Raw genomic sequence first — 57,671 nt, forward strand, 5'->3', positions numbered from 1 at the left:
TCCATGGCGCTTCCGGCCCATTCCTGACTTTCGAATTGACCACTTTTGCGGCATTGCGGCGTCACCGAAGCCACCATTCTTCGGCCGCAGAATTTTGAGAGTTCCAAGGTCTGCAACGCGGGCCACGCAGTCATTCTGTAGGGTGCTCGGCCAGTTCTTCTTTGAGCCACGAGAGCAAGGCATCAGTCTCCGCGTGGTTGCCGCGCCTCGCGCCACGGAAGACCGAGATCTCGGTCGGGCGGAAGACCGCCTCGTCGCAGAGCCTCACGAGTTTGCCGTCGGCGAGAAGGCCGCTCACCGTGTTGCGCCAGCCGAGCGCGATTCCCTGACCCGCCACCGCCGCCTGGAGCACCAGCGGAAAGCTGTCGAAGTCGGTGATCCGCGTCCCTTTCGGCGCGGGATGCCCGACCGCCGCGAACCAATCCGGCCAATCCATCCAGTCCTGCGGCAGGACCTGATGCGACAGCAGCGGGTATTGGGCCAGCCCCTCGAGCGGAAGCGGTAGCGCTCCGGCTGGCACGAGGCCCGGGGCGGCCACGGGAAAGATCTCGTCCGAGGCGGTGAAGACCAGGCGCGCCGAGCCCGCGGCCCGCCCGGTCGTCTGGATCGCCACGTCGAAGGGCTCGGGCGCGGCGGTCAGCGGGGCCAGCGCGCTGACGACCCGGACCTCCAGCCCGGGATGGCGCTCGTGAAAGCCCGCAAGGCGCGGCATGAGCCAGTAGAAGGCCTCGCAAAGCTGGCAATGCAGCACCAGCCCCTTGCCGGAGGGGCCGCCGCGCAAGCGCGTCGTCTCGGTCGCGATATCGGCAAGGGCCGCGCCGACGACCCGGCCGAAGGCGCGCCCCGCCTCGGTCAGAAAGACGGCCCGGTTGCGGCGCTCGAAGAGCCGCACCCCGAGATCCGCTTCCAAGGCGGCGATCTGCTTGGTCACCGCGGTCTGCGTCAGGCCGAGTTCCTCGGCCGCGTGGGTGAAGCTTTCGTGCCGAGCGGCCGCCTCGAACGCGGGCAGGCGAGACAGCGGCGGCAACGAGCGGCATTCCATTCCATATCCTCATGCACTGGTGACCCGTTCTCATTTTATGCGGGAGCCCGCCCGTGGTTTCCATCCCGCATGGCATGGACATTTGATAACAGCCTACCCCTTGGCGGAACCACGCGCGGCATCGTCGCCATTCTCGCGGCGGTGTCGCTCCTGTCCTTATCCGACGCGCTGGTGAAGATGAGCGGTCACAGCTTCGGGTTGGCGCAACTGGTCCTCCTGCGATCGATCGTCGCCGCGCTGCTGCTCACCCTCTGGCTCCTGCCGGTGCAGGGGATGTCCGGCCTTCGCCTCACGCGCCCCGGTTGGGTCTGGGCGCGCAGTCTCTGCCTCGCGGCGATGTGGCTAAGCTATTACGCAGCGCTGCCGACTATGTCCTTCGCCCTCGCCGCGGCGTCCTATTACACCGCGCCGGCCTGGATGGCGCTTCTGGGGCGCATCTTGTTGGGGATGACGATCGGCAGGGGCGGATGGGCCTCCGTGGCGCTCTCGCTCTCGGGAGTGCTGCTGGCGGTGTCTCCCTCGGCGGATACGTTCACCCCGATCCTGCTGCTCCCGCTGGCGGCCGCCGCATTTTATGCCCTGGCGGGGCTCATCACCTGGAGCCGGTGCCAGGCGGAAAGCCCGGGCGCAATGGCCCTGACGCTCAACGTCTGTCTCGTCTGCGTGGCGGCCGCGGCGCTCCTACTCCTGTCGCTCTTTCGGCCGGGCGAGACCGAGAGCTTCGTTCTGGCGCTCTGGCCCCGGCTCACGCTCGCGGACTGGAGCCTCGCGTTCGTGCTCGGATGTCTTTTGGCGGTGATCGCCACGGCGGTCGCAACGGGCTACCGGGCGGCCCCGACGCCGGTCGTTGGTGTCTTCGACACCGCGTATCTGGGCTTCGCGGCCGTCTGGGGCGTCGTCCTTTTCGGCGACGTTCCCACGGCCCGGGAAGGCCTGGGCATCGCTCTGATCGCGTCCAGCGCAATTCTCATGAGCGGCAGCCGACCGAAACGGAAAGATGAATACTGCTGATCTGAGCGTCCGGTCGGGAATTCGAAGAGGTCAGGCGATGCTGCGGTAGACTATGCGGCTTCCAACGCGGGACACCATGACGCTGCCGGCCCATACCCGCCGTTCGCCAGGATCACCAACGCGGCAGCGCAGCTTCCCCGAACCGGTCATTCAAGGCGCCGTGCAACACGGTTAGGCAGGCCGAGGTCGGCAATGCGGACGAAGCTGCCGTTCGCTGCACCTGCGCCAATGGCCGCTTCTGACGGGAATGGCGCTTACAGCGTCCCTCCACACTGCCCGTCAGAAATCGCGAAAGTTTCCAAGACATAGCGCCCCACCTCACCTCCTGAAACGATGCGTACCGCAACGAGGTTTGGTTCCTCAATGTCCGTTTGTTGCTGAACAAATGGAATGACAGACGGTGCATAGTGATTGCAAAGCGCCAATAAGAGATCGTCCAAGTTTTCGTTACCGAACAATCCGTTGGGGACTGGATCAGGTTGGATGCGCATCTCAATTCCCTCACCGTGAGATGAATGGGGCAAGACTCCGGTATCGACCAAATTCCATTGAATATCTTGTGCTGAGACGGGCAGCGCAACCAACAGAAAGAAGCTTGAGAGTATCTTACAACATTTCATGTAGGAACCTATCTGGTGTTTTCAGCTACTCTTGAAACGGACATTGGAACAAGGTGCAGCATCGGTCAATAAGGGCTCGCTGCGGACCTTCGCTGCAATTTTCACGAATGACCGCTTAGCCCATGCCCCGTCCTACAGACGTAGCGCCGCGCTCTGGGTCAGCCATGTGACGCAAAAGTCGGTTTTGCTTGGCATCTTACACGAGCGTGTCGAACGTCGCGCATCTCTGACTCTAGGAGGCGGATTTTCTGAATCCTGTCAGTGAGCCGCGTCAAGCAATCTTGACCCAATCGTCAAGCATTTCCGACCCGAACCAGTCCTTCCCGCTTATCCACGAAAAAAAGCAGCCAACAGCGCAAGACTTTGATGCGGCTTAGCTTTTCCGCTATTTCCCCGCACTTTGCGCGATTCTCCACAATTTTCCTTCGCTGAGCGCCTCCCGGACCAAGATTGTCCGGTTGGCGAAACGAGTGGAGGACCCTGATGATCACCGAACTCAAGTCGATCCCGGATATTTTGAAGTGGATGCCAAGTGAGAAGCACGCCAGACGGTTTCTGGACGATACTATATGGTCAACCGGTAGGCACTGTCCGCATTACGGGACAGTCGAGTCGTCGGTCCATCTCCGCGGCAAGAGCTGCCGCGACGGCCTGTATCAATGTCGAGATTTCCGAGCTCAGTTCACGGTGACGACCCACACTCCGATGCACGGCACCAAGCTCGACTTGCGGCTCTGGATCTGTGCGATGTTTCTGGTGCTTACATCGAGCAAAGGGATCTCCTCGGTCGTGATGGCGCGGCTGCTCGGCGTGAACCAGAAGACCGCGTGGAAGATGGGGCACGCGGTCAGGGAAATGATGGACGATCGGAACAGTGAGTTGCTGCCGCTGGAGGACATCGTCGAGGTGGATGAGGCCTATGTCGGCGGTGCCCCGAAATCCCTGCCGGGAGCCAGCAATCCAAGGGGTAAGGGCACTGGAAAGCCGATGGTCTTCGTGGCGGCCTCACGCGATGGGCAGGCCCGCGCAAGGGTTGTCTCCGATGATAAGAGGGCGACGCTCGAGCCGGTTCTCTTGGAGTGGATCGACCCGGAGACGACCGGCCTGATGACCGATGGAAGCAAGAGCTACCGAGGCCTGGGAAAGACCATGGCCGACCACAAGTATGTGATCCACAGCAAGAAAGAGTATGCCAACCCTGAGACAGGCGCACACGTGAACACGGCCGAGGCAGTCATCTCACAGGTGCAGCGCGCTTTGGTCGGAGTTTACCACAACCTCGGCCGACAGAACCTTCAGCGATACCTCGACGAGATTGTCTGGCGGTGGAACCACCGCGACCCTGCCCGGGAAGTAGTCACGCAATGGACTACAAAAGCCGGTGTCGAGCGAGAGAAATCGACAACGATCTGGAAGCCGATTCCGGTGGTCGACCAGATGCGTGTCTTACTTCAAGGGGCAGTTGGGAAGCAGCTTCGTCGTTCAGAAGAGTATGGGTTATGCTGGCCTTGAGCTTTGGTATTCGGAAGAAGGCCGGGCGGAGAATAGATCCTAACCCAGCGACCTCAAGAAAGACTCCTATGCCCACCGCTCTTGTTCTTGGAGGCTACGGCCTCATTGGATCTGCATGTTGCCGCTCACTGACCGAGGCTGGTTTCCACGTTGTGGGTCTCGGCCGGTCACGCTCCGCCGCCATGGCGGCTGCGCCGAACCAAGATTGGATCTTTCGGGATCTCTCTGCGCTGGATACAGAGGCATGGAAAGAATTTCTCGACGGCGCGGACATCGTCGTGAACGCTGCGGGTGCGCTTCAAGATGGCCCGAGGGACGATCTCGAGGCCATTCACGCGACGATGCTCGCGCAGCTCTGTGCGGCCGCTTCGCCTGACCTGCGCTTCGTCCAGATCTCGGCGGCCGGTGTCTCTCCGAAGGCTTCGACTGAGTTTTTCCGAAGCAAGGCTCGCGGTGACGCGTATGTTGCAGCCGCGCCCTGCGACTGGGTGATCCTGCGGCCGAGCCTCGTGCTCGCGTCCGATGCATATGGCGGCACGGCACTCCTGCGCGGGGCGGCTGCCATACCCGGTCTCCTGCCGGAGGTTCTGCCGGACAGTTTGGTCCAAACCGTCCATATCGAGGACCTGGCCGCCGCGGTTGTCGCAGCCGCACGCGGAGCGATCGCCTCCGGCACGATCGCCGACATCACGGAGAAGGAAGCTCGGCCCCTTCCCGAACTCATCCGCAAGATCCGCAGTTGGCAAGGATTTCCGGAGTCGCGTCTGCGCGTGCGCTTGCCGAACGCACTTCTCGCCCTCACCGGGTTCGGCGCCGATGCCGCGGGCCACCTGGGCTGGCGATCGCCGCTCCGATCAACAGCGATCGCCGTCTTGCGCGATGGCGTTCGTGGCGACCCGGGGCCTTGGGTCGCTGCCGGCGGAATATTGCCCCGCGATCTCGATGCGTCGCTGGCCGCGTTGCCGGCGACGCGGCAGGAGCGCCTCTATGCCCGTCTCTATTTCGCGCTACCGCTTGCGATCGCGGCGCTCTCCGTATTCTGGATCGCTTCGGGACTTGTGGCGCTCGCCCAACACGCGGCCGCAGCGTCTGCGCTCGCTGGCGGCGCACTGCCTACCTGGGCCGTCGGCACGACTGTGATCGGCGGAGCCCTGATCGATATAGCCCTCGGCATCGCGATCCTCTGGCGGCCCTGGTGCAAGCAGGCTGCGCTTGGCATGGTGGCTGTCTCCGGCGCCTATCTTACCGGCGGCACGCTCTTCGCTCCCGAGCTCTGGATCGATCCTCTCGGCCCCTTGGTGAAGGTGCTGCCTTCAATCGGGCTGGCGATCATAGTCTGGCTTGCGGTTGAGAGCCGATGACCTACGATATTCTTCTCTTTCTGCATGTCATCGGCTCCACAGTCTTGCTTGGCACGGGGGCGGGGATCGCCTTCTTCATGGTCGTCTCGAACCGGACCGGAAATCCTGCCTTGATTGCCCACGTTTCAGGCATTGTCGTTCTCGCCGATACGGTCTTCACGGCGACGGCCGCTCTGTTCCAACCCATCACCGGAGTGCTCCTCGCACGAGAGGTAGGCTGGCCCATTCTTGAAGGCTGGATTGCTTTCTCGCTGGCGCTATACGTCTTCGTCGGCCTGTTCTGGCTGCCGGTAGTCTGGATGCAGATACGGATGCGAGATCTGGCGCGGATCGCGCGAGATGGCGGACAGGATCTACCCGATGACTACCATCGCCTGTATCGTTGGTGGTTCGCCTTCGGGTTTCCGGCCTTCGCCGCAGTTCTGGCGATCTTCTGGCTGATGCTGACAAAGCCCTCTATAGGCTGGTAATCCTCGCATCTTCGCAGCCCAAGCTATATTCTCGTCGAGGTAAATAGTCTCTGCTCTGCGGATGACGTTTACATACTCACGCTACTGCTTCTTTTCGTGGATAAGCGGGCAGTCCTTCGACGCGGGACGCGCGAGGGGCCGCTGTGCGGACGAGGTTGCCGCTTACTACAGTTTGTTGAATGGCCGCTTGTTCTGTCGAAGTGGCAAAACTCAGCTTTCCATAAACTCTTCAATATCGTGGACGAGTTCAGAGAGAAACACATCTCGATCCGGATGTGGCTCTTCCATGCCCGGAGGCGGTTGGTTCATGAAGGTGAAGTGACCGGCATCGTCAGCGACCCGCACATCTACCGAACACTTGCCTTCGAGCGCTGTTTGCAAAGACGCGGCGTGGTCGGGCGGCGTAATGGCATCCTTGCGCCCGACCCAGATTCGAATTGGAACGCGAAGGGCGTCCAATGCACCGGGCTCGCGGAAAAATGCAGTCGCAGGCGCGAGCAGCACTAGACGATCAAACGAATATTTCCTTGCACAAGCAAATCGTGTTCCTGACATCGTCATACCGATCGCTCCGGCCAAGGTTAGGAGCATGGTCGATCCAATCGAATGGCCGACACCGATCACAGGAACATCATCGGGAGCGTGAATGGAGAGCGCCTGTTCCAAGCGGGCGAGGCGCTCATCCAATTCTTCATTGCTCGGGACATGAGACGCCAACATATCAAAATGAGGGGCGACGACCCTGCATCCCCGCTCTGCCAGTGCCTCCAAAAAGGGAAGATGACGCCGTGGGTCCCCAGCCCGACCTACCGCAAACAGGACGGTTCGGAATGGTCGGTTGGTCTCCAGTTTTGTAACTGCAAAGTCTTCACTGCTATAAACCGCCATCGGGATTTATCCTGTCCGTATTGTATTATTAGCACCTTGGCCTGAGTACGGGCTTGTTGCGAGAATGCCGGCATAACGGCCATTCGTCCATCCCGCAGCATTGGTCAAAAGGGCTCTGAGGGGACTTTCGCTGCGCCGCAGGGCCAAGCGCGTGGTCGCCCCTCACGCGGCGTCGCTTGCGGCCCAGAGCCGACCTCCAGACCTGGATCAGACTGCTGCGGCGCAGTCCGTCAAAGCTGCCGTTCGCCGCGAGCGCGAACCTTGATGCGGTCGTAAGGTCAGCTCAGCGGGCCTTTGCTGCCGTTTGACGAACGTCGGCTCCCGAGAAGATGGGACAAAAACCGTCGTTTTCGTACCTCCCCAAGAGGCACTGCGTCTTCAGAAGGTTAGCCGGGACCGAACCATAGTGCGATCGCACACGAAACTCTGAATGAATTTCGCGCAAACCTCGGTCGTTCGTCGAACTATGAAAGAAGCTCCTCCAAGGCGTCAATGCGCCCGGCTCTCGAAACTCTGCCCGCTCGGTTCACTCTCGCAGCCGGCGTCGCAGGGCGCGCCGGGGACGGCCGAACGGCGCGCCGAGCTGGAATGGCCATGGCAGTGCGGCGCAAAATGTAGTTCTCGTCGACTAGTTCACCCAAAAAACTCCCGTCGCGTTCCCAAGCTTTCCCGTCTTCCGTCAACCAACCCAGATAATGAGAGTGCCGATCGAAAATCCATCCGTTTCTGATAAACGCACAGTATCGTCCAGCCCAAGTATATAGCGGCGTCATTATAAAACCCTTTGCGCAATCATACTGCTCACTCAACTACCTTTTGGTTTCGCCACGCATGCAAAACAGCGGCAACATCCAAGTCGCTGGGATCCTCACTCCACTGCTTTACAAACGAAGCATCATTGCTGTTTGGCGCTGGATTGGGCCTATCGACCATAATTCGTGTCGGCATGATCATTGAGTCTCCGATCAGAATCGCTTCACCGCGTCGCAAGGATGAGAACATTGAAGTAATCCCGCGTACGGAGTCTGGCAATAGATTGCGCACATAGGCTTGATCGTCTGGGTTGGATATCCTGAGGCATAGGAAGCTACCACATTGCGACAAAATGGTAGAGGACATTTCACGTGGTCTCTGACTTATCACTGTTAGGCTAATTCCGTACTTTCGACCTTCCTTCGCAATCCTTTCCGCGGATTCTCGGGGCGCTTGATCAGCGCTGGAATCACTCAAATAAATATGAGCTTCATCAGCGAAGATCGAGATTGGGTAGCGCTCACCATTCACTCGGCTATGCCAATAGGAAAAATCGAAAAGGCATCTGAGAGTTAACGAAATCAAGGCCCCTCTAACGTCAAAGGGGACCGGGCTGAGGTCAAGAACGATAACTTTCTTTCGGTTTGAAATTTCCTCACCCAGAATTTTCCGGAATAGATCGTCCATGGACCCGCTAGTATTGTAGGTCTTCGGCTTGAAGATCAGATCATAGCGTCGGTCATTTAGACGCGATTCCAAACGCATCAACAACCTCGTGAACTGGCCGTGCAACGGTCCTTTAATCGGCTTCCCTGAAGAGCCCGACACTGTCTGAGTATCTAGGTGCCGAAAATTCTCAATTATTTGATCAAGATCGAAATAAACTGGGGTGTCGATAGTGATCTTCTCCAACCCTAGTGCAGCATTCTCCGGGTGACTTTCTTTGGCTGCTTGAAGAAGCTCCTTAAACTTTGCGTTTTGGTTAGGAGCGCTCGATTCAGCTCTATCAATCATGAGACCCAAAAGCTCTTCGGCGTTCATAAGCCAATATGGCATTTCGATGTCAGCTGCAGAGATGACTTCTGCATCCTCTCCGAAGGCCTGAGAATACTCACCGTGCAGATCCAAAAGCAAAACTGTAGATTGTGGAAAAGCTGAAATTTTTTGCAGGACGGATGCAACCGCCCAAGATTTACCGCCCCCCGTTTGCCCTAGTATGGCTGCATGGCGTCCAAGGAACGCATCTAGGTTCATCTTGGCTTCTTGCTCGGGAAGCAGCGATAGCCGTCCTAACGAAAAATCACCTTCAGCGAAGCTCGTATAGACTTGGTTGATTGTCTTGGGAAGAACCGCGAAAACCGGAGCGTTTACGGTTGGTAGGATATTCGTACCACGTTCAAAACTTCCATCCGCACCTAATGTCCCGACCGGGATCGTAACAAGTTGCCGTGTGACTTGTTCAATCAAGAACTCTCCGTCAACGGCGGCAGCTTTTACCTCTGATGTACCGATTGATGCTTCGCGCATCCGTGTCTCTGTCACCAAGCAAAGCAAGCTACCATTCGGTAAAGAAAGTTCAACAAACGAACCAGGCTGGCCAATCAAAATGCTCTCTGGACCGTCCGGTGTCGAAACATCAACATTCATTTCTTCGGGCACGCCAGTGTTGTTTTCGCCATCAAACTCCAAGAGCGAGACTATGATCTGATCGCCCCTGACTTCGATTACTTTTCCAATTTGGTGTTTCACGACTTTATCCTTCAGAATAGCTTGACGAAATCGCCAAATTTCCATGTATCATGGGTCGCCCCAGTTTCGCGCCCGCCATTTACTGTTTTATCATTGCAGAAGTGCCAAACGTTCGGACGATTGCGCGAGGCACTAAGTGTCGTTGGCTCATCGTGGCAAAAGTTGAAAAATGAGATCGCGCCAGAGTCGATTTTGGGAGTAACTAGGGTCTCGTTGATGTGGCTATCACCAAAGCTAAAGCCCGAAGAAATTAGGTGTTTGCACTTGTCTCCCAGAAGTGAGCTCGATAAGCGAAAGAGGCGGTCATACGGATTGGAAAGCGTCTCGAGCACCTTCGTCCGTCTTGGAAGCACCATGCACCGAGCCTCTGCCTCATTGATCGCACTGGGCGCCGCTTCGAAAATCCGTTCGTCCTTGCGAAACCAAGAAACAGAGCCGTGAAGTTTGACGAGGCGAACGGTCAGGCCGCCTTCTTGTGAAAAGCGACTCCCATTAACCGTTCCTGAAACCAGAGAGAACTCTCGCTCGGAAAAGCACCGTGTCGTTGCGCCAATGAATCCATTCACCATCTTCAACCCCACTTCGGCGCAAGCATCCTCGAACAGGAGGTCGTAGTTGGTAGTAAATACCCAGACATTTGTAGCGCGATCAAAAGCTCGAGCCTTTATTCGCTCAAAAAAACTCACCTGATTGGATATGTCAGGGCGCTCCACACCCAAAATTGCATCACGAACGAGCTCTCGAATTCTTTCTTTGAGCACCTTAAATCGATCAGCCTGGCTATTGGTATGGTGCTCAATTACCAGATCCGAAATTTCTTCAATATTTGGGTTGCCTAGGGCATCGTCATAGGATTTGCCAAACGCATGAAGCACTTCATCCAATGAAGCACGTTCGTCGGGCTGCAATGCACTAATGACTTCTCTGGTTAATCCGGCGACTAACGGATAGCCGGATTCAAATGAAGTTCCAGCTCCAAATAGGAAGCCCAAGTTATCTATGCTCGTTCGCGCCTTAGGGACAAATTCTTCAATAGGCAAGGATCACCTTAGAATTGAGATCGAAAGAACCAAACACATGCAAGGTAGCGTTCTTGTCTCGATACTGCGAGATACCACCTAAATATGCAATGTTGCCGTTCGTGCGTTTGACGAATGTCTGTCTGCTAAAGTTTTGCCCTACTGTAGCATTGCCTGCGCAACGAAGGTCGCCACTCCGCCCCCTGGTGTCGATCGAGCGGGCTTCAGCCTTGGTCCTCGCCTAAATGTCCGCTTCGGCGGTGCGGCAGGGGTGCCTTCGCGACCGCGGCGAATGACCGCTTCCCGCCCTTCCTGCCTCATGCAGTTGCGAGCGCGGCGTAGATCGGGCACCCGTAGCCCGCAGCTTTGGCCGCGCTGGTGCCCGTCAGTCCCTCGCGGATGGGGCATCTGCGGCGAATGTCAGCTGCTGCACTCGGCGCCGCAGCATCGAACGCCTCTTGAGCGCTGCAGAATACGGAACTTGCAAGGTTCACTTCCTGCGCAAATCGGCCCACGGCTGGGCCCAAATGAGCTTCAAAGCTAGAGTTTGTTCGCCATGTTCTCGCAGCGACAGATCATTCCGCGCGAACCCTCTGCCAGAAGGCCGTCTTTCTGTGGTGCGCCTGGCGCAGGCTGTTCAGATAGTCCGCGTGGCGCGGGTGCGGGCCGTAGTTTTCGATCTCGGTGTCTGCCGCAGCGCAGTCGGCGAGGTGCCGCGCGGCGTGGCCGTAGCGCCCCGATCGGGCTCGATCGAGGGCGAAGTCGATCATCGAGCGCCACATCAGGACGGCGGCACGCGGCTGGCCTGCCGCCAAGGTCTCGGCGAGCGGGGTGAGGATTTTGTAGGCGTCACCGTCGATCGCGTCGCTGCGGGCGTCGATGAGCTTGGCTGCGCGGCAGATCGGGCGCCTTCAGGCAACAGACCAGCGCCTGTTCGATCGGCTCGTGTTCAAGAACGAGCCGGCGCGCGACCTCGTGCCATCGTCACCTGCTCGTTTGACCGGGGCGGGCGGATCACGCACTGCAAAAGACCTGATCTAACGTGGTCTAAATATGGAAAGAGTGCCCGGTGGGCGCCCCAAATGTAGATTGCGGGAAAAACTTGGCCTTCCACGGGAAAGACTTCAGTGTGTCTTACACCCTCTGTAGATCGGAGCAAAGTTGTCTCGATGCAGCATGAAAAGTCGATTAGGTTCAATGACTTATATTTCCGGTTAATCGGATCGGAGCAAAGATCCCGCGAAAATCGGGTCAAGATCCCGCGAAGTCTTGGAAATAGAATCAAAAAAGCCCGCCGAAGCGGGCTTGATGATCAGATCTGTGGAGAAAGGTCAGGCTACGGATTTCGCAGCGAGCAGGGCGCGGACCTCGACCAGAATGGACCCGATGCCGACCTTGTCGGGATTTCGGATTGCCGGGATCTTGCCTTCGAGAACGTCGACGAACAGATGTTCGAACCGGCCCCCGCCGCGCTGGCACGCATAGGAGATAGGGTGCAGTTCTTCCTCGTTCGAAGGCTGCAACTCAGGCAAACCGGCGATCTTTTCCAGCATCTCAACAAGGTGCGAGCGGGCGAAGACAACATGGCGCACGGAGCCTCGGCCGGTCCTTGGAATGAGCGGTCGCACAATGCCCTCCCGATAAAGGATCTCGGTCTGACGCATTGTCGCCCCCAGGTAATCCGGGAGATCTCGCAAGGGCACGGCCGTCTGAAACGCTTCGACAAGCGGGACGCTTGTGGCTGCGTCGAACACCATGTTCCCGCTTTCGACCTCTGTCGCCTCCTCCGGGATCTCACCAAGTTTCTTGAGCAGGCGGGCCAGTCGCATCCGATCGATACCCACCGCGTCGGACAAGCTGTACAGGGTGTGGAACCGACGATCGGTGACTTCCACGCCGAGGACCTTGGTGCCGGGCTCCACGGCTGAATGCTTCACGATGTGCTCGCGCAGGAGGTCCCGGATCGGACCGGGATCGATCGCGTTGCTCCGGTTATCGAGCCAGTCGAACAGCTTGCCGTAGTAGGCGAGGGGGCCTGCTTGCACCGCGGTGGCGGGGGACGTCTGGCGGATCGTGGTCAGGGCTTCCTCGATGGCGTCAGGACCTTCGCTATAGATCGTGAATCCAATGTCGGTGGCTTCTTCGGCCTCGGTCGGGGAAAGTTTGGAGAGCTTGACCTTGTGACCAAATTGCAGGACGCCGCCGAGCATTTCCGAGGCAACGAGAACCTGCTCCAGCGTCTGCTCGGCCATCCAGGGCGCTTCGGGGGCGTTTTGCCCGTGGACCCGCTCGCGAAGCCAGGAGACGTACTCAGGGGGGTCGGCATCCGCCGTTTCCGGCGCAGCCACGGTCCCGGCGTTCAGTGCGACCCTGAGGTTCGTCGCCTTGCTCTCGGGTGCCGCCGACAGCCACAATCCATGCCTGTCGCAGCGCTGCACATTACGGAAACCCCACATCACACGGAAACGCCATTCGGTGGGGCCTCCGTCTTCCTCCAGGCAGGCCGGGCAATAGCGTTTCGCCTGGGGCGACAGGAATGATTTCGAGATCGCTTCGCCGCGAAACTCGCCGCCGCGCTGAAGAACGCGGATGGCGTTGCGCTGCACGTTGCTCAGCGCGTGACCGGTGGCTTCGGCCAGCCCCGCCACGGCGTCCGGCCGCCCCGAAACAAAATGCTCCCGGTGAATGCCAAAATCCTTCAAGAGCCTCTCCATGCCGCGTCCCGTATGGAGCATGGAGAGGCGGTCCGCGTAGGACGGGAGGGTTTCTTCGGGGTCGAGGCGAAGCATGGGCCACAGCATGGTCATGCTGCCCATCCGATCGCTTCCAGCTCTCCTTTTACGACGTCCCATTCGGCTGCGTGGAATGGCGTCATGCCACCTCCCTTGCGGCTCTTGCGATAGACTGCCTCGGCACGCTCGAGCGACAGCATGGTGCGCCGCCGCGTGACCGCGTCATGCAGGATCGCCTTTCCCAGAGCGATGCTCCTTCCGATCTGCCCGTTCTTGGCAAACAGGATGCGTTCGACATAGGCATCCGCTTCGGGAACCTCGACACCGAGGATCCGGGCAGATTTACGAAAATTCGTCGCGAAGATACTCGCCTCCTCGCTTCCAGGGCGAATGTGATCGAGGTCCAGCTCCTGGAAGCGGCGGTAGGTCTCCCCGGAGGGTTCGGAGAGGATGGCTTCACGGAGATCTGCGACACCGGCGATGATGAGCGTCACACCACCTGCCGACTGCATGATGTGCTTCATGGACTGAATTGCTCCCGGCACGTCGCGCCCGGACCCCGGGCGGAAGATGTGGTGGCATTCGTCGATCACCATTGAGCGGATGCCGACCAGATTGAGGCGATGCATGACCATCTCCCACGCGTCGGCCGATCTGAGCTTCGTATCGACCCTCTGATAGCCTGTTTTGGCAAGAATGAGCTCGGCCAGTTTCTTGATCGTGGCATCCGGCGGGACCGTGATGTAGAGCGTATTCCCGTCCTGCTCTTTGGTCATTTCGGTCAGAACGGAACTGGTCCGCAGGGTCCGCTTCAGAAGAGCCGTCTTGCCGTCTCCGGAGCGGCCGATGATCATCAGTCCCCGGCTTTCGCCCGTCAGCGGATCGATGCGGGGCTGCGCCGTCATCGCGCCGTCGTCATCGATCTCGAAGAGGTCGAAGAGATGGTCGTCCAGCACGTCCTCCATGCCGAACCGCCAATAGCGGTCCTCGAGCCAGGTGGTCTTCTCGGTGATGGTGGCGGGTGCAATGCTTGCGGTCTGGGTCGTCATGTCCGTCATTCCATGGTGTCGTCGTCGGAGTCGTCGCTAGAGGTCGCGGTGCCGTCGGCCTTCGGGCTTGATCCGGAAGCGGGCTTCTCGTTGGCCGAAATGTCTGGATCGCCGAGATCATCCAGCAATTCGCGGTAGCCACCAGCGGCGTGACGGCGCTCTGCAGTGTCGGCATGGCGCATGAAGCGTGCTGTCTCGATGTCGAGCTCGTCGGATGTCTTCGGCAGGGAGATCAGCCCCGCCAGTCGCTTCAGGCGGTACGACTCGGCATTGACCGCGTAGATGAATTTACGACGTGCAGCTTGCTCGGCGTCGACTTCGTCGGCGTGCTCGGCCAGCCAGACGCGGAGATCCGTGTCAGTTTTGCCAATCCAGAAAGGGTCAAGGGCCGGCACGGTTTGCCAGGGGCCATTCTCCGCACGCATGGAAATGGAACCGATATCTCCGTCCCATCGCAGGATTTCGACGTCATCAACCTCGTCGGGCTGATCGCGAAGAAACATACTCATTACGGCGTCAGACTGGTAATGGATGTGCTGAACCAGCAGGCCCTTTCGAGATAGCTTCCGGCGTGACTTTACGCCGAAAGCCTCTCGCATTTCGTCGCTGGTGAGCGAGCGCGGCGGGCAGTCCCTGCAGGCTTTCTCCCATGCCCTGGCGGGGGACATGCCGAGCGCAGAATGCGTGCGCGTGTGATAGGCGTCCACGACCCACCGGACCAGCCAGCAAAGGAACATTTCGAGGGTCAACGTCGCGCGGGCACCGGCGTTATTTTCGCCTCGTTCGACGACGTTACTGAACGCGCGCCCGGAGAACCGCAGCAAAAGATCGTTGTGGATCGTCCGAAAGACTCGCTCGATGTATGGCTTCAGCCAAGGCTTCCCAGCCGGAGCCCCGAGGTTGGTAATGCCGAGAGACGCGAGAATGTCGTAGGCGTCGTCTGTGATGTACTTGTCGCCACGGTCGAAAACGATCGCTTCGGGCGCTCCGCCCATGGGCCAGCCGAACTTGGCGCCGGCCGCGTCGGCGATCGGTGACTTGTCCATGTAGATCATCTCGAGCGTCCGAGCGAGGGGACTGTCCGTCGCCTGAGGCACGATCTGCAGTGCAAGAAAACACCGCGTGTGGACGTCGATTGCGCCGGAGAGTGTGACCCTGCAAGCGTTGCCATCGAGTCCGATTACCTGCTTGATCGACTCCGGCAGATGCTCGAACAGGCCCGTGTCCTGCATCATGACGAAGATATCGGCTGTGTACTCGTCGACTTCGACTCGCTCCAGAGGCCGCGCAGTCTCGATCCCCATCCCGAGCGTATGAAGATCCTTGTAGGCCTTATCCCAGCCGTGTTTGCGCACCGCATGGTCGAGTGGGGCGAGCTCGCGGATCTTGCCTGCGATGTAATCGTAACCGGGGCACTTGAGCTTCGGCGCCGGAACAGGAAGACGCTCCCGACGATCGTTCTCTGCCTCGATCGCGGCCTGCACGCTTTCGACGAAGAACTTGACCGTCGGGCGTTCGGCGTCCCAAAGCATGTCGAGCTGCCGCTTGATGAAGCTGTCGGTCGCGTCGTCGTAGCGCTTGTAGTGACCGCAGTTGCGGTACTTGTCGAACAGGCCGTCATCGCCGTGGATTTTCCACTGCCAGTACCATTTCCACATGGTGTGGCCGGATTTGAAGCCCGGATGATACTCGACCGTGCGCTCCTGTTCTTTCTTCCGCTTCTGGACCCTGGTGCCACCACGTCGCGACTCCCGCATGGACTGCGCGGCCAGATACTCGCGATACCGCGTCGAGCCGGCGGCGACGATGCTGATAATCTTGTCGCAAAAGTCGTCCCGGATTGGCTCGAGCTCGCCGCTGTTCAACATATCCTGGATCGCGAGAACAAATTGCTTGCGGAACCGCTGCCGGGCAACCTCGGCCAGAACGCGCTCGCTACGGCGGATGGCGTTGGGAGCGAACGGCTTGGACAGGGGGCGCTTGAGGATCTTGAGAGTGCCATGGTTGTTTTCGGTCACGACGGCATCGTAGCCGAAAACACCCGCGGCGCTTTCGTGGCATTCACCGGTCTGCGGGTCTGTCCACTCCTCCCAAAAGACGAAGTACCCCTCCGGCCGGAGTTCCAGAACACGCCCCTTGCGAACGCCAATCCGGAACTCGCAGTCCTTCTCGAGCAGAACCTTGACCTTCTTCTTGAACGGGGCAGCCATCAGCCAGTGTCCCCGCGGATGATCAGGCTCTGGGCGGTAATCTTCTCGCGGGCGAAGAGCTTGGCCTGTCCAAAACGGACTGCACGAGCAACGCTGCGAAACCCACTGCCGCCGACGCCGAGTTCCGCAAGGAAATCACGAACGCGAACCGGTCCCTCGATGTTCGCGAGGCCCTCGATGACGTGAGCGTCGAGGCGGGGTTCAAGATCACGGGCCGAGTGGAACAGTTTGGCGTTATGCAGTTCGACCGGATTGATATTGCGCTCGGTGATCGTTCGCACGTCGTCGCAGATATTGCCGATCGCGGCCTGCTTGATCCGCGCCATCGTGGTTTGGTATTTATATGTCTGGGCAATGCGCTCCGGCTTTACAGAAATGCAGATCTGGCGACCGCCCCTGAAGGTCACCAGGAAATCGAAGAAGTGCTCCGACGACTCCCCGTTCGGAAGGACGAACGGCAGCGACGCCAGTTGCTCTTCAATGTCGTGGAAGTCCGGCCGGTAGATGAGGCAAAGCGCGGCGTTGTGCTCGGTCAGGCTGGCAAATCCCAGACGCTGCCGAACCGCGCCGCGGTTGAAGACGAGCTCACCGACGAAATGCCCCCTGGACGACTTCGGGATCTTGCGTTTCGCCCGGCTCGGCACCGGTTTGTTCTGCGTACGGGTCCAAGTGTGCCCCAAGCTCGTGCGACACGTGGCGTCTGAGGCGCGCCTTCCCGCAAGGGGGGGGGCGGGACTGGATCTTGAAGTCGGTTTCGGTCGTCGGTTCGTTTTGCATGGTTCTTGTCTTTGGGCACGCCGGCTCCGGTCCCGATCCGCGCTGCGGTCGGGTGGTTGCGGTGTCGGTCTGCGTGTGGATCTCGGGTGAAAGACTATTTCGAGGCTCAGATCATGGATCGGGCCAAGAAGTAGCTATCGGGATCAGATGATCTCCAAGGTCGTCATTGCGCGCTCCTCATGATGCCGTCCGGTAGCGCCGGCTCGGTCTCGTTTCCTGCGATGCGAGGCACGTTGCCGTGTCCGCCCGATGATGAAGGCGAGGTAGGAGGAAAAATTTCTTGCCGTCAGGGTTCTGAGGCAAAAAAATTAGAATTTTTAAAGGGTTGAGAAGCTTGAAAGGAATTTTCTTTTGGCATATTGGGCCATGCCTTCGCGAGCCGGGTCAGCTCGGGTACGAGGTCGTCGTACCCGGCTCTGAAGGCCAGATCGGCCACCTGCTGCGGGCGCTTAGAGGTGAACCTCAAGGCCATGTGGAGCGGCAGGCTGATGGTCTCGCCGTCAACAGAGACGAGGTATCCCGGGAAGACGCCATCGGCGTGTTCATCGGGTAGGCTAGGCGTGAAAGCCGATCCGAGCTTGTACCAGCGCGACAAAGTTCGAGCGTAAGTTCGGTCCGAGGAGACATGAACCAAAGCGGATGTCCGGATCCGCGTGTCACCGAGTTGGGAGTGCCCCGTGACACGTCCAGTCAGGAATATCTCGGGGCCGCGCATCGCGGCTGTCCAATTTTCGAGACGAGGCTGTCCATCAGCAGATCGTGCTGACATCGGTTCGCGGTGGACCGCGCGGTACGCTGCCAGGTGCAGTTCGATGAGCCTGCGAAGAGAGCTTGTAGGGTGCATGTTCGACTTCAGTGCAAGAAATAGCCGCCGCGGCGGAACCGGAGTTCCTCCGGGTGTGCCGTATGGGTTAAAGGATGTAAGTGCGTGTGCGGCGGGGCCTTTAGGCGGCGCCGCAGGCGGTGGAAACCCGAAACTCTTGCGAAAACAGTGGGTTTAAGTTCTTTCCTGAAGCTGATCGCGCAGTGTGCTCTCGCCGGACCGCGGCATCAGGCGATGTTTTCGCGCGCGATTTTGCAGCAACTTTCTGCTAGCCGACCACATGACAACGGCAGATGTTGCCTTTGGATACCCTCCAAGGTTGATCCTCCGGATCGAGATTTGGCGCATAGCGGGTGCGCGGAGAGGTGTCTTCGAGAATCAATTTCCCGATATCGCATTCACGGCTTGCCGAGTTTAGCACGCAGTGCTCCGGACGCGGCCAGTTGCTACGTGTCGCCACGGTCCGGAGGAGGTCTTCCTCGGCTAACGGATGTTGTCATGACATGGATAACGACAGCAGCGCGGACGTTGCGGGCGGTCGCTGCGCAAGGCTCCGATTTCCGTTTCGCCGCGCATTAATATGAAACTGTTCCGACGCTTCATTCCTGCCGCGTGTCGCCTTGCCCGAACTCCGTGAGCAACCAGTCCACGACGCGACGGCGATGCCGCCCACCATTCTGCGCCTTTGCCCAAGTTATGAACAGGCCTTCACTAGAAGGCTCCTGAGGAAACCATATTTCCACGAGGCGCCCCTCGCGTAGGTTCGCTTCGATCATGTGGTGGGGCGCAATCGCGACGCCGTGCCCGTTCATGGCTGCGTCCAGCGCGAGCGCCGAGCGGCCGAAGTTGAAAGGGGCATGCGTCGGACGCTGCCCGGTTGCCTCGGCCAGCCGATCCCAGTCCTGAAGAAGTGGCAGGGTCAACAACGTCTCCGGCCCATCGGCCAATCGGGGTGGAGGAAGTCGGGGCTGCACACGGCGGCAAGGCGCAGCTCTGTAAGATGTCGGCTCTCATGGGCGGGGTTCGGATCGGGGGCGGTGCCAGGCCAGACGGCGATCTCGCCGCGTCCGAGTCCGCGATCCATCACCCGGTTATGAATCTCCGTGGCAAGCGAGACCGATGGGAAGGTCTCCCTGAACCGATCCATTCGCGGCATCATCCACTTCGCCATGAAGGACGGACCGATATGCGGGGTGATTCGGCCGTCCTGCCCGGCGATGTCCGAAAGCGCGGTGTCGATGATGGCCAGCGCGTCGATCATCGCCGCATGGCAACGATTGCCGGCAGGTGTGAGGGATACGCCGCGCGCGCCCCGCACAAGGAGCGGTGTTCCGAACTCGAGTTCGATCTGCTTGATCCGCTGCGACACCGCTCCCCGCGAGAGGTTCAGAACCTCGGCTGCACGCTGAATGTTGCCGTGCTCCGCCACGGTAGAGAAAACACGCAGGGCGTTCAGGTTCGCAGGTGGCATCGGGTTCCCGGTCGTCAGGTTTTTTAATGGCTCGGTCAGAAGTCCCGCTTTGTCGAACCTCCCCGTCCTACCGATGCTCACGGAAGAACCCGGCTCAATCAGGAGGCCGCTGTGCCCGCCACGATCCGACCCGCGACCACCGAGGACATTCCTGCGATGGTCTAGCTACTGCTCGCTGACGCGCGTGAGCGCCATGCAAAAGACGCGCTGTTGTGGGACATGGCCGATGATGCGGCTTCGCAGGTCGAGAAGGCAGTCACCTTCGCGCTGATCGCCGAGGCGCAACCCTTCCGGCAATTCTGGCAAGTCGCAGAAAATGGCGGACGGATCGTGTGCGTGGTTCATTCGATGCTTCTGCCCGTTCCGCCCATCTATGCAGGCGCGGACGGAACGCCCGGACTGATCCTGCCCGACAGCTTCGCCGTGACCGACGCGCCCGAGGGCACGGTTGAGGCGCTGGTGGAGGCAGCGCAAGCGGTTCAGCGAGAGGCCGGTGCGCGGATCTTTCTGTCGTCCTTCGTCGCCGGCCCGGATTGGCGGGCCGCGTTCGATGCCAAAAGCTATGAACCGCTGACTCTCTACTTCTCGCGCTCCGATCTCGGCGATGCGGGAAGGCCGTCGGACGTCCGGCCGGCCAACGAGGCGGACGTGCCGGGAATCGTCGCGCGCAGTGCCGAGATCCGGTCCGTCCTCTTCGGCATCGACCCCTTCTGGGCGATCCACCCAGAGGCAGACGCCCGCTTCGATGCCTGGACGCGGCGGAGCCTGACGTTGCCTGACCGGGACATGCTGGTGATGGTCGACCCAGAAGGTCTGGAGGGCTATGTGATCGCGCAGCCCGCCTCGCGACTGCACTTCCCGCCCGCGCACAACATCACCGGGACGGGCGTAATCGACGACTTTTACCATCCCGATCTCGCTGACCCGAACGCGCTCGCGAACGCGGGCGTCGGGAGCATGGCGCTCCTGCGCGCCGCCGAGGCGGCATTTGCCGAACGGGGCACTGGCGCGGCCTTCGTCGTCTGCCCGGCGGGATGACGCTCGAAGATCGAACTGTTGGTGACCGCCGGCTACGAGACGGCGATGATCTGGTCGATCAAGCGATAGCACTGCGAGAAAGGAACGGCGCTGTGGATGCCGAGACGGTCATCACGGCCACTGTCCATGCGGTTCAGGCCGAACTGTTTCCGCCCAACCACCAAAGCCGACATTTTTGCCCTCCGCAGCATCCGGCAAAGTGGGCTCGGAGCGGTCATGCGGCGCTGCGGCGGGCCGCATGACCGGCTTGGCGGTGCTGCACGTCGCTCGCGGCCCATACCCGCCGTTCGCCAGGATCACCAACGCGGCAGCGCAGCTTCCCCGAACCGGTCATTCAAGGCGCCGTGCAACACGGTTAGGCAGGCCGAGGTCGGCAATGCGGACAAAGCTGCCGACCGTAAGCTTTTATTGAAAGTCCGCTGAGTTGGAGCCAGGGGCGGACCATTCTGGGTTAAGGCCGGTTCGGGCGCCTATAAAACACGTCTTCTCCAGCTTGGTGTGTTCGCTGGAAGCCAAGCCTCCTGAGCAGCGCGTGAGAGCGAGCATTTCCTTCCTCAGTGTCCGCGGTGATCTCGACGACCGCAGGCAGTGCTTCAAGCTCCGCGATCGTTAGGTCACAGGCTGCGAACGCAATTGATCGTCCCCAAACCCTTGGCGTCAGAACGTAGGCTAGGCTGGCCACGCCGCCCGCATCAATGGTCGCCTGCGTATAGCCGACAACAGTTCCTCTATCGAATACCGTCCAGTTCAACCATGTCTGTCCCGTTCCCGGGGGAGCACCTCTGCCGATCCTCTCAATGCGTTCGCGTACGCCCTCGACCGATGTCGGCGGCTCCTGATCGAGGAATGTGTATATTCTGCGATCTCGAAGTGCAGCATATAAGCCATCTGCGTGGGAGGGGTCCTGTGGCTCGATCATGACGGCCACCACGCGTTCCGTATTCGACATCAACTAAAGCCCTTCATCGACGAAACCGAAATAGCTGACTTTCGCGCGGCCCGCAGCATCGGTCAGAATGGGCTCAAAGCCGCCGCCCGCTGCGTCGGTCGCGAACGACCGTTCTCTGACAGAAATCCCCTTGCCAGAAACAGCGCGCCACATACGGTGGTTTGTGTCCCTCTCCAAGAGAGCTCGCATATTCAGAAGGTTAGCCGGGACAGAACCCCAAGGCAAAACCTATGTGGTTTTCGCACGTTTTTGGCTGCTCGCGAGAGCGGCCGTTCGCTGCGGCTGGCGCGAGCGTCGGCAGTGCGGACGTAGCTGCCGTTCATCGACGGGCGTTCAATGTCCGCTCTGGGCCGACATAGCGGTTAGAATAAGCCTATTCTTTCAAAGGAGAACAGGACGTCGAAACCTCCCAGTCGCTGCCTTTTCGGTCTTTTGTTTCGCTCCAGAGCACAGGCCCAGGGCGAAGACCTTTCCGCAAACAAATTGTATCTGTTGCCAATACAGCTATAAGAAAATTAGCGTGCTCGGAGAGTGTCGGTGCGTCAATTGAAATGCTGAAACCTCCTGTAGGGTCAGCCTCAACGAAACTCCCAATAAAGCCTTCACCAAGTATTTGCCCCGAAAAATCAAAAGTTTGGGCATCAGAGGAAAGCATAGGGAATACAATCTCAAATCCAGACATCACTTGTTCTACGTCCACACTACCATCAGGCAGCTCTGGCACCTGAACCGTATCTGCTTGTGCTGGTTGCCCAATAAGAAAACAGGCGAAGAGAATTGACTTGCATCGCATGTGCCGGGACTCTGACTGACTGCCGTAGACGACCAGACTATCTATGGCTTCGAACATCTATCAAGTCGGTTCGATCAAGCAACCATTCGCTTTGAAGACATTCATGCACGACGCAGCATCATGCACTATGGGCTCCTTCCAGCCGTTCGCCGCGCGCTGTCCAAAGGACCGCTGTCGGCTTAGCGTAGGATTTCACACTTTCCCGAAAACGACCCGACGCCGTCGATCTTGCCCTGGAGCGGGGGCAAAGCGGTAAACCTATCACCTGTCCGATGGCCCGGCCGGCCCGTTCCAAGAGACGGTTACAGGCCTGCTCGAGAGCCAGGGCATCGCCCCGCCGACGAAGACGATGCCGCGGACAGTGCTCAGATCCGTCGCGCGGGCCGGCGAAGCAGCCTATCGCGTCAGCGGCGGTCGCCTGCGGGGACCGCTCAGCCTGCAAGACTTCGCGACAAGCGCGGTCGAGATAACGCTCGATATGCGCAAGGCCGAGCGCGAGCTTGGCTATGCCCCGCTCATGAGCTGAAAGCGGGGGCTGGAAGAAGCTGCGCGCAGTGAGGGTCAACTAGGCCGTCCAGGCGCGCCTTTACCGACCGCTCGAGCATGGTTGGCGCGCGGTCCGCGGGCCTCGGGCGGCCTGCCCTTACCGCCCGACATAGGCTGCCAGTTCCTCGAACGTGCCCTGCGGAAAGGCACGTTTCAACGTGTCGAGGAAGGCCGAGACCCGGGCGCTGAGCAATCTGCGGGACGGATAAAGCGCCCAGAGCGCGATGTCGGGCGCGTCGACATCGCCCCATGTCACCAGCGTGCCGTCTGCGATGTCGTGACTGACGAGCGAGATCGGCAACCGCGCGGCACCGACGCCCGCGCGCACCGCGTCGCGCACCATGATCAGCGACGACAGGCCGAGCACCGGCTCGATCTCCAGCGTCACGGGGCCTTGCGCCGTCTTCAGGTTCCAGCCGGACCGGTCCGCGGCGGACCGCACCACCGCCGGAACCGGCGCGCCTTTCGCCGGCCGCTCCAGCCCCATTGGTGCCACCACCACAAGCCGGTCATGCAGGAAGGCGCGCCCGACGAGGCTTTCGTCCGGCGCGGGGTTCACCCGGATCACCAGGTCGATCCCCTCTTCGAACATGTCCACCGCGCGATCCTCGGTCGTCACCTCCAGCCGCACCTGCGGATGCGCCAGCGCGAACTCCGCCGCGACCTTGCCCATCGCTATCTGTGAAAACAGCAGTGGCGCGCTGATCCGCAGCCGGCCGCGGGGCTTTTCTCCGCCCGAAGCGACCGCGGCCGTCGCCTCCTCCATCTCCAGAAGCAACCGGCTGGTGCGGGCATAGAGGGCGCGGCCCTCTTCGGTCAGCTTCAGGGCACGCCCGCCGCGCTCGAAGAGGCGCAGGTCGAGCGAGGCTTCCAGCTCGGCCACCCGGCGGGACAACGTGGCCTTGGGGCGCGTCGAGGCGCGCGCCGCGCGGCCGAAGCCCTCGTGCCGCGCGACAAGGGTGAAATCGGCAAGGGCGAGCAGGTCCATCGGTCGGATCCCCCGGAGGTCAGCTTGTGCGGCGATAGTGTCTCACCAGCGGAACGGCGTGTCCAGATTGCGCGTCTACCCGCGCCCTCATGGATCGATACATTCCAATCATCGAAACGATGAAACACCACCCCAGACAGGAGCTTCCCATGACCATCCTCGTAACAGGCGCCACCGGAAATGTCGGCCGCAACGTCGTCGATCAACTCGTCCAGCGCGGCGCGGATGTCCGCGCCCTGGTCCGCGATCCGGCCAAGGCGAATTTTCCCGACGGTGTCGAGATCGCGCAGGGCGACCTTCTCGACGTCGACTCCCTCCGCGCGGCCATGTCGGGCGTCTCGACGCTCTTCCTGCTGAACGGCGTCGTCGCCGACGAGTTCACACAGGCCCTCGTGACCCTGCAGGTCGCCCGCGAGGCGGGGATCGAACGGATCGTCTATCTCTCGGTGATCCACGCCGACCTTTACGTGAACGTGCCGCATTTCGCCGGAAAGTTCGGGGTCGAGCGGATGATCGAAGCGATGGGGCTGAACGCCACCATCCTGCGCCCGGCCTATTTCATGGACAACGAGGTCACGATCAAGGACGCGATCGCGGGCTACGGCATCTACCCGATGCCGCTGGGCGCCAAGGGCATCCCCATGATCGACGCCCGCGACATCGGCGAGATCGCGGCGATCGAGCTGATCCGGCGCGAGAATGCCGACCCGCTTCCCACGACCCGCATCAATCTCGTCGGCCCCGACACGCTGACCGGCGAAAGCGCCGCCGCGATCTGGAGCCAGGTGCTGGGCCGCGAGATCGCCTATCCCGGCGAGGACTTCGCCGGGTTCGAGCAGAACCTGCGCCAGTTCATGCCGTCCTGGATGGCGCTCGACATGCGCCTGATGGCGGAACGCTTCGTCTCCGACGGCATGGTGCCCGAGGCTGGCGACGTCGACCGGCTAGAAGATCTGCTGGGCCGCCCGCTGCGCCGCTACCGCGACTATGCAGCCCAGATCGCCGGCTGATCCCCCTTTTCTCCTCGCAACGGGGGCGATGCCCCCATCACATCAAAGGACCACAATCATGATCTATTCGACCGCCACCGTGCCCGTCACCGCCGAAGGCGAAGCCACCCTCACCCGTGACCAGGTCTGGGCGGGGCTCGAGCTCAAGGCCCGCGACGCGCGCGAATTCCTGCCCGCCGGCCTCTGCACCCGCTGCGACGTGACCGAGGAAACGCAGACCCATTTCGTCCGCGACGCCACCATAGGCGGCAAGGACCTGCGCGAGATCATCGTGCTGGAGCCCGGGCGCAAGGTCACCTTCTTCCAGGCCACGGGCCCCCGCGAGGGCGCCATCGTCAACGAGATCGTCGAGGACGGGACCGGCGCGCTGCAGCTACGGTTCTACTGCTACCTCGGCCTGCGCGGCGCCGCGCCGAACGGCCCCGAGGAGCAGGCCGAACAGGCGCAATTCGACAGCGAGAACGGCTACAAGGCCGCGCTGCTCTCGACGCTCAAGCGCACCCGCGCGCTGGTCGCCGAAGGGCGGCTCTGAGGCGGCTAGCGAAAACATGCCGCCGTCCCCCGCACCGCCCAACGGCGCCGGAGACGGCACGACACGGCCCACGTCTGCCCGATGAGCCTTCATCCGGCGGCCCTTGTCCTGAAACCGGCGGAAACCACGCAGCCCTGCGACACCCGCCCAATCTTCGAAAGGCGCAGTCACATGCCCCACTACAGTGAAACCAACGGCCCGTCGCGCCTGGACGTCGCCGTGACCCTTCAGGCGCTTATCCCGGCGGCGCAGGACGACGTCTTCCGCTTCGTGTCCGCCGAGGACGTCCTGCCGAAGATCCTGACCGGCTACGGGCTGGTGCCCGGGGTCGTTTCGACCTCGGATGTATCCGGCCCCTGGGATCGCCCCGGCGTACACCGCGTCGTGCATCTCGCGGACGGAAGTACGGTCGACGAAGCGGTTACGACATACGATCGTCCCTCTTACTTCTCCTACCGGGTGAGCAATCCGAGCTTTGCCCTGAAGCACCTGATGACGGACGCCCGCGGAGAATTCCGCTTCGTCCCCGAGGGCGCTGACACGCATCTGACCTGGACCTATACGTTCCGGGCGAAAGATGACATTCGCAAACTCCCCCTGGCGCTTTTCGTACGTAGCCAGTGGCGCGGGTATATGGATGTCTGCATGCGCAACATCGGCACCCATTTCGCCGGCACCGCACCCACGCATCGCAACGCTTGAGGGAAACTCGCATGTTCGACACCAAGGTCGCCATTCTCGTGCTGGACGATCTCCAGACCTGGCAGAAGCTGAATGTCACGGCGTTCCTCGCCACCGGTATGGCGGGCAGTGCCCCCGAGGCGATGGGCGAGCCCTACGTCGACGGGGCCGGCACGGCCTATGCTTCGCTTCTCGGCCAGCCGATCATGATCCTGACCGCCAACCGGGAGGTGCTTCTGCGGGCGCGCGACCAGGCGCATCAGCGAAGCCTGAGCTGCGCCGCCTTCGTCGAGGCCATGTTCTCGACCGGCCATGACGAAGCCAACAGGCAAGCTTTCTCGGCAGAACCGGTCGACGCACCGGCCCTTGTGGGGATCGCCGTTCGAGGGCCGAAAAAGGATGTCGACAAGGCGATCAAGGGCGCGAAGCTGCACCCCTGACATTACGGTCGTTATCCCTCGCCATTGCCCCTTCGGCCGGGGCGTGGCTTTCGCGGCATAACCCGCCCACCCGTGTGTTTTATCCCTTCTCCGTCACGCAACACGAATTTCAGCATCGGCAACCGAACCTCGCAGAACGACCGTAAGGGCGGCAATCTGCGAGGTTCGGGCGTTTTCAGGGGTTGGGGGGGGCGGTCTGTCGTGCCGTTGCGCGGGAGGTCCGACGCTTAGCCAGTATGCGCTTAAATCGTTCTACTAGTGAGACGGATCGTCTATATTAACGGTCTATTGCGTTATCAGGGAGACGGTAAATTCCCCTTGTCTTTGGATAAGGAGAACCACCATGACATCCTCGATCAGCCACCACGCCCTCACTCCTGCCGACGCAGAAACCATGGAGCAGCTTCGCGCTATATTCGCGGGGAACCCGAAACTAACCCTCGAGCCGGCGAGCCGATCCGCCTTTGACGGTATAATGAGCCAGGCACCTGCGCCCGATGGTGTCAGCTTCGAGCAAGGCGCAGTCGGCGGCGTTCCGGGATGGTGGGCTCGTCCCGACGCGGCAACAGCGGACTCGGTCATCCTATATCTGCACGGTGGCGGCTACGTGATCGGCTCGGCCGCGGCATATCGCAACTTCGTCGGTCATCTCGCCCGGCGCGCCGGTGTGGTGGCATTCATCGCCGACTACGCCTTGGCTCCGGAGCGACCGTTCCCCGGCGCGGTCGATGATGTCCGCGCTCTGCTCGATGGCCTTGCGGCCACCGGCTTTCGCCGCATTGCGGTTGCAGGGGACTCCGCCGGCGGCGGACTGGCTCTCGCCTCCGTCCGTGCCGGTGCGGCGCAAGCCCACCGGATCGTGGGAATTGTCGCATTGTCGCCGTGGATCGACATGTTGCTTTCAGGAGAGACCATGGTGACGCGGGCCGAAGCCGACCCGCTCCTGTCCCGTGAGAGCCTGGCGGGCGCGGCGGAAGCCTATTTGGTGCAAACGGGGCGGGATGATGACCGTCTGCCCACCCTCGACGCTGACTATCCGACGATGCCGCAGGTACTCATCCACACAGGAGATGCCGAAGTTCTTCTGAGCGACACGCTTGAGTTCGCAGCGCGGGCAGAGCTGGCCGGCCTCGACCACGAGGTCCATGTCTGGGACGGCATGACACATGTCTTCCCTTCCAGCTTCGCAATGCTGCAGGCCGGTGCCGAGGCGCTGGAGAATATCGGTGCCTTCCTTGCCGAAAGGCTCTCTCCGCCAGCGGGCAAACGAGTGCTCGTCCTCGGTGCGACGGGCGGCACCGGCAGGGCCATCGTCCGGCGCCTGAAGGACCTCGGCCATGTGCCGGTCGCGCTGGTGAGATCGCCTGAAAAGGCGACTGGCCTCGACGCTATCATCGTGCAGGGCGATGCGCGGGATCCCGCGGCGCTCGACAAGGCGATGGCAGGCGTCGATGCGGTCATCTCGGCCCTTGGTACGCCGATCAGCCCATTTCGCAAAGTAACGCTGCTGTCCACGGCGACCGAAGCGGTAATCGCCGCCATGACGCGCCACGGGGTCGATCGGCTCGTCGCCATCACCGGCATCGGCGCCGGAAACAGCCGCGGCCACGCCGGCTTCCTCTTCAACTGGATCATCATGCCGCTGCTTTTACGGAAGGTCTATGCCGACAAGGATAGGCAAGAAGCCGTTATCCGCAAAAGCGGGTTCGACTGGGTCATTGTCCGACCTTCGGTCCTGAACGACAAGCCCGGACGCGGCGCCGTCCAGGCCCTGATCGATCCCACGCGGTTCAACGGCGGGACGATCGCACGAAGCGACGTCGCCGACTTCGTTGTCGACCAGATCGAAAGCGATGCATTCGTCGGAAAGACACCGCTTTTAACTTGGTAATTCCTAGCGATGTACGGAACTGCTCCTGCCTATCCGGTATGAAATCCGGGGCGGCAGGAGCAGTTGTGACGTTGTACTTCTGGGATACCGCGATTGCCTGAGAGCTTAGCGGTAACTTCCCCAACGGGCTCAAAGCCGCCATTCGCTGCGCGGCAGGGCCAAGCGCCTAGTCGCCCCTTACGCAGCGTCGCTTGCGGCCCAAACCCGACGTTCATCATCGGACCCGACGCTGCGCTGCGGCCTCCCCCAGACCAGTCATTCATGCACTGCGCAGCATAGTCCAGAGACCCAAGGTCTGCTGTGCGGGACAAAGCTGCCGCTGGTAGTGCGCACCGAACTGACATGTGTGATACTGTTGCCATGGCAAGACGAACCCAACTTCAAGGCATCTGCAACGATCTGTTGTCTACTTTCATAAGTCGGAACAACGATCTTGATGGCTATTGGGCTCTAGGCCAGTGCCTCGGATGGCTGGAAGAGGAACAAGCAGTCGCCATCAAAATTTCTTTGGTTGGAAAGATGGAAGCCAACCAAAAGCCGCAAGTTTCTGCACTATCTCGACATTTCAGCACTGCTCTTGTGTCTATGCTGTCCCGCCAAGATCTAAGTGTTGAGTGGGTAAAGAATGGTTGCATCACGATTGAACGCGAGAATAGTCACCAGCTTCGGTTTTCACTTAGCCTGATTTCCGACTTAGGGCGCAAGTTTGAATCCAGCCGTTCTTTGGCCGTTAGGCAACATGATCCTGGCCGAGAATTGAGGCGTAACTTTGATAAGTGGGGCATTCGAGTTAAGCAAAAGTAAGTGTTAGTCAGGGCTCTGAGGGGACTTTCGCTGCGCCGCAGGGCCAAGCGCGTGGTCGCCCCTCACGCGGCGTCGCTTGCGGCCCTAAGCTGACCTTCTCGCCACGCGCGGCGAAGGGCTGGTGCGAGCCCCTTTTTTACTTTACCATTTCAGAAATGATGTTTCGGAGATTACCTTTCTGCTGAAAGGCACACTTGGAGCCTTGAATGCGAGTTGCTTGGAAAATGTTTGGCGCGGCTGTGGCCGGTTCTTTGGCGACTTGGCTGCTCTTCGTGACGATGTATCGACCAACCGAACATGATTACCTCATCACCACAACATCCTATTATTTCAAGCGCATGTCTGAAGCTGGAAATACTGGAGTTGCATCGTTCTCTGATTGCAGGGTTGAATCGGGTGACGCTTCCGACCGGAGAATGGGGATTGCGATGTTTGGTCTTTGTCGGAGCGAGACCGCGACCGAAAAGTTTCACTTTTTCATCGCATTGAGCCCCACCGGGAACTCCGTTCACAGTGACATGGAAGTGCGAGGCGTTGATGAGTGACGGCAGCTATGTCCCGCACAGCGGACCTTTGAGAAGAGCGCAGCGAAAGTCCGCTCTCCGCCCTTTGTGTTTATCGGGCGGGTTTCGGCCTGGGTTCCCGGCTGAATGTCCGCTTCAACGATGCAACTGTGTGCCTTCGCGACCGCAGCGAAGGTCCGCTTTCCGCCCTTCCTGAGGGCTTTCACATCCGCAGCACGAATCGAGCACTCGCGGCGAACCGCAGAAACGTCCGCAGTGCCGACCGCCGCGCTCCATACGATGATGCACCTGCGGCGAACGTCTCCCTCTGCGAACGCCATCGCAGCATGAAACCTCGCCCCAACCCGTCTGAATACCGAGTTTGCAAAGTCGGGCCCCTGCGCACTGCGGTCACTTATAGGTAGCTCTACGACCTGGACGAAAGCCCGGATCAGTTGGCTGCGGTGATCGGCCACGAGATAGGCCACCTGCAGGACGACCATGTGCGCGGGCCCATGGGCAACGCCCGCGCCCAGAACGCACTGCAACGAGTGGTCGCCGTCTTTCTGCGGCAATCCGACATTGAGTTCGACGAGGAGATCATGGCGCCGCTCGGGCTGGGCCTGCGCTACGGCGTTGTCTTCCCCTACGGTCGCCAGCACGAGTTCGAGGCCGACCGTCTGGGTCTCTCCCTGATGAGAGAGCCGTCTTCCAGCCTATTTACGACATTGCTGCTCGGCGCGGAACGGGCCGCCTGCTTGGGCACGAAGGGCGGAAAGCGGAATTTCGCTGCGCATCGCATGAATGACCGCGATGCGCAGCGGACGCCTTTAGGATAAGGCGGCTTCGAGAAGCGCGATTTCCTCCTCGGTCAGGTCGAAGAGACCGTAGACGATGGCGTCGATCTCGGCTTCGGCCTGAGCGATTTCGGCAGTGAGGCGGTTGATCTCGGCGCGGTCGCGGATCAGCCAGTCTTCCCAGTCGGAGCGCTCGGAAAGGGGGATGTCGGCCTTGAAGACCTTCTTCGCCTCGGCACGGAACTCGGCGAAGCCGGGGAAGGCCCACCATTCCTTGAGCTTGGTATTCAGCTTGGCTTCGCGGTTTGGTGGGCAGAGATCGGGAATGCGTCGGGTGAAGTTGGTTTGGAGTTCCAAGCGGGCTTGGGCGGCCGCTTGGCATTGCTTTCCAAGCTTCGCCAGCCCATCGGGTAGATTTGCCGGTACGGGTAAGGGTTCGATATGCTGAGCAGTTGCTTCCCTCCACCCGCCTCGCACTGAAGTAGTGCGCGAACAAAAATCAAACCATAGAACCTTTGAGTTCAGTAGCGCCAGAAGATCCCAACCGCCGGTCGGTATAAAGTATGTCTTGTTGTTGGAGTAGGCACCTGTTTGGTCCAAAGAGTATATTGGCCGATCTTGGAAGTGCCCATAGGCGATTTTAGGAGGGTCGAAATAAGGAGCATAGGCGTCTTGGGCTTGCTGTAGCTCAAACCATGCCTGTTTCGTCGCCCGTTTTTCCAGCTTCGCCTTGAAAGGCAGGAGCCAATCTCGGATTGCGGGATAGTCGTCAATCGCAATTCTATTTTTTTTAATGTAAATCAGCCACAATCCGCGCGGCTCGGCCCGCCAGCGCTTCAGGTCTTTGCCTTCCAGAAACGGCTTTAACAAATCGGCGGATTTCGTATCCTGAGCGCAGATCGCCTCCTTGGTCGGGGTGTCGATTACAAAGGCGGCGTTCAGGCCCGTTTTGATGCCGTAGAGCGGCGCTCCGTACACGTCCTTGAGAGTAGGGCGTCCAGCACGGATCTTGTCCCTGAGCGCCCTCAGGGCGGGGTTCTCAAGCTCCCAAGAACCTGCCCCGAGCGCATCCTGAGGGTAAGGCCCGGCGCCGGCTTCCCAGGTAGCCTGGAAGTTGTTTTCCGGCAGACTGTCCACCTTCCAGAACTTAATCTCATGGTCCTTCGCAGGCTTTTCCTTGCGCATGGTCAGAATGGCCGGGTAGGTGGTGACACCTTCAAAAACCTGCAAGTCGCCAAAATCGACCACCTTTTCGATGGTCGCCTCGCGCAGCAGGTATTGCCGCAGCGGCTTGCCGGAACCCGTCTTGAAGAAGGTATTGGACGAGATGTAGCCGAGACGGCCGCCGGGTTTCAGCAGGCGCAGCCCACGTTCGTAGAAATAGCAATAGAGGTCTGCCCGATCCGAGACGACCTCATAGCGGCTTTCGAGATAGGGCTTGAGGGTCTTGAGGAACTCCATCCGAACGTAAGGCGGGTTGCCCAGCACCACGTCAAAGCCGTCCTCGGCAAAGACCTCCCGGAAGGCGATCTCCCAGTTGAAGTCATGATCAAGATAGGCGAAGTTGCTGTCCTCGATCAGGCTGTCCCCCACGCGAATACTGCCCGAGAGGCTGTCGAGGACCTTGCCGCGCTGCGCCGTCTTGATCCACAGCGAGAGCTTTGTGATCTCGATGCTCTCTTCGTTGACATCCACTCCGAACAGGTTGTTGGTCAGGATCTCGCTATCGGGGACATATGTCAGCAGGTCGCCGAAGTACTCTTCCTTCGGGGAGAGCTCCTTGATTTTATCGTTCACCCGGGTGAGTTCGGCTCGCATGAAGTCGAGCGCCATGATCAGGAAGACGCCGGACCCACAGGCGGGATCGACAATCCGAAGGGAGCGCAGCCGGTCCCGATAGGCTTTCCATGCCTTGAGTTCACCCGACTTCTTGGCCCGCCACTTGATGGCCGCATAGTCGCTCAGGTCGGCCCCGTTCACCGCATGGTCGCGCAGGATTCCGACGAAGATCTCCTCAAGATGGACGCCGAGCGTTTCGGCCACGATGAAACGGGCGATGTAGTCTGGAGTATAGACCACCCCGTCCCGCTTGCGGCGTCCGGTCGTGCCGGTCGCTTTCTCCGGTTCTTCCTCCTCGCCGCGGGCAATGGCTTGGAGCCGTTCGACATCCGCAATGGACTGTTCGAAGATGTGCCCCAAGACGGTGACAGAAACCTCGGAAGCAAAGTCATATCCCCCAAGGACCTTGAAGCCTTCGCAAATTTCGTCCGGAAGCGTGAGATCATCAATGGCCGGATCCTGACGAAAAAGGCCACCGTTGTATCGCGGGATCTTGAGCGCCTCGCTGCCCTTGTCGATGGCGCGGAAGAGGCCCTTGAAATTGTCCCATACCGGGTGCGGGTTATAGACGTCACGGGCCTCATAGGCACTCGCAAGCGTATTTCGTGGCAGCAGGCCAGTGTCTTCGGCAAAGGCGATGAAAAGCACCCTGTCGAGGATTTTCTGTGCCAATGCGATCGCCTGGAGACCGGCGCGGGTCGGATCCGCATCCTCGACCCCTGAAAGGAGTTTCAGCCGCAACGCTTTGTAATCCCGATACAAGCTATCGGTGATGTCCTTGTCTTCCTTCCGACTCTCCTTGAGGAGATCGAGCGTCTTGCCCGACAGAAGATTGTCAGCCGACAGCAGAAGCATGAAACGCGCATATTCTTCGGGGTCGGTAAGCTCATTCAGTCGGAATACGTCATAGGCTGCGGTGCCTTCCCCGAAGCCATAGAGGCGCAGCTCGACGTAATTGGAGACGAGAACCCACTTAACCCCACGCGCATGGGTGGCGTATTCCCACGCTTGCTGGACCGGGCTCTTGTTGCGCCCCGGCATGATTGCGTCGAGGTCATGTGTCTTTGCGCCTTTCAATTCGAATGGCGCGATGATCTCGTTTGATTTTTCGGAGAAATGGCCAAGGGCGAGATCGACGCTCCCCCGCAGTATGCTTTTCTCAGTCGCAACCGTGTAGTTCGAACCGGATGCAGGCCCGGTATATCCAAGGACGCCTTCGACGATCTTGGTGGAAAACTGGCCATGCAGAGCAGTCTCTTTGAGACCGCCGATGCGCCCGTCCTCGATCATGTCGCGCCATTCCTGAAGGTGCTTCAGGTGCGATTCCGGGATCTCCACGACCTTCGCATGGCGCGCTATTGCCTTCGGATTGAACAGGGGCATGCAAACAGTACTTCCAAATTTTCGGTATCCTGTCGTCAGTTAGAGCAGATGCAAACAGGAACTTCCAAGACGAAACTGGCTGTTCGAAGCTTTTCACTTGTGATGGAGTGTCGACGGTTTGCACCCACCGTGCGGTTGGAGGGCGCGCGCACGTGTGCGTCCGAAGTGATGAGCGCATTCCGTACGGCACAAGAAGGTCCCTTGGAATGGGACCGGTCATCCGCTGCGCTTGGAGCGAATGGCAGCAACGGGCCGTCAGCGCCCTCGGGCCAGGCGCGCCAGGGCTAGGGGCCTGCCGCGCCGCCGCAGGTCTGCTTTGAGCCCAACCTGAGCATTCGTCGGTGCGCCGCGAACTACTGTTTTGCCCAATTGGGTTTAATCGGCATCAGACTGTCGTCTGCTTGATTTTTTTCATTAGATTGGCGGCGGTTGCATCCGAAACCGCCTTGTCAGCGTAGCCGTAGGTTCCACAATCCTTCAGCTCCTCCGCGGCGCGGATCATTTCGCCGAGCGCCGCGCGCGCCAGCGAACCGCCGGTGCTGATGCGTCGGACGCCAGTCTTCGAGAGATCGTCTACCGTGTACGTCGTGGCGGAAAGCCCGACTACCACGTTGACGGGAACCGTGACCGCTTCACACACCGCGCGAACGCATTCGATGTCCGGCAGGCCCGGAGCGTAAACCACATCCGCTCCTGATTGTTCGAAGGCTTTCAGGCGTCGGATCGTGTCGCCAAGATCAGGGCGGCCGTAGATGAAGTTCTCCGCCCTGGCGGTGATCAGGAAATTCTTCGTAGGTCTCGACTCAACGGCTGCGCGTATCCGCTCAACTGCAAGCTCGAAATCGTAGATCGGATCGCTCGGGTCACCTGTCGCATCTTCGATAGCGCCACCGCACAGACCGACGGCTGCGGCCTCGCGCACGGTCTGCGCGCAATCCTCCGGCGAAGCACCGAAGCCGTTCTCCAGGTCCGCGGAAACGGGTAAAGATGTGGCCTCGACAATTGAACGAGCATTCTCCACGATCTGTCGGCGTGACAGGCTGCCGCTGGAATCCCTCAAGCCCATTGAGAAGGCCAACCCAGCGCTTGTCGTTGCCAAGGCGGGAAAGCCCATGCCTTCGAGGATGCGTGCCGTGCCGGCATCCCAGGTGTTCGGCATCAGGAACGCGCCAGGCGCTCGGTGAAGACGGACGAACTCGTCAAGTTTTTGTTTATGCTCGGCTGAATGCATGTGCCGATGTTCCTTTCGCAGCTCGAAGGCCTGGTCCTTGACCTTCCGCCTCGGCACGAAGCGCCCATCCCCTCCTTGTTCCACTGTTCCCAAGGATGACATGCGTGTTGCCACGAACATGCTTTGAGCAAGAGTTGCCAACATACCGATCACCTCCAAGATCAGACTACGGCAGCTCTATAGATTTCTGAAACGAATAGGTTTGCTAAGAGTAATGAGTTCCGCTTATCATCGAGACATGAAGCGTGACCTCGAAATTGACCTTCTGCGGTCCTTCGTGGCGGTGGCAGCCCATCTCAACTTCACGAAGGCGGCCAACGCGGTCGGCCGCACCCAGTCGGCGGTAAGCCTTCAAGTGAAGCGGCTTGAAGAGATTGTCGGAAAACGCCTCTTCGACCGGAGCCGTCAGTCTGTCGCGGTCACACATGCGGGCGAGGCCCTGCTGGTCTATGCCAATCGCATCCTCGCTGCGAACGACGCCGCGCTTTCACATATCCAGCGGCCCGAAGCCGCGGGGCTGGTCAGGATTGGAGCACCGGACGACTATGCCACGTTCCTGTTGCCGCCGATCCTCTCCGCCATCGGCAAGGATTATCCTAGACTGCAGTTGGAGGTCACGTGCGACAATGCCTGCGATCTGCTGCCGCAACTTGGCACGCGAGCCCTTGATGTCGTCGTCGCAACCCACCCGACGAATGCTGTTGCTGGCGAGATAGCTCGGTACGAACCGCTTCACTGGGTCGCTGCGCCGGACTATCTGGACGACCCGGCAGCGGCGCTGTCGCTGGTGCTGTTTCCAGCGGGATGTGTCTGCCGCGACATCGCCCTAGACGCCTTGCGGCGCATCGACCGACCGTGGCGCGTGGCCTATTCCACCCGCAGTATCGGGCTAATGGAGAAAGCCATTCTCGAAAACGCCAGCGTGTCAGTGATGGAGGCTTCAACCATACCCGCCAGCCTCAAGGTCATCGACGGAAGAGAGGGGTTCCCCTCACTGCCTGATGTGGCGATTTCGGTTCATCGGCCGACGAAAAGCGAAGCGCACGTCTCCCTCGTAGCCGACTACCTTTTGTCGAAGCTCGCGGGCACCGCGTCGAGAGATGTCGTCGGGCAATGAAATTGACGATCCGACGACGCGGTTACCTTCCGTGTCCAGAGCCGACATTCGGTCAATAACGGTTTTGTCCCGCGGTGCCGTCGCTCAGGCAAGCCGCGACGAAGGTTCGCGGAGAGCCCAAAGTTGTCAGTCGGGATGCGCAGATTCGTCGATTAGACTGGCGATGCCGGGCACAAGATTTTCATAGAGAGGCAGGGATGGGTCAGTATATGTGGCAAAGGGTTTCCCGGCGACAGCAGTCTTCAGCATATGCGTTCCCCGAACAAGATTGATCCGTTGGGACTGCGGCAGCGCACTGGCAAGAAGATCGGCATCGCGAGGTCGGATTTGCGTGTCTTCGCTTCCTTGGACGATCAGCACGGGGCCATTCCAGTCTTCGGCGATCTCTGCGGGGTCATAGGAGAAGAGGTCGATCATGTAGCGCTGAAGTCCAGCAGAGAATAGCGGACGCAGGACCGCGGACACAGAATCTGGATCGCGGGTCTCGCCCGCCTCAAGATCAGCTACGATGGCGCTGACCTCAGGCATCAAAGGAGCGTTGGCCGGATTGGCCTTGAACTGTTCGATCATGAGTTGCCCTATCGGGCGCCCCGGCGTTGCCAGAAGGATCAAGCCGCAGAGATTTTCCGGCGCGTCTTGGGCGGCCACAAGGGACACCAGTCCACCTTCGGAGTGCCCGGCAAGCCATACACAAGGTGCGACGCTCGAGGCGTATGCTGCCCAATTGCGCACATCTTCAGCATATGCACGGATGGTGACATTGTTGGGATCGGCAATAGCCCCGGCGCTGCCATAAAACCCCCTCTTGTCGATACGCAAAGAGGCGATCCCTTGTTCGGCCAATGCCTCGGCCAGCAATCTGTAGGTGTCAGTCGAGAGGCCCATCTGCGGCGAATTTCCGTCCCGGTCTGTCGGACCCGACCCAGGAATGATGATGACCACATGACCAGCCCCCTCGACGGCGATCATTTCCGCCTCAAGCTGACCCTGCGGTCCGGGAATGTGAACCGGCTCGGCCATTGCCAATGCAGGGAGAGATAGCAGAAGTAGGGTAAGTCGGCGCATGAAATCCTCGCGTACACCAAGGAGACCAATAGGCAGCGTTATATGATCTGGCAAGGGCTGCTTCGTCCGCATAGTGTGAGTTCGCGGCCGTCTCGATCTCGCGACTGCGGCGGACGACCGGTTCGGCGGGCCGCGCTGCAGCATTGAGAGCGGAGGCGAAGGTCCGGAATGGGCCGGTCGGACCCATCGGCCAGCCCCACGCGCTCTGGCTTAGAGAGAATATCGCTTTTTGCGAAATTCGGTCGACGGCCGGACCCGGATGAGCTTCGAAGCCAGAGCTGGGCCGCAATGTTTTCGCAGTGATACATCATTCCGCCCGCACTCGCTGCCAGAAGGCTGTCTTTTTGGGGTGCGACTGGCGTAGGGTGTCCAGATATCCCGCGTGGGGCGGGTGCAAGCCGTAATCTGCGATCTCGATGTCGGCCGCGGCACAGGAGGCCAGGTGCCGCGCGGGGTGAGGATCTCGTAGGCGTCGCCGTCGATCTCGTCGCTGCGGGCGTCGATGAGCCCTGCCGCAAGCGGTAGGTCTGGCGCCTGCAGGCAATAGACCAGCGCCCGTTCGATAGGCTCGTGCCCGAGCACGAGCCGTCGCGCGGCCTCTTCGGCCTCGATGTCCTCGAAGTCGGGTAGCAGGCTGAGATGGCGGCGCAAAGCGTCGGGGCAGAGGTGCCGCTCGAAGCGGTGCCAGAGGGCGGCGCGCAGGTCGTCCGTCCGCCCGAGCGCCTCGAGGCAGGCGAAACGGGCCTCGTCCAGCTCGGGTGTGTCGTCCCATGGATTGCTGCTGTCCCGAGGGCGCACGGCCTCGACCAGTCGCAGCGCCTCCTCGGGACGGCCGGCCTCCACCAGCCGCGTCGCGGCTGAGGGGGCGATCGTGGTATAGGTCAGCTGCTCGGCCGTGTGCTGCGCGAGCCAGCTGTCCACGTCGCCTTCCGCGTCCGCCACGTCCCGCAGGATCATGTTGGCCGTCAGGTTCCGCCCCACGAGGGCACGCTCGGCGCGTGTATTGTCATCCCGAATGAAGACGTGCCGGGCGTGGTCGGGCTCGGTCAGTGGTGCATCGCGCGCAGCTTCCGCCAGCGTTCTGAGGCGCGCCAGACCCGCGGCGCCGAGCGCCTCGGCGAGCGCGGGGACTGCGTCGTCGAAGGCCCCGTAGCCGTCCTCCGAGACCGCTTCGAAAACGTCTTCGGCCAGCGCCTCCGGCGCCTTGCTCAGTCGCGGAGCGAGCTGATCGATAGCCGCCATGGCATCGCCCATGACGTCGCCGATCGTGCCCCAGCTGTCGTCGGTGCGCTCATGGATCCCGGCGGCGAGGTGCAGTTGCGTCCAGAGAAGGTCGAAGGCGGCATCCGGGGCGTCCGGCGCGATGCGGGTTTCGATGAGCTGCGTCAGATCCGAGAGTTCCTGCGCCAGCTTCTTTTGCGCCTGGCGGGAGAGGAAGCTGCGGCCCCGGCGGATCGAAGAGAAACGCTTCAGGACGTCCGCTCGGATCGTCTCCAGCCCCTGATCGGCGGAGAGCACCATGCGCACCCGCCGCTGTCGGGCCGCGTCACCCTTGACGGTTTCGAGCAGAAGGTCCGCAAGCGTGTCCGCGCCGAGCTCCACGAGGTTCGGCTTGTTGAGGGCCTTGCGCGCCATCTTCACCTTTTCGCTCGACGCAACGGCAGCGGGATCATGCACCGGCAAGCGAGGCCTACAAGCGTTATCTGGAAATAGTATGGGCGCCCACTGGGCGCCCCACATCTTGGCCAGACCTAAGTTTCGCGAAATCCTTATCCCGATTTCGAGACAACTTTATCCGGATTTACAACACCCTCAGTGCGTCCAGGCGCCGCGGCGGTCGGTGGCGAAGTTCTCGCCGTAGCCACGGGCGCGGACGTTGGTGCGGCGTTTCTTGGGGTCGACCACGGCGAAATCGATGCCCTTCTCGCGGGCGTATTCGATCGCCGCTTCCTTGGTGTCGAAGCGCAGGCGAACCTGGCTCTGCGTGTCGGAAGACGATGTCCAGCCCATCAGCGGGTCGATGTCGCGCTCCTCGCTGCCGAAATCCAGGATCCAGCCCCTGGCGCGGGCGGTGCCCGATTGGGTGGCGGTGCGGGAAGGCTGGTAGATCCGGGCGCGCATGGGACTGTATCCTTGGGCTGACTCGCTATCCTTCTCTGCCAATCTCGAACAGCTTTTGCAACGCAGTCGAGCGCCGCACCCCGTGTCGCGACCGCGCGGAAGCGCCTTGGGCCGGACACGCACGCCTCCCGACGTTCGGGCTCCCCGGTCTCGGATCGGCGGGGCCGGCCTCGTCGCGGGCTCCCTTCGTCGCGCGTCCCCCCGTGCCAGCTCTTCCCTTGAACCGGACGCTCGCGGGTGCACATGTCAGTCACCGGCCCGGAGTGACAGATGCATAACAATTCCCCCGAACAGATGCCCGTTCTGACCCATGCCGCCCCGGCCGATGTCCGGGCGCGCGAGAAGCTCGAAGGCGGCAAGCGGTTCACGATGCACACCGAGTTCTCCGCGGCGGGGGATCAGCCCGCCGCGATCGAGGAACTGACGGGCGGCGTGACCGGCGGCGAGCGGGATCAGGTCCTCCTCGGCGCGACCGGCACCGGCAAGACCTTCACGATGGCCAAGGTGATCGAGGAGACCCAGCGCCCGGCCATCATCATGGCGCACAACAAGACGCTGGCGGCGCAGCTGTACGGCGAATTCAAGCAGTTCTTCCCGGACAACGCGGTCGAGTACTTCGTGTCGTACTATGATTACTACCAGCCGGAGGCCTACGTCCCGCGCTCGGACACGTATATCGAGAAGGAATCGCAGATCAACGAGCAGATCGACCGGATGCGCCACTCGGCCACCCGTGCGCTTCTGGAGCGCGATGACGTGATCATCGTCTCTTCGGTGTCCTGCATCTACGGTATCGGGTCGGTGGAGACCTACGGGGCGATGACGCTCGATCTCTACACGGGCCGTGAATACGATCAGCGCAAGATCATGGCGGACCTGATCGCGCAGCAGTACCGGCGCAACGACCAGGCCTTCCAGCGCGGCTCCTTCAGGGTGCGCGGGGACGTGGTCGAGATCTGGCCGGCGCATCTCGAGGACAGCGCGTGGCGTCTCTCCTTTTTCGGGGAGGAGCTTGAGGCGATTACGGAGTTCGACCCCCTCACCGGTGCCAAGACCGATACCTTCGAACGGGTCCGCATCTACGCCAACAGCCACTACGTCACGCCCCGTCCGACGCTCAGGCAGGCGGCGATCTCGATCAAGAAGGAGCTGCGGATGCGGCTCGACCAGCTCGTGGCCGAGGGCAAGCTGCTCGAGGCGCAGCGGCTGGAGCAGCGCACGAATTTCGATCTGGAGATGCTGGAGGCGACGGGCTCGTGCAACGGCATCGAGAACTACTCCCGGTACCTGACGGGCCGCGCCCCCGGCGAGCCGCCTCCGACGCTGTTCGAGTTCATCCCGGACAACGCCATCGTGTTCTGCGACGAGAGCCACGTCTCGGTGCCCCAGATCGGCGCGATGTACAAAGGCGACTACCGGCGCAAGTTCACCCTCGCCGAGCATGGATTCCGACTGCCCTCCTGCATGGACAACCGTCCGCTCAAGTTCGAGGAATGGGACGCGATGCGCCCGCAATCGGTCTTCGTTTCGGCGACCCCGGCGGCGTGGGAGCTCGAGCAGTCGGGCGGGGTCTTCGCCGAGCAGGTCATTCGCCCGACCGGCCTTCTGGACCCGCCCGTCGAGGTGCGCCCGGTCGAGATGCAGGTGGACGATCTGCTCGACGAGATCCGGCGGGTCTCCCAGGCCGGCTACAGGACGCTGGCGACGGTCCTGACCAAGCGCATGGCGGAGGATCTGACGGAGTATCTCCACGAGCAGGGCATCCGCGTGCGGTACATGCACAGCGATATCGACACGATCGAGCGGATCGAGATCCTGCGGGACCTGCGCCTCGGCGCCTTCGACGTTCTCGTGGGGATCAACCTGCTCCGCGAGGGTCTCGACATCCCCGAATGCGGTCTCGTCGCCATCCTCGACGCGGACAAGGAAGGGTTCCTGCGCTCGGAGACGTCCCTCGTCCAGACCATCGGGCGGGCGGCGCGGAACGCGGACGGGCGCGTCATCATGTATGCGGACCGGATCACGGGCTCGATGGAGCGGGCCATGCGGGAGACCGACCGTCGCCGCGAGAAGCAGATCGCCTACAACGAGGAGCATGGCATCACGCCCGCCACGATCCGCAAGAACGTGGAGGACGTGCTGTCCGGCCTCTACCAGGGCGATACGGACATGAACCGGGTGACCGCCAAGGTGGACAAGCCGCTGGTCGGGGCGAACCTGCAGGCCCATCTCGACGGTCTCAGGGAGAAGATGCGCAAGGCGGCCGAAAATCTCGAATTCGAGGAGGCCGCTCGCCTTCGCGACGAGGTCAAGAGGCTGGAAACCGTCGATCTCGTCGTGGGCGAGGACCCCCTTGCGCGTCAGACCGCCGTGGAAGAGGCGATGGAAGAGGCCCGCAAGGCGTCGGGTCGGTCCACCGCCGGCCGCGCCGGCTCCCGCGGCGGCAACAAGCGCTCGAAACGCAGCGGAAGCTGACGGGCGAGGGGAGGGGACGAGGAAAAGCGTTCCTCGGCGTGCCCCGCTGGGGTTTACAATGCCGCTCCCCCGCGCGAAGCCGCGCGGCACCTGTTGGTGGCGGACCTTGCCCGTAGCGCGTATCGTGCGCGTGCGAGGCGTCTGCCTCGTTTTTCTGCGTGCTCGCCCCGGAATGGCTCGCGCATACGCTTTGGGGGCGCCATGACCATCACACACCTCGTGACCCATTCGGGCGGCTTCCACGCCGACGAGCTTCTGTCCTCGGTCATCCTGACGCGGCTCTTTCCGGAGGCGGAGCTCGTTCGAACGCGGGACCTTTCGTGGATCGGGCCGGGGGAGGGCCGGATCGTCTACGACGTCGGCCGGGCGTTCGACGCGGAGGCCCGGATCTTCGATCACCACCAGCGCCCCGCCCCCTTGCGTGAGGACGGGCGACCCTACAGCTCGTTCGGTCTGATATGGGCCAGCTACGGGCGGGACTACCTGCGCGCTCTGGGCGTCCCCGAACGCGATCTCGAGGTCATCCACGCGGGCTTCGACGACAGCTTCGTCGTTCCCATCGACCTGATGGACAACGGTGCGATGGAGCCTTCGGCCGCCGGTCCTCTGGCCGGGCTGACGCTGCCCGTTCTCCTGGAATCCCTGAAGCCGGTCTTCGATGACCGCAGCGAGAGCGCAGACGACCGCGCCTTCCTGGCGGCCGTCCCCGTGGCGCGGGCCTTCGTCGAGGCCGCCATCGAGGGGCGCGCGGCGAAACGGCGCGCAGAGGGAATCGTCATGGAGGCGATCGAGGCGGCGGGGGAGTCCCGCGTTCTGGAGCTGCCGATGGGAATGCCGTTCCGCTCCGCCATCGAAACTGCCGGCGCGGACCACCTGCTCTTCGTCGTCCATCCCCGCGGCGACGACTGGGTGCTGACCACGATCCGCAAGAGCGGCGATACTTTCGAGGCCCGTGCGGATTTGCCGGAGGCATGGGCCGGCCTGACCGATGCGGCGCTCGAGGAGGCCTCCGGCGTCGAGGGCGCGAAGTTCTGCCACAACGCGCGCTTCATCGCGGTGGCCGCCACGCATGACGCGGTGCGACGGCTCGCCGACCAGGCGGTTGCCGCGGCAGTCTGAGCTCGCCCCGGCGGCCCGCGCACCGACCCGGCATCTTCCGTCGCGGCGAGAGAGCCCGCCCGCCATGGAAGAGCCTTGCCGCCCGTCTTATCTGAACCTGAGCGAAGGGGGCCGGGACGCGCCGCGTTCTCCCCCCTAAACGGTGCCCGGCCCTCGACGCGGCCCGGCACGCACCGGACATTCGCCCGGAACCCGGGCGCGACAGATTGCGAGGACCACCATGAAAGCTGCTGTACACGACACATTCGGCGAGCCCGCCGACGTTCTGAAGGCGCGCGATGTCGAGACGCCGGAGCCGGGGCAGGGGGAGGTCCGCATCCGGACGATCCTGTCCCCGATCCACAACCACGACCTTTGGACGATCCGCGGCAATTACGGCTACAAGCCGCCGCTGCCCGGCGCGATCGGCGGCTCCGAAGCCGCCGGAGTGGTCGATGCCGTGGGCGATGGCGTGGAGGAGGGGCTCCTCGGCCGGCGCGTGAGTGTCGCCGACGTCCATGGATCCTGGGCGGAGTTCTTCATCGCGCCCGCCGGAGGGCTCCTGCCCCTGCCGGACGCGATCTCGGACGAACTCGGCGCGCAGCTCATCGCGATGCCGTTCTCCGCCATCTCGCTTCTGGAAACGCTGAAGGCCGGGAAGGGCGACTGGATCATCCAGACCGCCGCGAACGGGGCCGTCGGTCGGATCATGGCGGTTCTGGCCAAGTCGCGCGGGATCAACCTTCTCAATCTCGTGCGCCGCACCGAAGCGGCCGATGAATTGCGGGACGCAGGGTTCACGAACGTCATCTCCACCTCGGACGAGGACTGGACGGACAAGGCCCGCGCCGTGATCGGCGACGGTGCCGCTCTCTCCGCGATCGACAGCGTCGGAGGCGACATCTCGGCGCGCCTCGTCGAGCTTCTGTCGCAGGACGGCGAACTCGTCGTCTTCGGGACGGCGACCGGCGCCCCCATGCCGCTCTCCTCCGGCGCCCTCATCATGAAGCACATCACGGTAAGGGGCTTCTGGGGTGCCCGCGTCAGCAAGGACATGGACGATGCGCGCCGCAAGGCTCTGACCAGGGAGCTGGTCGAACTGGCGGTGAAGGGCGAGCTAAAGCTGGAGACCGGCGGAACGTTCGGCCTGGACGATCTGGGCGCTGCCCTCGATGCGGCGCTGACGCCGGGCCGCGCCGGAAAGGTGATGCTCCGCCCGTGACGTCGCGGCCGGCCCGCCTCCGGACGTGGGGCGGGCCGGCGACAGCCCGGCGGTTCCTGCCCCTCATGTCGCTGCGGGGCGGTGCGCTCCGGCCGCCGGGCGCCCGCTTTTTGGCGCCGGTCCTTTCCTGACCGCGCCCCTCAGACGCAGCGCATTGGACAGCACGAACACCGAGGACAGCGCCATCGCGCCCGCCGCCAGTACGGGGGACATGAGGATGCCGCTGGCCGGGTAGAGGACGCCTGCCGCGATCGGAACGAGGGCGATGTTGTAGGCGAAGGCCCAGAACAGGTTCTGCCGGATGTTCCGCATCGTCGCGCGGGAGATCGCGAATGCGCTCGGGACGGCGGAGAGGCCCGAGCCCATCAGCACCACGTCCGCGCTTTCGATGGCGACGTCCGTTCCGGTGCCGATGGCGATGCCGACATCTGCCGTCGCAAGGGCCGGCGCGTCGTTGATCCCGTCGCCGACGAAGGCGACGGGTCCGAGGCGCCTCAGCGCCTCGACCGCCGCGACCTTGCCGTCCGGCATGACCTCGGCCACGACCTCGGCGATCCCGAGGCGTCCGGCGACAGCATCGGCCGTCGCGCGGCCGTCGCCGGTGATCATCGCCACCCTGAGACCCTGGGCCTGCAGTTCCGCCACCGCCCGCTTGGCACTGTCCCTGATCGGATCCGAGACGGCGACAAGGGCCGCGGCGGCTCCGTCCTTCGCGGCGAAGAGCACGGTTCGGCCCTCCTCGGCCATGGCGTCCGCAGCGGCGGAGAAGGCAGACACGTCGACCCCCTCCTGCGCCATCAGGCGGCCCGCTCCGATCAGGATCCGGTGCCCGCCCGAGAGGGCAGAGACGCCAAGACCGGTCAGCGAGGCAAAGTCATCGGGCCGTATCGAGGGCAGCCCCTCCCGCTCCGCCCCACCGGCGATGGCCCGTGCGACGGGATGCTCCGACAGCGCCTCGATCCCCGCGATGCGGGCGAGCAGATCGGCGCGATCCTCCCCCGACGCCGTCTCGAAGGCGGTCAGCGTCGGGCGCCCTTCGGTCAGCGTTCCGGTCTTGTCGAAGGCGACCACCGACGCGGATTGCAGGCTCTGCAATGCGTCCCCCTTGCGAAAGAGAACGCCCAGCTCCGCCGCGCGTCCGGCGCCGACGGTGATCGACGTCGGCGTGGCGAGGCCCATGGCACAGGGGCAGGCGATGATCAGCACCGCGACACCGGCGACGAGCGCATGGGCGAGCCGCGGCTCGGGGCCGAAGACGAGCCAGAGCGTGACGGTCAGAAGGGCGACAAGAAGGATCGCCGGAACGAAGTAGAGCGTGATGCGGTTCACGAGGCCCTGGATCGGCAGACGCGCGCCCTGCGCCGCCTCGACCATGCGAATGATCTGCGAAAGCACCGTGTCCGACCCCACCCGGCTGGCGCGCACCCGGAGGGCGCCGGTACCGTTCACCGTCCCGCCGGTGACCGCGGCGCCGACGTCCTTCCGGGCCGGAAGAGGCTCGCCCGTGATCATGCTCTCATCGACGAAGGAGCACCCCGAGACGACGTCCCCATCGGTGGCGACAGTCTCCCCGGGGCGCACGCGCACGATGTCGCCCGGCACGATCTCGTCCACGGGCCGCATGCTCTCGCGGCCGTCTCGCTCCACGATCGCCGTGCGCGCGCGCAGCCCCGCAAGGCGGGCGATCGCGTCGCCAGTGCGGCCCCTGGCCCGCGCCTCGAGGACGCGGCCCAGCAGGATCAGCACGACGATCACCGCGGCCGCCTCGAAATAGACCGCCCGGCTCTGTGCCGGTATCGCCTCGGGGACGAAGAGGCAGATGCAGGAGAAGAGCCAGGCCGCCGTCGTTCCGAGCGCGACAAGGGAGTTCATGTCCGGCGCTGCCCGGAAGAGGGCGGGATAGCCCTTGGCGTAGAAGTGCCGCCCCGGCCCGGCGAGGATCGCCGTCGTGAGGACGAATTGCACGAGCCATGAGGCGCGCATCCCGATCGTCCCCTCGATGAGATCGTGGAAGGCGGGGACGAGGTGTCCGCCCATCTCGAGCAGGACGACGGGGAGGGCGAGCGCCGCGGCGAGGATGAACTGCCGTTTGAGCGCGCGGCCCTCCTCCGCCCGCCGCTCTTCACCGTGCGTGCGCGCCTCCTCGGCATCCGCCCGGACGGTCGCGGGGTAGCCGGCGGCGGTCAGGTTCCGGGCAATGTCCGCCGCCCCGCAATCCTCTGAATGGCGGACGACGGCCCGGCCTCGCGAAAGATCGACCTCGGCGGATGCAACGCCCGGCAAGCCGAGGAGCATGCGCTCCACGCGGCCGATACAGGAGGCACAGCTCATCCCCTCGACCAACAGGACGGTCTCCGTCAGCCGCATCGGATACCCCGCCTCGGCGAGCGCGGCCTCCACCTCGCCCGTGGTGACGCTGCCGTCATGGTGCAGGGCCGCGTTTTCGGTTGCGAGGTTGACCTGCGCTCCTGTGACGCCCGGCAGGGCGAGAAGGCGCTTCTCGACACGGCCGACGCAGGAGCCGCAGGACATCCCGTCGACGCCGAAGCGGATTGTCCCTGAGGTGGTCATGGATCGTCTCCCAGATCGTGGCGAGCCAGAGATAGGGATTCCAGCGACTGGAGGGTCAAGGCGCAATCAAGGTCGGAACAGGGGCCCATGACAGAAAAAGGCGGCGCGCCCGCCGGCCCGCCGCCTGTCTTCGTCTTTGCGGGGTAAACCGGGGGAGGCGTCGGTAGCCGCGCCTCCGCCCCGGTCCGTCGCAGCCGCGCGTCAGTAGCCGACGATGGACTTCACCTCGAGGTATTCCTCCAGGCCGAACATGCCGTATTCGCGGCCGTTGCCGGATTGCTTGTAGCCGCCGAAGGGGGCGTGGCCGTCCCAGGCGGGGTAATTGAGGTGAACTTGGCCCGCGCGGATCTGGGCGGCGACGCGGCGGGCGCGATCCTGATCGCCCGACTGGACATGGGCGCCGAGGCCGTAGCGGGTGTCGTTGGCAATGGCGATCGCCTCTTCCTCGCTGTCATAGGCGAGGATCGACAGGACCGGTCCGAAGATCTCCTCGCGCGCGATCCGCATCGACATGTCGACGTTCGAGAAGACCGTCGGGGCCACGAAATAGCCGTTGTTCAGTCCTTCCGGGCGCTCGGTGCCGCCGCAGACGAGCTTGGCGCCCTCGTCGATCCCCGCCTGGATGAGCTCGAGGACCTTTCCGTACTGCGCCTTGTTGGCGATGGGGCCGAGATCGGTGTCCGAGGAGGTCGGATCGCCGACCTTCAGGCCCGTGGCCGTGCGCTTCGCGATGTCCTCGACCTCGCCCAGCCGGGCGCGCGGCACTATCATCCGCGTCGGCGCGCTGCACGACTGGCCGCAATTGCGGTAGCCCGTGACCACGCCCTTGGAGACCGCGGTCTCGAAGTCGGCATCATCCAGGAGAATGTTCGGGGACTTGCCGCCCAGTTCCTGCACGACGCGCTTCACCGTCGGGGCCGCCGCCTGGGCGACGAGCACGCCAGCGCGGGTCGAGCCGGTGATCGAGACCATGTCGACCTCGGGATGTTCGGAGAGCGCCGCGCCCACGACCTCCCCCCGGCCCGTCACCATGTTGAAGACCCCCTCAGGCACGCCCGCATCGTGCACGACCTGCGCGAAGAGCGCCGCACTGAGCGGAGACAGCTCGCTCGGCTTCAGGACCATGGTGCAGCCGGCGGCAAGCGCCGGGGCGACCTTGGCGGTGATCTGGTAGAGCGGCCAGTTCCACGGGGTGATCAGCGCGCAGACCCCAATGGCCTGCCGGGCGATGGCCGTGGTGCCCTGCATCTTCAGGAACTCGTAGCTCTTCAGAACCTCGGCCTGCACCTTCACATGCGCCAGTCCGTTCGGCCCCTGCGAGGCTTCGGCGAAGGGGCGAGCGGCGCCCATCTCGGCGATGATCGCATCGACGAACTGATCCATCCGTTCCTCGATGAGACCCGCGATGCGCTCGATCAGGGCAATGCGATCCTCTACCGGGGTGCGGGAAAATTCGGGAAAGGCGCGGCGGGCGGCGGCAACGGCGGCTTCGACGTCCTCGGCGCGTCCGGAGGCGACCTCGGCCACCGGCGCTTCGGTGGCGGGATTGATCGCCGTCAGCCGTTCGGACCCCTGAAAGGCTTGCCAGGCTCCGTCGATGTAAAAGTCCCGTGCTGCGCTCATCTTGGTGATCCTTCCATCAGTTCGTCCGCCCGGAGGCGCCCGTGTCCCCCATGGGGTCCAGCCGTAGTCCAGCTTCGGCCGGAGAACAACGCCGGGGCCGCCCGCCGGCTCGTTGCAGGGCCTGCGCCTGGAGCGGCCGGGGGGGGGCGATCGCGTCCGGCGCCGCGCAACTGAGCGCTCCGGCGGCAGCAGGCGTCTCAGGGCGCCGCGGCGCGCAGGACCATGTCCGCTAGGAACGTCCGCGCCGCGTCCAGTTCGGCGCGCAGGACATATTCGTTGGCCTTGTGGGCCCGCGCAATGTCGCCGGGGCCGCAGATGACCGAGGGGATGCCGGCCTTCTGGTAGAGCCCGGCCTCCGTACCAAAGCTCACGGCGCCGAGGGAGGCCTTGCCGCTTGCCGCTTCCGCCGCACGGGTCATCGGGTGATCGGTGGGGAGGGTGAGGGCGGGGTAGGTCGCGACGACATCGTGCGCCGTCCCGAAGCCATCCGCCTCCAGCGCGGCGAGCTCATTGAGAACGGGCCTGACGAGGTCCATCGGCTCGACGCCGGGAATGGCGCGAACTTCCATCGCGAGGCGCGCTTCGGCCGGAATGATGTTCAGCGCCTGACCGCCGGAGATCGTACCGGCCTGCATGGTCGAGAAGGGCGGAGCGAAGGTGTGGTCCACCGGCCCGGCCTCGAGCGCCCCAGCCTCGCCCACGATGCGGGACAGGACCCGGGACAGGCCGTGGATCGCGTTCCGCCCCAGATCGGGACGGGAGGAATGGCCGGGCGTGCCGCGCACCGTGACCTCCACCGCGGCCTTGCCCTTGTGCCCGCGCACGGGAACGAGCCCGGTCGGCTCTCCGATCAGCGCGCCGAAGGGCCGGGCGCAGAGGGTCGGCAGTTCGGCGAGAAGATGCGGTACGCCGCGGCAGCCGATCTCCTCGTCGTAGGAGAGCGCGAGATGGACGGTCCGCGCCTCAGCGCTTTTCGCGAACTCGGGCGCAAGGGAGAGGAGGCAGGCGACGAAGCCCTGCATGTCGGAGGTGCCGCGCCCGTGAAGCTGTCCGTCGCTCTCCGTCAGTTCGAAGGGATCCGTGCGCCAGTCAGGCTCTTCTGCCGGAACGACGTCGAGATGGGCGGACAGGACGAGACCGGCGCGATCTCGGGGGCCGAAGCTGGCAAGGATGTTGCGCCGCCGGGGATCCGGGCCGGGGAGGACGGACACCTCCGCGCCGGCATCCTCGAGAAAGGCGGCGACCCAGCCGGTGATCTCGGTGTTGGGTCCGCCCGTGACGGCGCGAAAGGCCAGAAGCCTCCTGAGTATGTCTTCCGTGTTCATCCGGTTTAGTGCCACCCGGACCGTTCCAAGTGCAAGCGCCTGCGGCATGGCAGTCGGGGCGAGACCCCGCGCCCGGAAAAATGGCCGGCCCGAACACGACGCGTCCGGACCGGCCATTGCCAAGGCATCGTCCGCGACCGGCGGTCAGCGGCGCACCCCTCTTTCGTCATTCGGCGGGCATGTCTTCCACGGTCGCCGCTTCGATCACGCCGCAGGCGATGCGGTTGCCGGCGTCGCCGCTCGGCTGGCTGACATAGTCGTCGGGCCCGGAATGGACGATGAAGGCAGCACCATCGTCGTCCATGAGGTGCTCCATGACGTCCAGCCGCTCATTGAAGTACTCGACGTTCACGATGCCGTTCGACTGGACCGTGACATTGGGCATATCGCCCGGATGCGGACCACCCGCGGAGCGCACGCCATGCTCGGCATCCCCCGCGATATGTCCACCGGCCGAACTGAAGTCATCCGCCGAGCAATCCCCGGTCTCGTGGAAATGCACGCCGTGGACGCCTTCCGGGATGGATGTCAGGGCGATGGTGACGTGGGCGATGTCCGACTCGGTTTCCTGAACGTAGACGGAGCCGATATTCTCCCCGTCCTGGTTCATCACTTCGGCGGCGGCGATGGCGCGTTCAGTCAGCTCGTCGCCACTGTCCTGCGCGAAAGTGGGACCGGTGGCCAGAAGGGCGATGCCGGCGGCTGTCGCGAGTGTACGCATGGGAAGTCCTCCGTGTTTTCTCGCAAGGTCAACAAGGCGAGGGGCGGGGCGTTCCAACGTGATCGATCACGCTTCGCCCTTGCGGCGCCCGCCCCGTTTGGGAGAAAAGCGGCACGAGCGGTCCCATAGCTCAACTGGATAGAGCAGCCGACTTCTAATCGGCAGGTTCGGGGTTCGAGTCCTCGTGGGACCGCCAGCATGAAAATTGCGCCATAAAAATCAATTACTTATACCCCAGCATCGCAAGCGATCGGGGGCGGTTTGCAACGAACATGGTCCGCCGAGACGCTCGACGCGTATGTCGATCGACTTCCGCGAGAGACGACGGCGGAGGGTGTTGCCGCGACGCACGACCTTGTAGGATCTCGATCTCATGAGATGGTGGAAGGGGTGAACATGGCGGGCGCATCCAGCGACGACACGCTGAAGATCGACTACGTGGAGTTCGGCTCGTCGGACCTGCCAGCGACGCAAGCGTTCTTCGGCGACGTGTTCGGGTGGACGTTCACGGAGTACGGCGACCACTACCGGGACATCTCGGGGGCCGGACTGGGCGGCGGCGTCCACGACGAGGGAGCCGGTCCGCCGCTCGTGATCCTGAAGACGGACGATCTGGACGGGTCGCTCCGGAAGGTCCGCGAGGCGGGGGCGGAGATCACGCAAGGTATCTTCGAGTTCCCCGGCGGGCGGCGCTTCCATTTCACCGCTCCGGGCGGTGTGAAGCTCGCCGTCTGGACGGAAGACTGATTGCATGACCGCGCTGAGCAGGCCCGAAGTGGACGCGATCGACGAGACGATCCGCCTCCTCATCGAGGACATCGCGCCCGACGCTCGCTACGCACCGAAATACGGCGGCGACGTGATCCTCCCCGATCCTGACAGCGACGACTTCATCGGCGGCATCTTCGCCTACGCCGGGCATGTCTCGTTGGAGTTCTCGCACGGCGCCTCCTTCCGCGACCCGGACGGTCATCTTGAAGGCAAGGGCAAGAGCCGGCGCCACCTCAAGTTCCGCGAGCGTGGAGACGTGGAGGCGAAAGACACGAGGGGTTTCCTCGAACAGGCGCTCGGACTGTAGCCGCACGGCGTTCCGGCGAGAACATTCCTCCGGCCATGGGCCGAAGAGAGAAGACATCCGATTTTGCGGAAGAGGGGCGGCCCGTTCAAGCGGGGCGCAGGCCGGCAATAAAGACCTGCACGTCCGCCACGTTCGTTCCGGTGGGCCGCTGCGGGATCAGATCGCCCGAGGCCTCGAGGGCATGGTAGCTGTCGCTCCTGCCGAGGAACGTTTCCGCCTCCAGCCCCGCCGCAAGGAGCCGGTCCAGCGTTTCGTCGTCCACACAGGCGCCCGCGGCGTCGGTCGGTCCGTCACGTCCGTCCGTGCCGCCGCTGAGGAAGGCCCAAGGGCCGGCGACGCCGCGCCGCTTCGCCTCGAGTGCGACGCGGAGGGCAAGTTCCTGGTTGCGCCCGCCGAGACCGCGGCCGCGTAGCCTGACCGTCGTCTCCCCGCCGAAGATCAGCACGGGCGCGGCGGGGGAGGCCAGATGCGCGTCGACGATGAACGTCGCCGCGTCCTCCACCGGCCCGATCAGCTCTTCCGACACGATGTCGGCCTTCCCGTCCGCCGCCTCCCGCATGGCAAGAAGGCTCATCCGGTTGCTGCCGATGAGCTGCACCTCGTTTGCGGACGCCGGAGCAGGGCGAGTCCCGGAGCGCAGGACGTCTTTCACGGACGAGGGCACGGACGCCCAGATGCCGAGGGCCTTCAGCGTCTCGATGGCTTCGGCCGGTGTTCCGATGGGGGCGACGGTCGGACCGCTGGCCACCACGCGAAGGTCGTCTCCGATGACGTCCGAGAGGATCAGGCTTCGGGTGGACGCGGGCGCCGCCAGGGCCGCAAGCCCGCCGCCCTTGAGCCGGGAGAGGCACTGGCGCACGAGATTGGTCTGCCGGATATCCGCGCCGCATCCCAGAAGGAGGCGGTTCACCTCCGCCTTCTCAGGCAGCCCGATCCCCTCCACCGGCGCGGGGAGAAGCGCTGAGCCGCCGCCGCTGATGAGGCACAGAACGACGTCGTCCCGTCCGGCGCCCTTCGCGATCCGTTCGACGTCGAGCGCCGCCGCCAGCCCCGCCTCATCGGGAACGGGATGGCCCGCGAGGAAGACCCGAACGCCCGCGATCTCGGTGTCGTTCTCGTAGTTCGTGACGATCAGGCGCTCGCCCGGCGCCCCGGCCGGCAGCTTGTCCAGCGCTGCGCGCATCATCGGTCCCGCGGCCTTGCCGACGGCGATCACGTGGCAGGCGCCGCCCGCAGGCAACTCGACCGGGCTCGCACCCAGCGCCGCGCTGACCGCGAGATCCGGCCGGGCGGCGTCGATGGCGCTGTCGTAGAGAGCCATGGCCCGGTCGCGCAGGGCGGCACGGTCAGCGGGGTCGGTCATGTCGGAAGTTCCATGATGAGCGGCGGTCAGCCTAAATAGCGCAGTCCCGCGGTGCGGTTGCAAGGGCGGTGGCCGGGGACGGCGAGCTGAGGACGGCAGGCCCGGCCCCACCGGTCGCAAGGGCGGGCATGTCAGGCGTCCGCCCCGCCCTCGTCCCTGATGCCGGCCAGGAAGACCCGCAGGCCCAGGTCGAACCGTGCGCGGAGTTGCGGAAGATCGGGCAGGCGGCACCGGTCGAGCAGCATCTCGACGGCGGACACCTGGACCATGTCCCTCAGGAGCGACGCGGCGGCGTGGGTATCCATCCGCGGGATCTCGCCGCGCGCCACGGCCCGGTCGAGTTCGGTGCGGATCATGCGGCGGACGGCCTCGGGGCCGCGCTCCGAACACAGGCGGGCAAGGGGAGATTCGGATCCCGCATTCGCGATCCCGGCGCGCAGGACCTCGAGCGGCAGGCCGGAGAGCGGGAATTCCGGACGCGGCTCCAGCATCCTGCGCAGCCGCTCCTCGAGCGGCAGGTCCGTATCGCCGGGCGACAGGGGGCGCAGGAAGACGTTCCGGAGGCGATCGAGATAGGCCGAGATCAGCTCGTCCTGGCTGCGGAAGAGATCGTAGAGCGTGCGTTTCGACATGCCCGCGCGGGCGGCGACCGCCGTCATCGTCAGCCCGTCCATGCCGCTCGTCTCGAAGACCTCGCCCACGGCGCCGAGGACGATATCGCGCCTGTCCTCGGCCGACAGGACCACCGGTCGCCCACGTCTGCGGCGAATGCTGGCGTCCTCGCTCAATTTTTCTCCTCCCCTGATGCCGCCGTGCAGCAATGCACCATAGCTGCGCGGATGCGGCATTTACAAAACTCCACGGTTTTGTAATGAGCCGCTGTCTGGGCGGCAAGGTCTGCTCCGCTTCATCTCGTTCAACAGGAGCTTCTCCATGTCCCGTCCGGCACTGTTCGCGCGATCGGCCCTCGTCCTGTTTCTCGCGGTCACCGCCGCCGCGGCCCCGGCGCAGGAGGGGCGCCCGCCCGCCGTCGTCACCGTCGAGACGATGCAGGCCCAAGACGTGGTCCTCACCTCGACGCTTCCGGGCCGCGTCCGCGCCTCGGCGCAGGCGGAGGTCAGGCCTCAGGTGAGCGGCATCATCATCGAGCGGCTGTTCGAGGAAGGGACGCATGTCGAAGAGGGGGACGTGCTCTACCGGATCGACCGCGCGACCTACGAAGCGGCGCTCGCCTCGGCCGAGGCCTCCGTAGCCCAGGCGGAAGCTCAGCTCAGGGCCGCCGAGCGAGAGGCGGACCGGATGCAGACGCTGTCCGAACGAGGGATTTCCAGCCAGTCGAACGAGGACGCGGCGGTCTCCACCCGGGACGGCGCAATCGCCCAGCTCAAGATGGCGGAGGCGCAGCTCAGCTCCGCGCGCATCGACCTCGACCGCACGGATGTACGCGCCCGGATCGCCGGCGAGGTGGGCTTCTCCCTTGCGAGCGTCGGCGAACTCGTCACCGGCAGCCAGGCGAACCCGCTGACCACGATCCGCAAACTCGATCCGGTCGATGTTGACGTGACCCAGTCCGCGGCGGATCTCATTAACTGGCGGCGCGATGCGGCGCAGGGCGGCACTCCCGGAACCGGCCAGGAGGCCACGCTGACGCTCGCCGACGGCAGCTCCTTCGACCAGTCGGGCACCCTGCGCGCTGCCGAGCCCCATGTGGACGAGCAGACGGGCGTGATCGTCCTGCGCATGTCCTTCGACAATCCGGACGGTCTGCTCCTGCCCGGGATGTACGTTCAGGTCGAGATGCCCACCGCCACCGCCGAGGACGTGTTCCTCGTCCCGCAGGAAGGCGTCACGCGGGACCGTCGCGGCAACCCGCTCGCGCTCGTCGTGAACGACGAGAACACGGTCGAGCAGCGCCCCCTGACGATCCTGCAGGATCTCGGTTCGGACTGGGTGGTCACGGGCGGACTGGCTTCCGGCGACCGGGTGATCGTCGCGGGCTCCCAGAACACCGCGCCCGGCGGGACCGTCACGCCGCAGGAGCGCGGCGCTGAGGACGGCACGGCCGGCGCCGGCGACGAGGCCCCGGACGGCGAAGCCCCTGCGAGTGAAGCCCCTGTGGGCGACGCCGCGGAAGCAGCCGCCGAGGGCGACGCCGCGGACGAGGAAGCGGCGCCTTCGCAAGGCGCCGAGGCCGCGCCCGCAGGGGCGCCCGACCTTGATGTGGCGCCCGCGGACGCCGAGTCCGATGCCGCTCCCGGTGCCGCCGCGGGCAGCGACGATCCCGAAGCCTCCGGCGACGAAAGCGAATAACATGTCCCGCTTCTTCATCGACCGTCCCGTCTTCGCCTGGGTGATCTCGATCCTCATCATGGGGATCGGGTTCCTTGCGGTGACGACCCTTCCCATCGCCCAGTATCCCCAGATCGCGCCCCCGAGCGTCAGTGTCTCGGCGTCCTATCCAGGCGCCTCGGCGCAGACCGTGGCCAACACGGTGACGCAGGTCATCGAACAGCAGATGACCGGGCTGGACGGGCTGCGCTACATCTCCTCGAACTCCTCCTCCGCCGGCACGACGAGCGTGTCCCTGACCTTCGAAACGGGCACCGACCCGGACATCGCGCAGGTGCAGGTGCAGAACAAGCTAAGCCAGGCGACGCCGCTCCTGCCGGAACCGGTGCAGCGGCAGGGTGTCCGGGTGCAGAAATCGTCCGCCGGTTTCCTCATGGTCCTGTCGCTCATCTCGGAGGACGGCACGTTCGACCAGGCGGATCTCGGCGATTACCTCTCGACCAACCTCGTGGACGAGCTGAGCCGCATCGAGGGGGTCGGCAGCGTGCAGGTCTTCGGCGGGCAATATGCCATGCGGATCTGGCTCGATCCCGCCAAGCTCGCAGCCTTCGAGCTGACGCCGAGCGATGTCGTCGCGGCGGTCAGCGCCGAAAACTCGCAGATCTCCGCCGGCGCCTTCGGCACCCGTCCCGCACCCGAAGGGCAGATGCTCAACGCCACGATCACGGCGCAGTCGCTCCTGAGCACGCCGGAGGATTTCCGGCAGATCGTGCTGCGCTCAAATGTGAACGGCGGCCTCGTGCTTCTCGACGATGTCGCGGAGGTGGCGATCGGCTCGGAAAGCTACGCCTTCGAATCCCGCTACAACGGGCAGCCCTCGGCGGGCATGGCCGTCAGCCTTGCGCCCGGGGCCAATGCCCTCGACGTGTCCGAGGCCGTCAAGGAGCGGATGGAAGAGTTCGCCGAGTTCTTCCCCGAGGGCATGGACTACGTCATCCCCTTCGATACGACGCCGTTCGTCGAGATCTCCATCGAGGAGGTGGTCCACACGCTGGTCGAGGCCATCGTCCTCGTCTTCTTCGTGATGCTCCTCTTCCTTCAGAACCTGCGCGCCACCCTCATTCCGACGCTGGCCGTGCCGGTCGTCATCCTCGGCACGTTCGGCATCCTCGCCGTGGCCGGATACAGCATCAACACGCTGACGATGCTGGCCCTCGTGCTCGCGATCGGCCTTCTCGTCGACGATGCGATCGTCGTGGTCGAGAATGTCGAGCGGGTCATGGAAGAGGAGGGGCTCTCCCCCCGCGAGGCCACGCGCAAGTCGATGGGCCAGATCACCGGTGCGCTGATCGGGATCGCGATGGTCCTGTCGGCGGTGTTCGTGCCGATGGCGTTCTTCGGCGGCTCGACCGGCGTCATCTACCAGCAATTCGCGATCACGATCGTGTCCGCCATGGTGTTGTCCGTGGTCGTCGCGCTGACCCTGACCCCGGCGCTCTGCGCCACCCTTCTGAAACCCGGTCACGGCGCCGCGAAACGCGGGCCCTTCGGCTGGTTCAACAAGGGGTTCAACGGCGTCATGCGCGGATACGGCAGCATGGTGGGCTGGATCACGCGGCATCGCATCATCTCGGGCCTGGCCTATGTCGGCATCGCGGTCGCGATGGTCCTGATGTTCCTGCGGACCCCGACGGGGTTCCTGCCCGAGGAAGACCAGGGCGTCCTCTTCACCATCGTGCAGCTTCCCACCGGGGCGACGCTGGACCGCACGCTCGACGTCGTCGGCCAGATCGAGGACCACTATCTTCAGAACGAAGGCGAGAACGTGCAGTCCGTCTTCGGCGTGGCGGGCTTCGGCTTCGGCGGGCAGGGCCAGAACATGGCGCTCGCCTTCGTGCGGCTGAAGGACTGGGAGGAGCGTCCCTCGCCGGCCCAGAGCGCACAGGCCATCGCGGGGCGCGCCTTCGGGGCGTTCAGCCAGATCAACGACGCCATGGTCTTCCCGATCGTACCGCCGGCGATTCCCGAGCTCGGCAACGCCTCGGGCTTCGACTTCTACCTCCAGGCGCGTGGCGGGCAGACCCATGACGAGCTTCTGCAGGCCCGCAACGGCATGCTTGGCCTCCTTGCGCAAAGTCCGATGATCGCCTCCGCGCGGCCGAACGGACTGGAGGATGCCGCCCAGTTCAACCTCGACATCGACTGGCGCAAGGCCGGCGCGATGGGCCTCTCCGCGAGCGACGTCAGCAATCTGCTCTCCGTCGCCTGGGCTGGGCGCTACGTGAACGATTTCGTCGATGCCGGCCGGATCAAGCGTGTCTACGTGCAGGGCCGGGCGGACTCGCGGGCAACGCCGTCGGACCTCGACCAGTGGCGGGTGCGCAATTCGTCGGGCGGCCTCGTGCCCTTCGGCAACTTCGCCGAGGGCAACTGGCAGCAGGGTCCGCAAGGCGTCTATCGTTACGACGGTTTCCCGGCGATGCAGCTTCAGGGGGATCCCGCGCCCGGCGTGACCTCCGGCGAGGCGCTGGCGGAGATCGAGCGCCTGGCGGAACAGCTTCCCGGCTTCGAGGTCGCCTTCACCGGCCTTTCGCTCGAGGAGCAGGAATCGGGCAGCCAGGCCCCGCTGCTCTACGCGCTGTCGCTGGCGGCGGTGTTCCTGTCCCTTGCCGCGCTCTACGAGAGCTGGAC

The 57,671-nt window shown here is 63.1% G+C and carries 47 protein-coding genes, 1 tRNA gene and 2 pseudogenes (1 of these 50 running past the window's edge); 23 read left to right on the forward strand and 27 right to left on the reverse strand.

Going from position 1 to position 57,671, the window contains the following annotated elements; all coding sequences use genetic code 11:
• Nucleotides 1-130: 130 nt before the first annotated feature.
• Complete coding sequence (locus RM543_RS15890) at nt 131-1,042, reverse strand: LysR substrate-binding domain-containing protein (RefSeq protein WP_311693405.1); 912 nt, start codon at nt 1,040-1,042, stop codon at nt 131-133.
• 69 nt (nt 1,043-1,111) lie between these two features.
• Here RM543_RS15890 and RM543_RS15895 point away from each other — a divergent pair, with 69 nt between their 5' ends.
• Nucleotides 1,112-2,053, forward strand: a complete 942-nt coding sequence (locus RM543_RS15895; protein WP_311693407.1) for a DMT family transporter — start codon at nt 1,112-1,114, stop codon at nt 2,051-2,053.
• A 254-nt stretch (nt 2,054-2,307) separates the two neighbouring features.
• Here RM543_RS15895 and RM543_RS15900 read toward each other — a convergent pair whose 3' ends face one another.
• Entirely contained in the window at nt 2,308-2,637 is a 330-nt protein-coding gene (locus RM543_RS15900; RefSeq protein ID WP_311693409.1) for a hypothetical protein, read from the reverse strand.
• A 519-nt stretch (nt 2,638-3,156) separates the two neighbouring features.
• Between RM543_RS15900 and RM543_RS15905 the strand changes: the two genes are divergently transcribed.
• Genes RM543_RS15905 through RM543_RS15915 form a run of 3 tightly spaced genes read left to right on the forward strand, consistent with a single transcriptional unit; the run spans nt 3,157 to nt 6,016 of the window.
• Nucleotides 3,157-4,185, forward strand: a complete 1,029-nt coding sequence (locus tag RM543_RS15905) for an IS1595 family transposase (RefSeq protein WP_311693411.1) — start codon at nt 3,157-3,159, stop codon at nt 4,183-4,185.
• Nucleotides 4,173-5,546, forward strand: coding sequence for an SDR family oxidoreductase (locus RM543_RS15910; protein ID WP_311693413.1), 1,374 nt, complete (start codon nt 4,173-4,175; stop codon nt 5,544-5,546). The genes RM543_RS15905 and RM543_RS15910 overlap by 13 nt, the downstream gene beginning before the upstream one ends.
• The gene (locus RM543_RS15915) at nt 5,543-6,016 is read left to right on the forward strand and encodes a DUF2269 family protein (protein WP_311693415.1); all 474 of its coding nucleotides are present in this window, start codon (nt 5,543-5,545) and stop codon (nt 6,014-6,016) included. Before RM543_RS15910 ends, RM543_RS15915 begins: the two co-directional genes overlap by 4 nt.
• A gap of 210 nt (nt 6,017-6,226) precedes the next feature.
• Here RM543_RS15915 and RM543_RS15920 read toward each other — a convergent pair whose 3' ends face one another.
• The 11 genes and pseudogenes from RM543_RS15920 to RM543_RS15965 form a co-directional block, all read right to left on the reverse strand.
• Nucleotides 6,227-6,904, reverse strand: coding sequence for an alpha/beta hydrolase (locus tag RM543_RS15920; RefSeq protein ID WP_311693417.1), 678 nt, complete (start codon nt 6,902-6,904; stop codon nt 6,227-6,229).
• A gap of 464 nt (nt 6,905-7,368) precedes the next feature.
• Nucleotides 7,369-7,677 (reverse strand): 4-fold beta flower protein, encoded by a 309-nt coding sequence (locus RM543_RS19005; protein ID WP_432280472.1) that lies wholly within the window; start codon nt 7,675-7,677, stop codon nt 7,369-7,371.
• Nucleotides 7,678-7,705: 28 nt separating this feature from the next.
• Nucleotides 7,706-9,406: an ATP-binding protein gene (locus RM543_RS15925; protein WP_311693419.1), complete on the reverse strand. Its 1,701-nt coding sequence runs from the start codon at nt 9,404-9,406 to the stop codon at nt 7,706-7,708.
• An 11-nt stretch (nt 9,407-9,417) separates the two neighbouring features.
• Nucleotides 9,418-10,446 carry an SIR2 family protein gene (locus RM543_RS15930; RefSeq protein ID WP_311693421.1) on the reverse strand — a complete coding sequence of 343 codons (1,029 nt, stop codon included), beginning with the start codon at nt 10,444-10,446 and terminating at the stop codon, nt 9,418-9,420.
• Between the two features lie 554 nt (nt 10,447-11,000).
• On the reverse strand, nt 11,001-11,327 hold the full coding sequence (locus RM543_RS18915) for a DUF6880 family protein (RefSeq protein WP_349254815.1): 327 nt from the start codon (nt 11,325-11,327) through the stop codon (nt 11,001-11,003).
• Nucleotides 11,328-11,756: 429 nt separating this feature from the next.
• The gene (locus tag RM543_RS15940) at nt 11,757-13,232 is read right to left on the reverse strand and encodes a TniQ family protein (RefSeq protein WP_311693424.1); all 1,476 of its coding nucleotides are present in this window, start codon (nt 13,230-13,232) and stop codon (nt 11,757-11,759) included.
• Entirely contained in the window at nt 13,229-14,206 is a 978-nt protein-coding gene (locus RM543_RS15945; protein WP_311693426.1) for a TniB family NTP-binding protein, read from the reverse strand. The genes RM543_RS15940 and RM543_RS15945 overlap by 4 nt, the downstream gene beginning before the upstream one ends.
• Before the next feature lie 5 nt (nt 14,207-14,211).
• Nucleotides 14,212-16,416, reverse strand: coding sequence for a TnsB C-terminal domain-containing protein (locus tag RM543_RS15950; protein WP_311693428.1), 2,205 nt, complete (start codon nt 16,414-16,416; stop codon nt 14,212-14,214).
• Complete coding sequence (locus RM543_RS15955; protein ID WP_311693430.1) at nt 16,416-17,060, reverse strand: TnsA endonuclease N-terminal domain-containing protein; 645 nt, start codon at nt 17,058-17,060, stop codon at nt 16,416-16,418. The genes RM543_RS15950 and RM543_RS15955 overlap by 1 nt, the downstream gene beginning before the upstream one ends.
• A 419-nt stretch (nt 17,061-17,479) precedes the next feature.
• Nucleotides 17,480-18,037: a DUF6634 family protein gene (locus RM543_RS15960; protein WP_311693432.1), complete on the reverse strand. Its 558-nt coding sequence runs from the start codon at nt 18,035-18,037 to the stop codon at nt 17,480-17,482.
• A gap of 578 nt (nt 18,038-18,615) precedes the next feature.
• Nucleotides 18,616-19,487, reverse strand: a pseudogene (locus RM543_RS15965) (LysR family transcriptional regulator).
• 219 nt (nt 19,488-19,706) lie between these two features.
• Between RM543_RS15965 and RM543_RS15970 the strand changes: the two are divergent.
• Nucleotides 19,707-20,525 (forward strand): hypothetical protein, encoded by an 819-nt coding sequence (locus RM543_RS15970; protein ID WP_311693434.1) that lies wholly within the window; start codon nt 19,707-19,709, stop codon nt 20,523-20,525.
• A 451-nt stretch (nt 20,526-20,976) separates the two neighbouring features.
• On the opposite strand, the gene RM543_RS15975 is transcribed toward RM543_RS15970, so the two are convergent.
• The gene (locus RM543_RS15975; RefSeq protein WP_311693436.1) at nt 20,977-21,444 is read right to left on the reverse strand and encodes a GNAT family N-acetyltransferase; all 468 of its coding nucleotides are present in this window, start codon (nt 21,442-21,444) and stop codon (nt 20,977-20,979) included.
• Nucleotides 21,445-21,847: 403 nt separating this feature from the next.
• A complete protein-coding gene (locus RM543_RS15980; RefSeq protein WP_311693437.1) occupies nt 21,848-22,324 on the reverse strand; it encodes a hypothetical protein in 477 nt (158 codons plus the stop codon).
• Between the two features lie 292 nt (nt 22,325-22,616).
• Between RM543_RS15980 and RM543_RS15985 the strand changes: the two genes are divergently transcribed.
• Nucleotides 22,617-22,793, forward strand: coding sequence for a hypothetical protein (locus RM543_RS15985; protein ID WP_311693439.1), 177 nt, complete (start codon nt 22,617-22,619; stop codon nt 22,791-22,793).
• A gap of 117 nt (nt 22,794-22,910) precedes the next feature.
• Here RM543_RS15985 and RM543_RS15990 read toward each other — a convergent pair whose 3' ends face one another.
• Entirely contained in the window at nt 22,911-23,801 is an 891-nt protein-coding gene (locus tag RM543_RS15990) for a LysR family transcriptional regulator (protein ID WP_311693441.1), read from the reverse strand.
• A gap of 149 nt (nt 23,802-23,950) precedes the next feature.
• Between RM543_RS15990 and RM543_RS15995 the strand changes: the two genes are divergently transcribed.
• The 8 genes from RM543_RS15995 to RM543_RS16030 all read left to right on the forward strand — a co-directional run bounded on the left by RM543_RS15995 (nt 23,951) and on the right by RM543_RS16030 (nt 30,501).
• Nucleotides 23,951-24,811 carry an SDR family oxidoreductase gene (locus tag RM543_RS15995; protein ID WP_311693443.1) on the forward strand — a complete coding sequence of 287 codons (861 nt, stop codon included), beginning with the start codon at nt 23,951-23,953 and terminating at the stop codon, nt 24,809-24,811.
• A gap of 58 nt (nt 24,812-24,869) precedes the next feature.
• Nucleotides 24,870-25,343 carry an AtaL-like protein gene (locus tag RM543_RS16000; protein WP_311693445.1) on the forward strand — a complete coding sequence of 158 codons (474 nt, stop codon included), beginning with the start codon at nt 24,870-24,872 and terminating at the stop codon, nt 25,341-25,343.
• Nucleotides 25,344-25,514: 171 nt separating this feature from the next.
• Nucleotides 25,515-26,045, forward strand: a complete 531-nt coding sequence (locus RM543_RS16005; protein ID WP_311693447.1) for an SRPBCC family protein — start codon at nt 25,515-25,517, stop codon at nt 26,043-26,045.
• An 11-nt stretch (nt 26,046-26,056) separates the two neighbouring features.
• Nucleotides 26,057-26,464, forward strand: a complete 408-nt coding sequence (locus tag RM543_RS16010) for a DUF2000 family protein (RefSeq protein WP_311693449.1) — start codon at nt 26,057-26,059, stop codon at nt 26,462-26,464.
• 343 nt (nt 26,465-26,807) lie between these two features.
• Entirely contained in the window at nt 26,808-28,355 is a 1,548-nt protein-coding gene (locus RM543_RS16015; protein ID WP_311693450.1) for an NAD(P)H-binding protein, read from the forward strand.
• 360 nt (nt 28,356-28,715) lie between these two features.
• Nucleotides 28,716-29,159 (forward strand): hypothetical protein, encoded by a 444-nt coding sequence (locus tag RM543_RS16020; RefSeq protein ID WP_311693453.1) that lies wholly within the window; start codon nt 28,716-28,718, stop codon nt 29,157-29,159.
• Nucleotides 29,160-29,365: 206 nt separating this feature from the next.
• Nucleotides 29,366-29,704, forward strand: a complete 339-nt coding sequence (locus tag RM543_RS16025; RefSeq protein ID WP_311693455.1) for a hypothetical protein — start codon at nt 29,366-29,368, stop codon at nt 29,702-29,704.
• A 392-nt stretch (nt 29,705-30,096) separates the two neighbouring features.
• Nucleotides 30,097-30,501: a M48 family metalloprotease gene (locus RM543_RS16030; protein ID WP_311693919.1), complete on the forward strand. Its 405-nt coding sequence runs from the start codon at nt 30,097-30,099 to the stop codon at nt 30,499-30,501.
• On the opposite strand, the gene RM543_RS16035 is transcribed toward RM543_RS16030, so the two are convergent.
• A complete protein-coding gene (locus RM543_RS16035) occupies nt 30,493-33,681 on the reverse strand; it encodes an Eco57I restriction-modification methylase domain-containing protein (protein WP_311693456.1) in 3,189 nt (1,062 codons plus the stop codon). The two genes, RM543_RS16030 and RM543_RS16035, sit on opposite strands and share 9 nt — an antisense overlap.
• A gap of 385 nt (nt 33,682-34,066) precedes the next feature.
• Nucleotides 34,067-34,912, reverse strand: coding sequence for an isocitrate lyase/PEP mutase family protein (locus RM543_RS16040; protein WP_311693458.1), 846 nt, complete (start codon nt 34,910-34,912; stop codon nt 34,067-34,069).
• 238 nt (nt 34,913-35,150) lie between these two features.
• Here RM543_RS16040 and RM543_RS16045 point away from each other — a divergent pair, with 238 nt between their 5' ends.
• A complete protein-coding gene (locus tag RM543_RS16045; RefSeq protein ID WP_311693460.1) occupies nt 35,151-36,029 on the forward strand; it encodes a LysR family transcriptional regulator in 879 nt (292 codons plus the stop codon).
• Nucleotides 36,030-36,155: 126 nt separating this feature from the next.
• Here the strand turns inward: RM543_RS16045 and RM543_RS16050 are convergent, their stop codons facing one another.
• From RM543_RS16050 to RM543_RS16060, 3 genes and pseudogenes are all read right to left on the reverse strand, one after another.
• Nucleotides 36,156-37,049, reverse strand: a complete 894-nt coding sequence (locus RM543_RS16050; protein WP_311693462.1) for an alpha/beta hydrolase — start codon at nt 37,047-37,049, stop codon at nt 36,156-36,158.
• 352 nt (nt 37,050-37,401) lie between these two features.
• Nucleotides 37,402-38,834: pseudogene (locus tag RM543_RS16055) on the reverse strand (DUF6880 family protein).
• Nucleotides 38,835-38,906: 72 nt separating this feature from the next.
• Nucleotides 38,907-39,215, reverse strand: coding sequence for an ETC complex I subunit (locus RM543_RS16060; RefSeq protein ID WP_311693466.1), 309 nt, complete (start codon nt 39,213-39,215; stop codon nt 38,907-38,909).
• 270 nt (nt 39,216-39,485) lie between these two features.
• Between RM543_RS16060 and uvrB the strand changes: the two genes are divergently transcribed.
• The 3 genes from uvrB (at nt 39,486) to RM543_RS16075 (ending at nt 44,010) form a co-directional block, all read left to right on the forward strand.
• Nucleotides 39,486-41,690 carry an excinuclease ABC subunit UvrB gene (gene uvrB / locus RM543_RS16065; protein WP_311693468.1) on the forward strand — a complete coding sequence of 735 codons (2,205 nt, stop codon included), beginning with the start codon at nt 39,486-39,488 and terminating at the stop codon, nt 41,688-41,690.
• Between the two features lie 201 nt (nt 41,691-41,891).
• Complete coding sequence (locus RM543_RS16070) at nt 41,892-42,809, forward strand: MYG1 family protein (RefSeq protein ID WP_311693470.1); 918 nt, start codon at nt 41,892-41,894, stop codon at nt 42,807-42,809.
• Between the two features lie 220 nt (nt 42,810-43,029).
• Nucleotides 43,030-44,010: a zinc-binding dehydrogenase gene (locus RM543_RS16075; RefSeq protein ID WP_311693472.1), complete on the forward strand. Its 981-nt coding sequence runs from the start codon at nt 43,030-43,032 to the stop codon at nt 44,008-44,010.
• 63 nt (nt 44,011-44,073) lie between these two features.
• On the opposite strand, the gene RM543_RS16080 is transcribed toward RM543_RS16075, so the two are convergent.
• The 4 genes from RM543_RS16080 to RM543_RS16095 all read right to left on the reverse strand — a co-directional run bounded on the left by RM543_RS16080 (nt 44,074) and on the right by RM543_RS16095 (nt 50,250).
• Nucleotides 44,074-46,581 carry a heavy metal translocating P-type ATPase gene (locus tag RM543_RS16080; protein ID WP_311693474.1) on the reverse strand — a complete coding sequence of 836 codons (2,508 nt, stop codon included), beginning with the start codon at nt 46,579-46,581 and terminating at the stop codon, nt 44,074-44,076.
• A 201-nt stretch (nt 46,582-46,782) separates the two neighbouring features.
• Nucleotides 46,783-48,204 carry an aldehyde dehydrogenase family protein gene (locus tag RM543_RS16085; RefSeq protein ID WP_311693476.1) on the reverse strand — a complete coding sequence of 474 codons (1,422 nt, stop codon included), beginning with the start codon at nt 48,202-48,204 and terminating at the stop codon, nt 46,783-46,785.
• 197 nt (nt 48,205-48,401) lie between these two features.
• Nucleotides 48,402-49,529, reverse strand: a complete 1,128-nt coding sequence (argE, locus tag RM543_RS16090) for an acetylornithine deacetylase (RefSeq protein WP_311693477.1) — start codon at nt 49,527-49,529, stop codon at nt 48,402-48,404.
• A 166-nt stretch (nt 49,530-49,695) separates the two neighbouring features.
• Nucleotides 49,696-50,250 (reverse strand): superoxide dismutase family protein, encoded by a 555-nt coding sequence (locus tag RM543_RS16095; RefSeq protein WP_311693479.1) that lies wholly within the window; start codon nt 50,248-50,250, stop codon nt 49,696-49,698.
• A gap of 119 nt (nt 50,251-50,369) precedes the next feature.
• On the opposite strand from RM543_RS16095, the gene RM543_RS16100 reads away from it, so the two are divergent.
• The 3 genes from RM543_RS16100 (at nt 50,370) to RM543_RS16110 (ending at nt 51,328) form a co-directional block, all read left to right on the forward strand.
• Nucleotides 50,370-50,446 (forward strand) — tRNA-Arg (locus RM543_RS16100).
• Nucleotides 50,447-50,646: 200 nt separating this feature from the next.
• On the forward strand, nt 50,647-50,997 hold the full coding sequence (locus RM543_RS16105) for a VOC family protein (RefSeq protein WP_311693481.1): 351 nt from the start codon (nt 50,647-50,649) through the stop codon (nt 50,995-50,997).
• A gap of 4 nt (nt 50,998-51,001) precedes the next feature.
• The gene (locus RM543_RS16110) at nt 51,002-51,328 is read left to right on the forward strand and encodes a DUF1801 domain-containing protein (RefSeq protein WP_311693483.1); all 327 of its coding nucleotides are present in this window, start codon (nt 51,002-51,004) and stop codon (nt 51,326-51,328) included.
• Nucleotides 51,329-51,413: 85 nt separating this feature from the next.
• Here the strand turns inward: RM543_RS16110 and RM543_RS16115 are convergent, their stop codons facing one another.
• Complete coding sequence (locus tag RM543_RS16115) at nt 51,414-52,691, reverse strand: glycerate kinase type-2 family protein (protein ID WP_311693486.1); 1,278 nt, start codon at nt 52,689-52,691, stop codon at nt 51,414-51,416.
• A gap of 131 nt (nt 52,692-52,822) precedes the next feature.
• On the reverse strand, nt 52,823-53,479 hold the full coding sequence (locus RM543_RS16120; protein ID WP_311693488.1) for a TetR/AcrR family transcriptional regulator: 657 nt from the start codon (nt 53,477-53,479) through the stop codon (nt 52,823-52,825).
• A gap of 145 nt (nt 53,480-53,624) precedes the next feature.
• Between RM543_RS16120 and RM543_RS16125 the strand changes: the two genes are divergently transcribed.
• Entirely contained in the window at nt 53,625-55,001 is a 1,377-nt protein-coding gene (locus tag RM543_RS16125) for an efflux RND transporter periplasmic adaptor subunit (protein ID WP_311693490.1), read from the forward strand.
• A 1-nt stretch (nt 55,002) separates the two neighbouring features.
• Nucleotides 55,003-57,671, forward strand: the 5' portion of a protein-coding gene (locus RM543_RS16130; RefSeq protein ID WP_311693492.1) for an efflux RND transporter permease subunit. 490 nt of this gene lie beyond the right edge of the window; only the first 2,669 of its 3,159 coding nucleotides appear in the window; the start codon lies at nt 55,003-55,005; its stop codon lies beyond the right edge, outside the window.

Origin of the sequence: Tropicimonas omnivorans (assembly GCF_031846565.1) — a bacterium.
Taxonomy (GTDB): Bacteria; Pseudomonadota; Alphaproteobacteria; order Rhodobacterales; family Rhodobacteraceae; genus Tropicimonas_B; species Tropicimonas_B omnivorans.

What these genes read in the sequence shown, in the direction of transcription:
- RM543_RS16085 (WP_311693476.1), bottom strand. Translation starts at nt 48,204, where the DNA reads ATGAGCGCAGCACGGGACTTTTACATCGACGGAGCCTGGCAAGCCTTT.
- RM543_RS15915 (WP_311693415.1), top strand. Translation starts at nt 5,543, where the DNA reads ATGACCTACGATATTCTTCTCTTTCTGCATGTCATCGGCTCCACAGTC.
- RM543_RS15945 (WP_311693426.1), bottom strand. Translation starts at nt 14,206, where the DNA reads ATGACGACCCAGACCGCAAGCATTGCACCCGCCACCATCACCGAGAAG.
- RM543_RS15895 (WP_311693407.1), top strand. Translation starts at nt 1,112, where the DNA reads ATGGCATGGACATTTGATAACAGCCTACCCCTTGGCGGAACCACGCGC.
- RM543_RS15990 (WP_311693441.1), bottom strand. Translation starts at nt 23,801, where the DNA reads ATGGACCTGCTCGCCCTTGCCGATTTCACCCTTGTCGCGCGGCACGAG.
- RM543_RS15910 (WP_311693413.1), top strand. Translation starts at nt 4,173, where the DNA reads ATGCTGGCCTTGAGCTTTGGTATTCGGAAGAAGGCCGGGCGGAGAATA.
- RM543_RS15920 (WP_311693417.1), bottom strand. Translation starts at nt 6,904, where the DNA reads ATGGCGGTTTATAGCAGTGAAGACTTTGCAGTTACAAAACTGGAGACC.
- RM543_RS16095 (WP_311693479.1), bottom strand. Translation starts at nt 50,250, where the DNA reads ATGCGTACACTCGCGACAGCCGCCGGCATCGCCCTTCTGGCCACCGGT.
- RM543_RS16125 (WP_311693490.1), top strand. Translation starts at nt 53,625, where the DNA reads ATGTCCCGTCCGGCACTGTTCGCGCGATCGGCCCTCGTCCTGTTTCTC.
- RM543_RS16115 (WP_311693486.1), bottom strand. Translation starts at nt 52,691, where the DNA reads ATGACCGACCCCGCTGACCGTGCCGCCCTGCGCGACCGGGCCATGGCT.
- RM543_RS15950 (WP_311693428.1), bottom strand. Translation starts at nt 16,416, where the DNA reads ATGGCTGCCCCGTTCAAGAAGAAGGTCAAGGTTCTGCTCGAGAAGGAC.
- RM543_RS16020 (WP_311693453.1), top strand. Translation starts at nt 28,716, where the DNA reads ATGGCAAGACGAACCCAACTTCAAGGCATCTGCAACGATCTGTTGTCT.
- RM543_RS15905 (WP_311693411.1), top strand. Translation starts at nt 3,157, where the DNA reads ATGATCACCGAACTCAAGTCGATCCCGGATATTTTGAAGTGGATGCCA.
- RM543_RS16040 (WP_311693458.1), bottom strand. Translation starts at nt 34,912, where the DNA reads ATGCATTCAGCCGAGCATAAACAAAAACTTGACGAGTTCGTCCGTCTT.
- RM543_RS15960 (WP_311693432.1), bottom strand. Translation starts at nt 18,037, where the DNA reads ATGCACCCTACAAGCTCTCTTCGCAGGCTCATCGAACTGCACCTGGCA.
- RM543_RS16015 (WP_311693450.1), top strand. Translation starts at nt 26,808, where the DNA reads ATGACATCCTCGATCAGCCACCACGCCCTCACTCCTGCCGACGCAGAA.
- argE (WP_311693477.1), bottom strand. Translation starts at nt 49,529, where the DNA reads ATGAACACGGAAGACATACTCAGGAGGCTTCTGGCCTTTCGCGCCGTC.
- RM543_RS16105 (WP_311693481.1), top strand. Translation starts at nt 50,647, where the DNA reads ATGGCGGGCGCATCCAGCGACGACACGCTGAAGATCGACTACGTGGAG.
- RM543_RS19005 (WP_432280472.1), bottom strand. Translation starts at nt 7,677, where the DNA reads ATGACGCCGCTATATACTTGGGCTGGACGATACTGTGCGTTTATCAGA.
- RM543_RS16070 (WP_311693470.1), top strand. Translation starts at nt 41,892, where the DNA reads ATGACCATCACACACCTCGTGACCCATTCGGGCGGCTTCCACGCCGAC.
- RM543_RS15890 (WP_311693405.1), bottom strand. Translation starts at nt 1,042, where the DNA reads ATGGAATGCCGCTCGTTGCCGCCGCTGTCTCGCCTGCCCGCGTTCGAG.
- RM543_RS16025 (WP_311693455.1), top strand. Translation starts at nt 29,366, where the DNA reads ATGCGAGTTGCTTGGAAAATGTTTGGCGCGGCTGTGGCCGGTTCTTTG.
- RM543_RS15940 (WP_311693424.1), bottom strand. Translation starts at nt 13,232, where the DNA reads ATGACCATGCTGTGGCCCATGCTTCGCCTCGACCCCGAAGAAACCCTC.
- RM543_RS16045 (WP_311693460.1), top strand. Translation starts at nt 35,151, where the DNA reads ATGAAGCGTGACCTCGAAATTGACCTTCTGCGGTCCTTCGTGGCGGTG.
- RM543_RS16000 (WP_311693445.1), top strand. Translation starts at nt 24,870, where the DNA reads ATGATCTATTCGACCGCCACCGTGCCCGTCACCGCCGAAGGCGAAGCC.
- RM543_RS15985 (WP_311693439.1), top strand. Translation starts at nt 22,617, where the DNA reads ATGCCGCGGACAGTGCTCAGATCCGTCGCGCGGGCCGGCGAAGCAGCC.
- RM543_RS16050 (WP_311693462.1), bottom strand. Translation starts at nt 37,049, where the DNA reads ATGGCCGAGCCGGTTCACATTCCCGGACCGCAGGGTCAGCTTGAGGCG.
- RM543_RS16060 (WP_311693466.1), bottom strand. Translation starts at nt 39,215, where the DNA reads ATGCGCGCCCGGATCTACCAGCCTTCCCGCACCGCCACCCAATCGGGC.
- RM543_RS15995 (WP_311693443.1), top strand. Translation starts at nt 23,951, where the DNA reads ATGACCATCCTCGTAACAGGCGCCACCGGAAATGTCGGCCGCAACGTC.
- RM543_RS16080 (WP_311693474.1), bottom strand. Translation starts at nt 46,581, where the DNA reads ATGACCACCTCAGGGACAATCCGCTTCGGCGTCGACGGGATGTCCTGC.
- uvrB (WP_311693468.1), top strand. Translation starts at nt 39,486, where the DNA reads ATGCATAACAATTCCCCCGAACAGATGCCCGTTCTGACCCATGCCGCC.
- RM543_RS16010 (WP_311693449.1), top strand. Translation starts at nt 26,057, where the DNA reads ATGTTCGACACCAAGGTCGCCATTCTCGTGCTGGACGATCTCCAGACC.
- RM543_RS15980 (WP_311693437.1), bottom strand. Translation starts at nt 22,324, where the DNA reads ATGTTCGAAGCCATAGATAGTCTGGTCGTCTACGGCAGTCAGTCAGAG.
- RM543_RS16075 (WP_311693472.1), top strand. Translation starts at nt 43,030, where the DNA reads ATGAAAGCTGCTGTACACGACACATTCGGCGAGCCCGCCGACGTTCTG.
- RM543_RS16110 (WP_311693483.1), top strand. Translation starts at nt 51,002, where the DNA reads ATGACCGCGCTGAGCAGGCCCGAAGTGGACGCGATCGACGAGACGATC.
- RM543_RS16035 (WP_311693456.1), bottom strand. Translation starts at nt 33,681, where the DNA reads ATGCCCCTGTTCAATCCGAAGGCAATAGCGCGCCATGCGAAGGTCGTG.
- RM543_RS16005 (WP_311693447.1), top strand. Translation starts at nt 25,515, where the DNA reads ATGCCCCACTACAGTGAAACCAACGGCCCGTCGCGCCTGGACGTCGCC.
- RM543_RS15970 (WP_311693434.1), top strand. Translation starts at nt 19,707, where the DNA reads ATGGCCGATGATGCGGCTTCGCAGGTCGAGAAGGCAGTCACCTTCGCG.
- RM543_RS15975 (WP_311693436.1), bottom strand. Translation starts at nt 21,444, where the DNA reads ATGATCGAGCCACAGGACCCCTCCCACGCAGATGGCTTATATGCTGCA.